The sequence below is a fragment of the Flavobacterium tructae genome (assembly GCF_001853485.1).
Taxonomy (GTDB): Bacteria; Bacteroidota; Bacteroidia; order Flavobacteriales; family Flavobacteriaceae; genus Flavobacterium; species Flavobacterium tructae.
On the sequence record NZ_MIKE01000023.1, the window covers coordinates 403,699 to 461,369 of the forward strand.

General features: G+C 35.7%; 45 protein-coding genes and 3 tRNA genes (2 of these 48 only partly in view). 25 read left to right on the forward strand and 23 right to left on the reverse strand.

All coding sequences use genetic code 11. From position 1 onward, the window contains the following. The 3 genes from BHE19_RS12665 to BHE19_RS12675 form a co-directional block, all read right to left on the reverse strand. Positions 1-611: the start of a 2TM domain-containing protein gene (locus BHE19_RS12665; RefSeq protein ID WP_070907422.1), read on the reverse strand. It extends 748 nt beyond the left edge of the window; the window shows 611 of its 1,359 coding nt (coding positions 1-611); the start codon lies at positions 609-611; its stop codon lies off the left edge, out of view. A 20-nt stretch (positions 612-631) separates the two neighbouring features. Beyond that, positions 632-1,255 carry a hypothetical protein gene (locus BHE19_RS12670; protein WP_017495236.1) on the reverse strand — a complete coding sequence of 208 codons (624 nt, stop codon included), beginning with the start codon at positions 1,253-1,255 and terminating at the stop codon, positions 632-634. A 347-nt stretch (positions 1,256-1,602) separates the two neighbouring features. After that, a complete protein-coding gene (locus BHE19_RS12675) occupies positions 1,603-3,762 on the reverse strand; it encodes a TonB-dependent receptor (RefSeq protein WP_070907423.1) in 2,160 nt (719 codons plus the stop codon). Between the two features lie 137 nt (positions 3,763-3,899). Here BHE19_RS12675 and BHE19_RS12680 point away from each other — a divergent pair, with 137 nt between their 5' ends. The 9 genes from BHE19_RS12680 (at position 3,900) to BHE19_RS12720 (ending at position 10,043) form a co-directional block, all read left to right on the forward strand. Continuing rightward, on the forward strand, positions 3,900-4,358 hold the full coding sequence (locus tag BHE19_RS12680) for a DinB family protein (protein WP_070907424.1): 459 nt from the start codon (positions 3,900-3,902) through the stop codon (positions 4,356-4,358). Positions 4,359-4,370: 12 nt separating this feature from the next. Continuing rightward, positions 4,371-4,829: a YciI family protein gene (locus BHE19_RS12685; protein ID WP_070907425.1), complete on the forward strand. Its 459-nt coding sequence runs from the start codon at positions 4,371-4,373 to the stop codon at positions 4,827-4,829. 9 nt (positions 4,830-4,838) lie between these two features. Beyond that, positions 4,839-5,405, forward strand: coding sequence for a sugar O-acetyltransferase (locus BHE19_RS12690; protein WP_070907426.1), 567 nt, complete (start codon positions 4,839-4,841; stop codon positions 5,403-5,405). A gap of 7 nt (positions 5,406-5,412) precedes the next feature. Beyond that, positions 5,413-5,802 (forward strand): SMU1112c/YaeR family gloxylase I-like metalloprotein, encoded by a 390-nt coding sequence (gene gloA2, locus BHE19_RS12695; protein ID WP_070907427.1) that lies wholly within the window; start codon positions 5,413-5,415, stop codon positions 5,800-5,802. 137 nt (positions 5,803-5,939) lie between these two features. After that, positions 5,940-7,220 carry a chloride channel protein gene (locus tag BHE19_RS12700; protein ID WP_070907428.1) on the forward strand — a complete coding sequence of 427 codons (1,281 nt, stop codon included), beginning with the start codon at positions 5,940-5,942 and terminating at the stop codon, positions 7,218-7,220. 6 nt (positions 7,221-7,226) lie between these two features. Continuing rightward, complete coding sequence (locus BHE19_RS12705) at positions 7,227-7,829, forward strand: HPP family protein (protein WP_070907429.1); 603 nt, start codon at positions 7,227-7,229, stop codon at positions 7,827-7,829. A 117-nt stretch (positions 7,830-7,946) separates the two neighbouring features. Further along, positions 7,947-8,486 carry an IS1096 element passenger TnpR family protein gene (locus tag BHE19_RS12710; RefSeq protein WP_017495227.1) on the forward strand — a complete coding sequence of 180 codons (540 nt, stop codon included), beginning with the start codon at positions 7,947-7,949 and terminating at the stop codon, positions 8,484-8,486. A gap of 94 nt (positions 8,487-8,580) precedes the next feature. Next, on the forward strand, positions 8,581-8,940 hold the full coding sequence (locus BHE19_RS12715; RefSeq protein ID WP_070907430.1) for a four helix bundle protein: 360 nt from the start codon (positions 8,581-8,583) through the stop codon (positions 8,938-8,940). A gap of 44 nt (positions 8,941-8,984) precedes the next feature. Beyond that, on the forward strand, positions 8,985-10,043 hold the full coding sequence (locus BHE19_RS12720; RefSeq protein WP_017495225.1) for a nucleoid-associated protein: 1,059 nt from the start codon (positions 8,985-8,987) through the stop codon (positions 10,041-10,043). A gap of 84 nt (positions 10,044-10,127) precedes the next feature. Here BHE19_RS12720 and BHE19_RS12725 read toward each other — a convergent pair whose 3' ends face one another. Both BHE19_RS12725 and BHE19_RS12730 read right to left on the reverse strand, forming a co-directional pair. Further along, on the reverse strand, positions 10,128-10,709 hold the full coding sequence (locus BHE19_RS12725; RefSeq protein ID WP_070907431.1) for a TetR/AcrR family transcriptional regulator: 582 nt from the start codon (positions 10,707-10,709) through the stop codon (positions 10,128-10,130). A gap of 73 nt (positions 10,710-10,782) precedes the next feature. Further along, positions 10,783-11,535 (reverse strand): SDR family oxidoreductase, encoded by a 753-nt coding sequence (locus BHE19_RS12730; protein ID WP_070907432.1) that lies wholly within the window; start codon positions 11,533-11,535, stop codon positions 10,783-10,785. A gap of 226 nt (positions 11,536-11,761) precedes the next feature. On the opposite strand from BHE19_RS12730, the gene BHE19_RS12735 reads away from it, so the two are divergent. Next, the gene (locus BHE19_RS12735) at positions 11,762-14,131 is read left to right on the forward strand and encodes a GAF domain-containing protein (protein WP_070907559.1); all 2,370 of its coding nucleotides are present in this window, start codon (positions 11,762-11,764) and stop codon (positions 14,129-14,131) included. Between the two features lie 15 nt (positions 14,132-14,146). Here the strand turns inward: BHE19_RS12735 and BHE19_RS12740 are convergent, their stop codons facing one another. After that, on the reverse strand, positions 14,147-15,325 hold the full coding sequence (locus BHE19_RS12740; protein WP_070907433.1) for a Pycsar system effector family protein: 1,179 nt from the start codon (positions 15,323-15,325) through the stop codon (positions 14,147-14,149). A 77-nt stretch (positions 15,326-15,402) separates the two neighbouring features. Here BHE19_RS12740 and BHE19_RS12745 point away from each other — a divergent pair, with 77 nt between their 5' ends. After that, complete coding sequence (locus BHE19_RS12745; protein ID WP_449404122.1) at positions 15,403-19,086, forward strand: metallophosphoesterase; 3,684 nt, start codon at positions 15,403-15,405, stop codon at positions 19,084-19,086. A 241-nt stretch (positions 19,087-19,327) separates the two neighbouring features. Here BHE19_RS12745 and BHE19_RS12750 read toward each other — a convergent pair whose 3' ends face one another. Next, the gene (locus tag BHE19_RS12750; protein WP_070907435.1) at positions 19,328-20,188 is read right to left on the reverse strand and encodes an SdiA-regulated domain-containing protein; all 861 of its coding nucleotides are present in this window, start codon (positions 20,186-20,188) and stop codon (positions 19,328-19,330) included. Between the two features lie 68 nt (positions 20,189-20,256). After that, positions 20,257-21,309 carry a hypothetical protein gene (locus BHE19_RS12755; RefSeq protein WP_017495218.1) on the reverse strand — a complete coding sequence of 351 codons (1,053 nt, stop codon included), beginning with the start codon at positions 21,307-21,309 and terminating at the stop codon, positions 20,257-20,259. 110 nt (positions 21,310-21,419) lie between these two features. On the opposite strand from BHE19_RS12755, the gene BHE19_RS12760 reads away from it, so the two are divergent. From BHE19_RS12760 to BHE19_RS12770, 3 genes are read left to right on the forward strand one after another with little or no spacing between them, the layout of a single operon-like run. Further along, positions 21,420-22,331 (forward strand): ABC transporter ATP-binding protein, encoded by a 912-nt coding sequence (locus tag BHE19_RS12760; RefSeq protein WP_070907436.1) that lies wholly within the window; start codon positions 21,420-21,422, stop codon positions 22,329-22,331. A 3-nt stretch (positions 22,332-22,334) separates the two neighbouring features. Next, positions 22,335-23,171, forward strand: a complete 837-nt coding sequence (locus BHE19_RS12765; protein WP_070907437.1) for an ABC transporter permease — start codon at positions 22,335-22,337, stop codon at positions 23,169-23,171. Between the two features lie 15 nt (positions 23,172-23,186). Next, positions 23,187-25,541, forward strand: coding sequence for a T9SS type B sorting domain-containing protein (locus tag BHE19_RS12770; protein ID WP_070907438.1), 2,355 nt, complete (start codon positions 23,187-23,189; stop codon positions 25,539-25,541). A 122-nt stretch (positions 25,542-25,663) separates the two neighbouring features. Here BHE19_RS12770 and typA read toward each other — a convergent pair whose 3' ends face one another. Further along, positions 25,664-27,460, reverse strand: a complete 1,797-nt coding sequence (gene typA, locus BHE19_RS12775; RefSeq protein WP_017495214.1) for a translational GTPase TypA — start codon at positions 27,458-27,460, stop codon at positions 25,664-25,666. A 168-nt stretch (positions 27,461-27,628) separates the two neighbouring features. Here typA and BHE19_RS12780 point away from each other — a divergent pair, with 168 nt between their 5' ends. Beyond that, on the forward strand, positions 27,629-29,338 hold the full coding sequence (locus tag BHE19_RS12780) for a PAS domain-containing sensor histidine kinase (RefSeq protein WP_070907439.1): 1,710 nt from the start codon (positions 27,629-27,631) through the stop codon (positions 29,336-29,338). A gap of 5 nt (positions 29,339-29,343) precedes the next feature. Beyond that, positions 29,344-29,757, forward strand: coding sequence for a response regulator (locus BHE19_RS12785; RefSeq protein WP_070907440.1), 414 nt, complete (start codon positions 29,344-29,346; stop codon positions 29,755-29,757). A gap of 130 nt (positions 29,758-29,887) precedes the next feature. Here BHE19_RS12785 and rpsT read toward each other — a convergent pair whose 3' ends face one another. The 5 genes from rpsT to proS form a co-directional block, all read right to left on the reverse strand. Continuing rightward, the gene (gene rpsT, locus BHE19_RS12790) at positions 29,888-30,139 is read right to left on the reverse strand and encodes a 30S ribosomal protein S20 (RefSeq protein ID WP_017495211.1); all 252 of its coding nucleotides are present in this window, start codon (positions 30,137-30,139) and stop codon (positions 29,888-29,890) included. A gap of 157 nt (positions 30,140-30,296) precedes the next feature. Beyond that, positions 30,297-30,368: transfer RNA gene (locus BHE19_RS12795), tRNA-Glu, on the reverse strand. 44 nt (positions 30,369-30,412) lie between these two features. After that, positions 30,413-30,484 (reverse strand) — tRNA-Glu (locus tag BHE19_RS12800). A 39-nt stretch (positions 30,485-30,523) separates the two neighbouring features. Next, positions 30,524-30,595: transfer RNA gene (locus tag BHE19_RS12805), tRNA-Glu, on the reverse strand. An 80-nt stretch (positions 30,596-30,675) separates the two neighbouring features. After that, on the reverse strand, positions 30,676-32,154 hold the full coding sequence (proS, locus tag BHE19_RS12810; RefSeq protein WP_070907441.1) for a proline--tRNA ligase: 1,479 nt from the start codon (positions 32,152-32,154) through the stop codon (positions 30,676-30,678). A 101-nt stretch (positions 32,155-32,255) separates the two neighbouring features. On the opposite strand from proS, the gene BHE19_RS22635 reads away from it, so the two are divergent. The 5 genes from BHE19_RS22635 to BHE19_RS12835 all read left to right on the forward strand — a co-directional run bounded on the left by BHE19_RS22635 (position 32,256) and on the right by BHE19_RS12835 (position 37,915). After that, positions 32,256-33,290, forward strand: coding sequence for a hypothetical protein (locus BHE19_RS22635; RefSeq protein WP_070907442.1), 1,035 nt, complete (start codon positions 32,256-32,258; stop codon positions 33,288-33,290). A 44-nt stretch (positions 33,291-33,334) separates the two neighbouring features. Beyond that, positions 33,335-34,837, forward strand: a complete 1,503-nt coding sequence (locus BHE19_RS12820; RefSeq protein WP_070907443.1) for an OmpP1/FadL family transporter — start codon at positions 33,335-33,337, stop codon at positions 34,835-34,837. Between the two features lie 216 nt (positions 34,838-35,053). Next, a complete protein-coding gene (gene rimO, locus BHE19_RS12825; RefSeq protein ID WP_017495207.1) occupies positions 35,054-36,367 on the forward strand; it encodes a 30S ribosomal protein S12 methylthiotransferase RimO in 1,314 nt (437 codons plus the stop codon). 43 nt (positions 36,368-36,410) lie between these two features. After that, complete coding sequence (locus BHE19_RS12830) at positions 36,411-36,974, forward strand: hypothetical protein (RefSeq protein WP_070907444.1); 564 nt, start codon at positions 36,411-36,413, stop codon at positions 36,972-36,974. A 35-nt stretch (positions 36,975-37,009) separates the two neighbouring features. After that, the gene (locus BHE19_RS12835) at positions 37,010-37,915 is read left to right on the forward strand and encodes an N-acetylmuramoyl-L-alanine amidase (RefSeq protein ID WP_070907445.1); all 906 of its coding nucleotides are present in this window, start codon (positions 37,010-37,012) and stop codon (positions 37,913-37,915) included. Between the two features lie 272 nt (positions 37,916-38,187). On the opposite strand, the gene BHE19_RS12840 is transcribed toward BHE19_RS12835, so the two are convergent. The 4 genes from BHE19_RS12840 to BHE19_RS12855 form a co-directional block, all read right to left on the reverse strand. Next, positions 38,188-39,261: an outer membrane beta-barrel protein gene (locus BHE19_RS12840; protein WP_070907446.1), complete on the reverse strand. Its 1,074-nt coding sequence runs from the start codon at positions 39,259-39,261 to the stop codon at positions 38,188-38,190. Between the two features lie 879 nt (positions 39,262-40,140). Further along, on the reverse strand, positions 40,141-41,097 hold the full coding sequence (locus tag BHE19_RS12845) for an aldo/keto reductase (protein ID WP_070907447.1): 957 nt from the start codon (positions 41,095-41,097) through the stop codon (positions 40,141-40,143). Positions 41,098-41,173: 76 nt separating this feature from the next. Beyond that, on the reverse strand, positions 41,174-42,556 hold the full coding sequence (locus BHE19_RS12850) for a sialate O-acetylesterase (protein WP_070907448.1): 1,383 nt from the start codon (positions 42,554-42,556) through the stop codon (positions 41,174-41,176). Between the two features lie 252 nt (positions 42,557-42,808). After that, the gene (locus BHE19_RS12855; RefSeq protein ID WP_070907449.1) at positions 42,809-43,225 is read right to left on the reverse strand and encodes a DUF1573 domain-containing protein; all 417 of its coding nucleotides are present in this window, start codon (positions 43,223-43,225) and stop codon (positions 42,809-42,811) included. 151 nt (positions 43,226-43,376) lie between these two features. Between BHE19_RS12855 and BHE19_RS12860 the strand changes: the two genes are divergently transcribed. From BHE19_RS12860 to BHE19_RS12870, 3 genes are read left to right on the forward strand one after another with little or no spacing between them, the layout of a single operon-like run. Continuing rightward, positions 43,377-44,639 (forward strand): sensor histidine kinase, encoded by a 1,263-nt coding sequence (locus BHE19_RS12860; RefSeq protein ID WP_070907450.1) that lies wholly within the window; start codon positions 43,377-43,379, stop codon positions 44,637-44,639. After that, positions 44,636-45,319 carry a response regulator transcription factor gene (locus tag BHE19_RS12865; RefSeq protein ID WP_070907451.1) on the forward strand — a complete coding sequence of 228 codons (684 nt, stop codon included), beginning with the start codon at positions 44,636-44,638 and terminating at the stop codon, positions 45,317-45,319. The genes BHE19_RS12860 and BHE19_RS12865 overlap by 4 nt, the downstream gene beginning before the upstream one ends. A 54-nt stretch (positions 45,320-45,373) precedes the next feature. Further along, complete coding sequence (locus BHE19_RS12870) at positions 45,374-46,138, forward strand: MBL fold metallo-hydrolase (protein WP_070907452.1); 765 nt, start codon at positions 45,374-45,376, stop codon at positions 46,136-46,138. A gap of 24 nt (positions 46,139-46,162) precedes the next feature. Here the strand turns inward: BHE19_RS12870 and BHE19_RS12875 are convergent, their stop codons facing one another. Then, entirely contained in the window at positions 46,163-48,397 is a 2,235-nt protein-coding gene (locus BHE19_RS12875) for a B12-binding domain-containing radical SAM protein (RefSeq protein WP_070907560.1), read from the reverse strand. Positions 48,398-48,586: 189 nt separating this feature from the next. Here BHE19_RS12875 and BHE19_RS12880 point away from each other — a divergent pair, with 189 nt between their 5' ends. Further along, positions 48,587-55,132 (forward strand): T9SS type B sorting domain-containing protein, encoded by a 6,546-nt coding sequence (locus BHE19_RS12880; RefSeq protein ID WP_070907453.1) that lies wholly within the window; start codon positions 48,587-48,589, stop codon positions 55,130-55,132. 41 nt (positions 55,133-55,173) lie between these two features. On the opposite strand, the gene BHE19_RS12885 is transcribed toward BHE19_RS12880, so the two are convergent. The 4 genes from BHE19_RS12885 to BHE19_RS12900 form a co-directional block, all read right to left on the reverse strand. Beyond that, positions 55,174-56,550 (reverse strand): alpha/beta hydrolase family protein, encoded by a 1,377-nt coding sequence (locus BHE19_RS12885; RefSeq protein ID WP_070907454.1) that lies wholly within the window; start codon positions 56,548-56,550, stop codon positions 55,174-55,176. Positions 56,551-56,592: 42 nt separating this feature from the next. Further along, positions 56,593-57,255 carry an SdpI family protein gene (locus BHE19_RS12890; protein ID WP_070907455.1) on the reverse strand — a complete coding sequence of 221 codons (663 nt, stop codon included), beginning with the start codon at positions 57,253-57,255 and terminating at the stop codon, positions 56,593-56,595. 3 nt (positions 57,256-57,258) lie between these two features. Beyond that, complete coding sequence (locus BHE19_RS12895; RefSeq protein ID WP_070907456.1) at positions 57,259-57,513, reverse strand: autorepressor SdpR family transcription factor; 255 nt, start codon at positions 57,511-57,513, stop codon at positions 57,259-57,261. A 108-nt stretch (positions 57,514-57,621) separates the two neighbouring features. Beyond that, positions 57,622-57,671, reverse strand: the final stretch of a protein-coding gene (locus tag BHE19_RS12900; protein ID WP_070907457.1) for an MFS transporter. Its footprint extends 1,228 nt past the window's final position; 50 of the gene's 1,278 nt are visible here — the last part of the coding sequence; the start codon falls outside the window, past its right edge; its stop codon occupies positions 57,622-57,624.

Sequence of the window (57,671 nt, forward strand, 5' to 3'; positions counted from 1 at the left end):
GTCGTAAATCGTTGTGCATTATCCGGATTTTCTTCAATTAAAGAACTAAGAACGTTTAAACTGTTAAAAAGAAAATGTGGGTCTATTTGATTTTTTAAACTTTCAAATTTAGCATTAGCCGTTCCTGCAATAATTTTTTGCTGTGTTACCTCAAATTTGGATGCCTGTTTCCACTTCACCATAAAGCTTCGGGCCTGCATGAAAGTGGATACTCCGAGAGACAGAATCACATAAAATAGGTGAGCCCAAATCATCCTTTCACTAAAAAACTGATCCGGCGGAAGATGCTGAACAAATACACAAACAACATAATTGATTCCCAAAACAACCGGAACGGTATACAATATAGTAATCAAAATTCCGTAGTACACCCTTAGGTTTGTTTGTTCCAGCCAATCCCACTTTTTATCTAAAAGAACGTTAATAAATCCGTTACCAAAGCCCAGTCCAAAAGAATAAAGGCAGCTTATCCCGAAGGTTAGCAATACATTTTCAACATTTAAATCGGTACCTAAAAAAGCGCAGAATAAAACGGTAAAGACCATAGAAATCTTGAAACACATAAGGGTTCCACTTTTTAATTCAGCAAACGAGTTTCTATGATCTTTCATTCTATTCTTTTGGTATTAAATTATTTTTTACAATTCTTTTGCGTTTCCAAAGCTCTTTCTAATCCCCATTTTGGAGAAAAAGGTGTCGCTGGTTTAAAAGTAGCAAAAAGTTCGACAGCTTTATCCACTTGTGCACATAACGGTTTGGTATCAACTCCTGACCATTTTGCTCCTCCTATCTGATAATCCGCTTCACCAAAAACAATTCTCGGGTTATTCGGGTCTATCGCTTTTCCTTTTGCATAAGCTTCCATCACTTTAGCCGAATATTTCATTCCGTTTGTCATCGGATCTGCTACCACCCAGGCTGTATAGATTAAAGCCTGCATCGCATATAATTCGGCATTATTTTGATCTTTAACAAATTCCGTATCCAGTGCATCTTGCGCTTTCGTCAGCAGCAAATCAATTTTTGTTTTATCTTTTTCAGAAAATGCAGCTGTAGTATTGATTAAGGCTACATAGTAATTTGGCAAGTAACTGTTTTTTTCTGCTGCAGCAATTCTTTCAAACATAGCCGAAGCTTCCGTATTTTTTCCTTCTTTCCAAAGCCCGAAAGCTTTCCCCATTCCTTGTTCAAATTGTGTTTGTGCAGATATTAAACTGCAGATAAATAAAGTAATAATGGTAATAATCTTGGTCATGATTTCTTGTTTTTAAAGTTGTTAAATATTTTAAATTTTGATAATCTAAGTTTTTATTGATGATTAAAACTCTCTTTTTTAGGTTCAAAGGTTCAGAGTGGCAAAGGCTCAAAGGTTTTGATTTTCTAATTCTTAGCTTCTATCTCTCTATTCCTTTTAATTTATACTTCAAAAGTATATCGGATTTTATTCTTTTAAAATTAAATGATACCGAGTTGTTGATTTTGATGACTGAATTGTTTTTTTTGAGGTGCTAAGGTTCTGAGAAGCTAAGGAACTAAGTTATTATGACACTGAGCCATTTAGAAGAAACCTTAGCGCCTTAGAACCTTAGCAACTTAGCGTCTTTAAAGATTCTTCAACTGATTCTCGTTTTTATTCTGACTAATGGTCCAGAAAAAACCAACGAAGAAAAAGCGATCGGCGGTTGGTATAATGGCTTGTCTGTTATAAACTCCGTTGGTATCGGGATTTTTTGCGTAATCATATCCAAAAACATTTTGAGTTCCCAATACATTTGAAACAGAGAAATACAGGATTTTTTGAGTGGTTAATAAATAAGCCCAGTTGAAGCTCAAACTATTATACGCTTTTGTTCTTCCATTCATGAACTGCGTCTGATTTGGATCGTTGTACGGACGTCCGGAACTGAAACTGTTCGTAAAACCAATCTGAGATTTCCAATCGGTAATAAAATATTTGGTTACGACAGACAGGGTATGATGAGCCACAAAACCAGGAGTTACCATCGCTGGAAAATTCTTGTACTGTCTCTCTGAATCGATATAAGAATAAGAAATCCAGTATTCCAGGTTTTTATGCAGATTGCTGTCTCTCCAAAACAAATCCAATCCTTTTGCATAGCCCGAACCGTTGTTGTTGAAAACCGAATTGTATTGAATATCTCTCGTATTGTATTGTACTAAATTGCTATAGTCTTTATAGTAAGCCTCTGCTCTAAAAGTTTGTCCCGGTTTGGTGAACTGATAATTTAAGATATAATGTCTCGCTTTTTCACTTTCAAACTGATGGTATTTGGAGTATTTAATATAATCGACTACCGGTGTCTGTGTAAAATCTCCGTAAGCAAATGAAAACTGACTGGTTTTCGAAATTTTATAAGCCAAAGAAGCTCTTGGGGCAATGTTTGTTTCGTTTAGCAAACTGTTATTCGAAAGTCTGAAACCTACTTTTGCAGCCAGTTTTTTCGAGAATAGAATATCTCCTTCCGTATAAAAAGCAGCAATATTAGAATCGTAGCCATTTGCTGTTTTTACAGCGATATTGTCGGTATAATTTTCATTAAACTTTGTGATGAAATAATCGGCTCCAAATGACAACTTGAAATAATTCGAGATGTTTTTTCTCAATTTTAATTTTAGCTGTGCTGCATTTTCATTATTGTCCACATCATTAATATCAAATTTGATTTTGTTTTTGCTGTACCCGTAACTAACTCCTGATGTGAGTTGCCAGCCTGTTCCGAAATCTCCCTTATACGATGCATTCAGATAAAAGTTATTATTGTCCAGATCCGTTCGGATAGGATTAGCGAAATTGACATTTTTCTGATTCAAATCGAATTTCTCTGCATCAAAAGCAGCATAGAATTTAAAAATTCCTCTTTCAAAATTATAGCGATATACGGCCTCACCACCCAGAGATTGATACGGATTATTCCAATCTACGTTTTGCGGAATTACAGCCTGGTAAGGTGCCAGATTAATATAATTGGTATTGATACTGAACGAGCTTTTTTTCCATTTTTGAGTATTCCCAACTCCCAAACCTACAGTCATTAAAGCAATATCCGTTTTATTCTGATCCGGTTCATCCTGAGTGTTTAGCAACAAAACGCTTGATAAAGCTTCCCCATATTCTGCGGAATATCCTCCGGTTGAAAACGCAATTCCGCTAAACAAAAATGGAGAGAATCGGCTTCGGGTTGGCAAATTATTAGTCGTTGCGCCATAAGGCTGTGCTACACGAAGTCCGTCTACAAAAGTTTGTGTTTCACTTGCCTCACCTCCACGAACAAATAAACGTCCGTCTTCGCCAACGCTTTGTGTTCCCGGTAAAGTTTGCAAAGCTGCAATAATGTTTCCCGCTGATCCGGCGGTAGTCACAATATCCAGAGGTTTTAAAACTGAAACTCTTGCTTTATCCCCTGATTCTAGTGTTCCCGCGGTAATAACAACGGCATCAAGTGCATTTACATTTTCTCTCAGTTTTACCGTTTGATCTTTATAATTGGCAACATCTATTTCCTGTTTGAATGTTTCGAAAAGCAAAAAACTCACTACTAAAAATTTATTTCCTTTTTCACTGGTTTCAAATGAAAAACTACCGTTTTCAGCACTTGTCGCTCCGTCATAAGTTCCGTCTATGTAAATATTAGCGCCCTGAACCGGCTTTCCTTTTTGATCAACAACTTTTCCAGAAATCGTATTCTGGGCAAAAGTAAAAATGGTAAAGAATAATAAAATAAAAGTAATTTTGGTTTTCATGATTTTGGTTTTTGATAGAGCAAATGTATTTTAACATTTCCTGTTAAAAAATATTAAATAACCCAATTGTAGAATTTTAAGGATGAGTTGTAAATATCTAATTTGTATCTTAGCTATGAATTCTAAAATCTTCACTTATGTCAGAAAGCAAAAGAATTTCAAATCTGTATCAATCCATTTATAATGGAGATCCATGGCTGGAAGTTAACTTAACCAAAACTTTAGAAAACGTAACTGCCGCACAGGCCTACCGGAAAATAAATCCTAACTTAAATACCATTTGGGAAATTACCAACCATTTGATCCAATGGAGGAGAAACATTCTAAACCGTATGCAGGGAGAGGCCGTAATAACGCCGGATCACAACTATTTTGTGCCTGTTTTAGACCCATCAGAAGCGGCTTGGGAGCAATCGCTTCAAAGTCTGGCAAAATCACAGGAAGCCTGGAATACTTTCTTTCAGGATTTTGATGATGCCGATTTGGCTAAAATTTATGTAAATAATGGTCATACTTATTATGAACATCTTCACGGAATTATTCAGCATGATGTGTATCATTTAGGACAAATTGTTATCTTGAAAAAACTTCTTTAAAATAAGTCTGCTATGAAAAAATTGCTTTCAATTTTCGCTTTATTGTTTGTAATCGCTATTGGATTCGCTCAGGAATCAGAAACTAAATTTGATGAAAAATTGGCTAAATCTCTGAATGCCGACGAATATGGAATGAAAAAATATGTCTTCTGTCTTTTAAAATCCGGAAGCAACACCACCGCATCCAAAGAAGAAAGCAAGAAACTGTTTGAAGGTCATATGGCGAATATTGGAAAATTAGCCAAAGAAGGAAAACTGGTTGTGGCTGGTCCTTTTATGAAAAACGACCGAAATTATCGAGGCATCTATATTTTTAATGTTGAAACCATAGAGGAAGCAAAAGCATTGGTAGCAACAGATCCTGCCATAAAAGCTAATTTGCTTGAAGCCGAATTAACCCCTTGGTACGCCACAGCAGCTTTGCAGGAAACTTTGAAAATACACGATAAAATTGCCAAGAAAAAAATATAAAAACACTTTATGAAAACCGAAAAGGAAAAAATGGTTGCCGGAGAATATTATCTGGCAGGTGACCCTGTTTTAGTAAAAGAACGCCGAAAAGCCAAAAACTTACTGCACCGCTTAAACGTCACCGAATATCGAACGACCAAAAAAGCCAAAGAAATTTTAGCAGAATTAATTCCGAATGCAGGCAAGAGTTTTTATATAGAACCTCCTTTTCATTGTGACTATGGTTACAATATTTCATGTGGCGACAACGTTTATTTTAATGTAAACTGTGTTGTTCTGGACTGTGCTCCGGTAAATATTGGATCAAATGTGTTCTTTGCGCCAAACGTTCAAATTTATACCGCCACCCATCCGCTTGACGCTGAACTCAGAAAAACACTCGAAAATGCCTTACCCATTTCTATCGGAGACGATTGCTGGATTGGTGGAAATACAGTAATCTGCCCTGGTATCACCATCGGAAAAGGCTGTGTGATTGGTGCCGGATCAGTAGTGACCAAAGACATTCCGGACAACTCACTAGCCGTTGGAAATCCGGCAAAAATTATACGAAAATTAAATCAGGAACCCCAATAAAAAATCAATGCTTACCTTAAATAAAGTTCACCATATTGCCATTTTATGCTCGGATTATCAAAAGTCTAAAACTTTCTATACCGAAGTTCTGGGACTGACTATTATTAGAGAAGTCTATCGTGAGGAGCGTCAATCCTACAAACTTGATTTAGCTCTGAATGGTATTTATGTCGTCGAATTGTTTTCATTTCCTAATCCGCCAAAAAGGCCTTCAAGACCCGAAGCTGTCGGCTTGCGTCATTTGGCTTTTGAAGTCATTAACTTAGAGGAAACCATCGCTTTTTTAAACACTAAAAACATCGAATCAGAACCTATCCGAATCGATGAATTCACTGAAAAACGATTCACCTTTATTGCCGATCCTGACGAATTGCCTATTGAATTTTATGAAAGATAAGATCAAAACGAACAGAAAGTATTTTCTTTCACTGATAACTTTAACACAATATAAGGAGCGATTTGTATTAAAAACCGAATTTGATTAACTAATTTTGTAATCCGCATAAAAAATTGCGATTTCAAAATCGATCTCTGATGAACAAAACGGCGAAAATCAAAAAAAATCATCAATTTATTGTCTTCAAAAAATTAGTTATTGTTTCCGTATTAATAGGCTTTCTTTCTGCCTTTTTAGGAATCTCACTCAAAAAAATTACCGAATATTACGAAGAAATTTTCTTTCATGAAGTCTCCGTAAATCCTGTTTTTTATATCATCTTCCCCGTTTTTGGATTGTCCGTTATTTACTTTCTCAGACAATATCTCTTTAAGAAAAAAGAAAACAAGGGTATTAAAGAAGTTTTCGAAAGCACCAAATCCTCTTCCAAAAACTTGCCTTCTTATAAAATTCCGTCCCATTTTATCAACGGATTACTGACGGTAATCTTTGGAGGGTCTACCGGAATTGAGGTTTCAACCGTAGTGGCTACCGCCACCATTGGTTCTGTTGCACAACAAAAAAAAAATGTATTTCGTAAATACAAGACCGAACTAATATGTGCAGGAGTTGCAGCGGGAGTAACCGCTTTATTCAGCAGTCCGATTGCGGGAATTTTATTTGCTTTAGAAGTAATCTCCAGAAAAGTAACCCGTGCTTTTATTATTTCCAATATTATCGCCGTTTCCATTGCTTTTGGTTTACTTACTATCTTAAAAGAAGAGCCGCTATTTGCCGTCTCTATTACCACCTGGCATTTAAAAGCCATTCCTTACTTCATCCTTTTAGGAATTCTGGCCGGAGTAAATTCCGTTTATCTGACCCGTTGTGTTTTATTTTTTAAATCTCAATTCTCACGAATCGATACGCATTATTATAAAATCTTAATTGGTTCAGTAGTTTTAAGTATTTCTCTTTTTATTTTTCCTCAATTGTATGGAGAAGGATATCACGCTATAAAAGGAATATTCAGCACTACTTCTGAAATTCCGTTAACCATAACTTTATCGCTGACATTGATTGGTGTATTGATTCTTAAACCAATTGTAACCTCTATAACACTGGCTTCCGGAGGTGATGGCGGTGTATTTGCTCCAAGCTTGTTCATTGGTGCTTTTTTAGGATTACTATTGGCATCTGTATTGAATACCTTTTTTCATGTACACGTAATTCCGGTAAACTTTATGATTATTGGTATGGCAGCTGTATTGAGTGCCAGCATCCATGCCCCTTTTACAGCAATATTCTTAGTCTGTGGCTTAACAAACGATTATACTTTATTTTTGCCTATTCTCGTAGTTTGCCTCATTTCTAAATATACCGCAAAAATGATTTATCCGTATACCGTATATTCTTATTCTCCCAGCATTTCAAAATAATACATCATGCCCGTTCCCAACATAAAAAGAGGTTACCGCAAAACACGTTACATTCTTTACAAAGAAACCTTAATTGACTACAAAGAGCATTTTTGGTCGTTTTTGGGATCTTTTGTCGGAATTGGAATTCTGGCTTATCTGGAGTCGATACATTTTGGAGGAAGTGACCTTGTTTATCTTATTGGTTCATTTGGTGCTTCAAGTGTTTTAATTTACGGGATTATTCAAAGTCCGTTTTCACAACCCCGAAATTTAATTGGTGGTCATTTGATTTCAGCAATTATTGGGGTTTCCGTAAATAAATTAGTTCCGGATATTGTCTGGATCGCCGCACCTTTGGCCGTATCACTTTCTATTATTTTCATGCAGATTACCAAGACACTTCACCCACCCGGAGGAGCCACTGCGCTTATTGCGGTCACCGCTTCCCCGCAAATAAAAAATCTGGGGTATATGTATGTGCTGTCTCCTGTATTAGTTGGAGTGTTGATTTTATTTGTCACCGCTTTAATTTTCAACAACATGACTTCCAGCAGAAGTTATCCAAGTCACAGCACCTACCACAAACACTACCATAAGATTAGAAAACGTCTGAGTAGAAAGGGATAATAAGAGTTGCCAATCTTTCTCGGTCGATAAAGAAAAATCTTTTCAACAATTCGTAAATCAAAATTCGTAAATCGTTAATTATACTTTACCTTTGACCTTTCAATAAAAACAACGATTATGGTTTATAAATTTAGAGTAATTCTAGACGCCGAAGAAGATATTTTTAGAGACATTGCTATTCTTGAAGACGATACTCTTGAAGATTTACACAATGCTATCTTCAACGCTTTTGGTTTTGACGGAATGGAAGTGGCTTCGTTTTATACCTGTGATGAAACCTGGAATCAGGAAGATGAGATTCCACTTTTTGATACTGGTGACGTTCCCGGTGAGCAAAGAACGATGGGCGATTATCCGTTATCTTCTATTTTAGACGAACAAAATACCAAAATTATCTATGTATATGATTTCATCAATATGTGGACATTCTTAGTTGAATTAGCTGCTATTGAAGATCAAATCGCAGGAGCTCCATATCCTGAAACATTATTCTCACATGGAGAAATGCCGGACGAAGCTACAGAAAAGAACTTTGAAGCCGACATGCACGACGATATCTACGGAGAATTTGAAGACGATCTTGATGAAGATGATCTTGACATGTTCGAAGGCGATGACAGCTTTGAAGATTACGGATTTGAGGAGAATTGGAATTAGTTAGTAAGTACTAAGCTCCTTAGATGCTAAGATACTAAGCTTTTATATTTGAGGCATTTTTCTTACTTTTAGAATTTATTTTAAAAGCAAGATAATGAGTCATTTTAGAAAAATTTTAGTTTGGCAAAAATCAATTTCCTTAGTTACCAAAATTTACAAAATAACAAATAGGTTTCCAAAAGAAGAAATGTTTGGATTAACTTCGCAAATACGTCGGAGTTCCATCTCTATCCCCAGCAATATTGCAGAAGGATCAGGTAGAGAAAGTACTAAAGAATTTTTGCGGTTTTTATTTATTTCTCTAGGTTCTCTATTTGAAATGCAGACTCAGCTTGAAATTGCAAAAAATATAATTTACATAAACGAAGAAGAATTTAACCTTTTATACGAGGACAGTCGAGAGATTGAAAGAATGTTAGCGTCGTTAATTAAAAAATTAAAAGACAATAATTGAAAAACTTAGAATCTTAGAAACTTAGAATCTCAGCAACTCAAAATATGATCAACTTATTCAACACCCACATCGATACGCTTGCGATACACCGCGTAGGGAACAAAAGCAGAAACGAAGCGATTTTTTTATCAGAACAACCATTTAATTTAAATGATGAAATTGTTCCTTTGATCAAAGAGTACTTTTTTAAGCCTTTCAGAGAGAAAGAGGAAAACTATTATCAGTTTGCGCACGAAGTTGATTTAGACTACAACGACATGTTTAAATATGCGACAGAAATTTTTAGCAACCCTGGCAACTTGCACGAGGTTTCAAAAAAAATTACTACGCACCTATTCGAACAATCCAATCACCCGCACATTAAAAACGGAGAGGTTTATATCACGTACCTGACCAATCTAAGTATCGACAATAATGTTGTAGATGCTATTGGAATCTTTAAAAGCGAGTTGCAAGCCGACTTTTTACAATTTGAAGAGAAAGAAAGTAATCTTGAAATGATCCTGCAACAAGGAATCAACTTAAGTAAATTAGATAAAGGGTGTTTGATTTTTAACTATAAAAAAGAAGAAGGATACAAAATCCTGACCGTTGACAGCAACCGTTATGACGCACGTTACTGGTTAGAGCACTTTTTATCTGTTGATGCTTTTGAGGATGAAAACTTCATCACTAAAAAATACTTAAAATTCTGTCAGAACTTCGCCAAAGATGTCGTTTTACCAGCAGAAGACAAAAAAGAAGAAGTAATGTTCATGAACCGATCTGTGAATTATTTCGCAAAAAACGATCAGTTTGAAGAACAAAATTTCTTAAACGAGGTATTAGACAATCCTGAATTAATTCCTGAATTCAAAAACTACAAAGTAGATAAAGGAGAAAAATACAGCATCGAAGATGTAACCTCATTCCCAATTGCCAACGCTGCAGTTTCAGACGCCAGAAAATCGATCAAAAATGTGATCAATCTGGACACACACATTCAGATCAAAATGGATTTTATCAATCCGGAAAGTGCTGAAAAATTTGTTGAAAAAGGCTGGGATGAAGAAAAACAAATGTATTACTACTTAGTGTATTTCAATAAAGAAGAGAAAAGCTAAGAGTCATTCATTTTCTATTACTTACTTAAAGCAAAAAACGGCAACTACACTAGTAATTGCCGTTTTTTATGCTTCATTCCAAAGTTACAGTACTGAAAACATCGCTTTCAGAATATCATCGTAAACCTTCTTATCGTTCTCTCCGGAGCGAGCCAACACCCTGATTCCGGTATAATTATTAAAGATAAAACGAGCCAGCATTCTTGCTTCTAATTGCATTGAAATTTGTCCTGCCTGCTGTCCTTTTTTTACGGCTGTCAAAAAAATCTCCTCCACTGTTTGCCGATTATCGCTCACAATTTTAGCAATCTCTTCGTCATGCATTGCGAGTTCAACGGCAGCATTTACAACAAAACACCCCTTTGTCATTCGGTCATCCAGACTTTCAATAACCGCCTGTTTAAAAATCTCGGTTAAGGTTTCTTTTATATCTTCTGATTGATTCAAAAGGTTTCTCGTGGCTTCCTGCCCGTGTTCCAGATACCTTCTTAAAGCTTTTGAAAAAAGTTTCTGTTTGTCTCCAAAAGTATCATACAAACTCGAACGGCTTAACCCCAAATGCGTTACCAGATCTTGTGCCGAAGTACCGTTATATCCTTTACACCAAAAAATTTCTATCGCTTTATCCAGAGCCTTATCCTCATCAAATTCTTTTGTTCTGGCCATAACTTCATAATTAAATTCTCTTACAAAGATACGAAAAATTACGGAACGATTGTTCCGTAATTAGAGCAAAAAATTAAACCACCGTGTTTACGGTAAGCCCACCGTCTACCACAATTTCCGTTCCTGTAATAAACGAAGCATCGTCTGAGGCAAGAAAAGTTACTGTCTTAGCAATCTCTGAAGCTTTACCAAAACGTTTCAATAAAATTTTATCGCTTAACGCTGCACCAAATCCCTCGATTTCTGCTTTTTCTAATCCTAATTTTCCAAAAATAGGCGTTTCAATAGGTCCCGGTGAAATTGCATTAATTCTGATATTTCTGGGTGCCAGTTCTGTTGCAAAAACTCGGTTTAAAGATAACAGAGCTGCTTTACTTGCCGCATAAACTCCTGAATTTTCCATACCAACATTGGCATTTATAGAGGTATTAAAAACAACAGAACCTCCGTCATTTAAAATAGGCAACAACTTTTGAAGTGTAAAATAAACTCCCTTAACGTTCACATCCATAATCGAATCGTAATGACCTTCTGAAGCAGATTCCAAGGGAGCAAAAGAAGCGATTCCGGCATTTAAAAACAGTATATCAATTTTACCAAATTTGTCTTTTACTTCGGCAACTAAACGGTCAATTGATTTTAAATCGGATTGGTCCGATGCAATTCCGGTTACTTTCAATTCAGCTTCTGCTTTTGCTAAGGCTTCTTTATTTCTTCCCGTCACAATTACTTTTGCACCATTTGCTGCCAAATCCGCTGCAGCTGCATACCCTATTCCACTATTTCCACCTGTTACTATGGCAACTTTATTCTCTAATTTTTTCATTTTACTTGTTTTTAAATTACTGATTATTTGATTATTTTGATACAAAGATATTATAACGGAACGATCGTTCCGTTATTAATTACGTTAATATTTTGTTAAACAAAAAAGATTGCTTTTTACCCCTGCTGTTGACAAGCTTTTGCTCTATGCTATCATAAAGGAAAGAAATAATGAAATGCTAAAAATTCTTAATTTATGCTTAAATTTACAGTCTAAACCAATTCAGATGGATATTCATTTATACAACGAAAGTCCTTTCGAAACGATCATCTCCTTTCACAAGCTTATCGAATCTTTCGAAAAAATTGCTTTGTCAGATGTTGATTACAGGGCTAACTACGCAAAAGCCATTTTAAATCAAATAGAGGCCCTTCCGGAACTTCGAACCGGAATTAAAGACTACGCCACCATTAAGGACAATGAAGCTTTAATCAAAAACCTGTTGGCTGATATCTTCCCAACTGCGTTAACGAATAACGAAATAAAAGCGGTTACCATACCTTTTCAAAATTTATCATTCAATTATACCGAACGTTTTAAGAAGATTCTGAGTAATGCCGGATCTGAGTTTGACATGGAAATTCGTGATTTTGACGATCATCAGTTTTATGTCAACAACTGCTGTATCATTTTAGGGGCCTATTACAAGCAGCGTATCGATTTTAACAACCCATTTTTCTATGATATTCCGGATGAAAATGGAATAGAAAAACATTATCGAATTCTGTATAATGCCGATTTCATGGAAGTCATCCCAACAGAAAAATCAATCTCTTTAACCCAGGAAGACATCGATCTGCTCCTGGACAACTACAATGATCTCGAACTTTGGAAATCAAAATTCCCAAAGGGAAGCTGGATTCTGAAAGGATTTGGAATCGTTTCTTTGTTTGATGCGACCACAGAAAGTGCCATTTCAAATTTAAAAAGCAACTTACTCAAACCCGATTCAAAAACGGCTGCAACAGATGAAATTGTATTCAATATTTTTAAATCGATCTTTAAAATTCCCGATTTAAAAGTGGGATTTATTGTTTATAATCCGGAGGAAGAGAAATTTATAAGACCTGTTAAATTTGAAACTCAGATGCAAAGTTTTCTACTTTCAAAAGATCAGGAAATTGATTGTAAGAATGCTTTTTTTGGATGTACTTTCGAAAAATTATTAAACAATAAAGAACCTTTGGTGGTTTCTAATGTAAAAAAATTCATTGAAGAATCTTCCAATAAAAAACTGGGAGAACATTTATTAAAACAGGGAATTCAAAGCTGCATTTTTGCTCCGGTTATAAAAGATGGTCAATTACTGGGTGTAGTAGAATTGGTTTCATCGGAAATAAAAGCACTCAATACTATTAATGCTACCAAACTGGAACTGGTACTGCCCTATTTAACTGATACGATTGATCGCTACAATACAGATATGCAGCATCAGATTGAAGCCATTATTCAGCGCGAGTACACCACCATTCACCCAAGTGTGTACTGGAAGTTCAAAAAAGAATCACAAAACTATTTCCAAAACATCAATCACACTAAGGATTATATTTTTAAGGAAATTGTATTTAAGAACGTATATCCGCTTTATGGACAAATTGATATCAAAGGTTCTTCCGAACATCGAAATGAAACGGTTAAGATCGACCTTAAAAATCAATTGACTGCCTTATTGAAAATTTTCGAATCTCAGAATTCAAACCACAATCTGGTCCTTTTGGAACAGCGTAAATTTGAACTGGAATCTTTTCGGGATGAGCTTGACGCTCCTTTAAAAGCAGATACAGAGCAATATATTCAGCGTTATATTGAAGAAGAAATTCATCCTCTTTTAAAAAATACGAAAGAAACCGAAAAAAGTGAAAAACTGGAACGGGAGTACTTTGAGAGTCTTGATGCAAAAAGCGGTTTGTTTTATCAGGAGCGAAAGAAGTTTGATAATGCGATGTCTATTATCAACAAAAAACTAGCCTCGGTGCTGGACAAAAAACAACTCGAAGCACAACAGATTTATCCGCACTATTACGAACGGTTTAAAACAGATGGTGTTGAGCATAACCTCTATATTGGGTCTTCTATTGCGCCAAATCAACCCTTTGATATGATGTATCTGCACAACCTGCGTTTGTGGCAGTTACAAACCTTGTGCGAAATGGAACTTGAACATCATCAGCTTAAAGAATCACTCCCGTACGAACTGGATGTGACTTCTTTAATTTTAGTGTTTACTTCGCCGCTTTCGATCCGTTTCAGAATGGATGAAAAACGCTTTGATGTTGACGGAACCTACAATGCCAGATATGAAGTGGTGAAAAAACGCATCGACAAATCGAACATCAAAGGCACACAAGACCGTATTACGGAGAAAGAGAAAATTACAATTGTGTATTCTCAAAACAGCGAGGAAGCTGAATATTTGAAATACATCAAATACCTGCAGCACAAAAAAATTCTCGAGCCTTCTATCGAACAATTTGAAGTTGAAGACCTCCAGGGAGTTTCGGGTCTGAGAGCCATTCGTGTTAAAGTAATCAACAACAATACAAATCCCGCAGCGAAAAAAATTACCTACCAGGATTTATTAGATGAGCTCAACTAATTTTTAGTTGAGCTTTTATATGGATTTGAATGCAATTACAAAAGAGATTACGGTAACAATGATACCGATCATAAAAAGATTGTAAGCAATACGCAGTAAATTATATTTACGCTGTAACACCAATCCTAAATAATATAAATCTTTTATCATGGTTGAATACAGGTAATCCTTGTCTTTCATCATTTCGTTCATCGCCCAGTCATATTCTTCAAGAGGCATTTTGTAGAAATTTCCAAAGAATAATAAATTAATTTTCTTGGCTTCGATATCCTCACGTGTAAAAACGCCGGTTGTTACTTTTGGTCGTGTAGATAAAATGGCAAAAATAATAGTCACTACACTTGAAATCAGCATAATAAAAGTGGGGACAACCAAATGCGCATTCTTCGGACTGTCTAATTTAGGGATAATCGTAGAAAGTGCAATCGAAATGATAATAGCATTTACAGACAATAAAATATTTGCTTTACTATCGGCAATCCCACTTAAACGCGTATGATTTCCTAAGGTAACACGAAACAATGTGTCGATACCACGATCCGGTTTTTCAATTTTATCTCTCTTTCTATTCTCTTCTTCGATTTTTTCGGCCTCTTTCTTTTCCTGCTTTTCAATCTTTTTCTGCACCATTAACAGATTTTTCTCTTTTAAAGGCTGCCATTTTCTAAGCGCATAATCCGTGTAAAAGCGGTGCTTGTTCATTAGAAAATTTAGGTTTTCTTTTGCCCATTCGGCATTTGAAAAGTTTAAATTCCAGGTATTCTTTAATTCAATTCGCAATAATTCACAGGTCGTTGCATACTCAGTACCCATAAGGTGAGCAAAATCGGCATCCTTAATTATTTTCTCCAAATGTGTTTTAGGAATATACTCTTTTACGGTAGCCAGAATCAAACCGGAAACCTGTGTTATGAATTCATCCGACAGTCCTTTTTCCTTCAAAAAAGCCGTAGCAATTTTAACGCTCTCCTGTTCGTGATTCTCATAACCATTAATATATCCGGTATCATGAAACCAGGCTGCCACTAAAAGTGCTTCCTTCTGCTCAGCCGTAACATCTTCCTTTTTGCAAAGCTCTTTTACAGCATTTACGACCGTTAAAGTATGGTTGAAATTATGATAAGAATATAAATTAGAAAGTTTATCTTTGAGTAAATTACTAACAAAATCTTCGGATTGTTCTATTAAATTCATAAAGAATATTTTTACACCACTAAATTATGAAATTGTTTTTGGATAATCATTTTATTGCGAAAATTAAAACCTGTTCTTTGGCAATAGCTGTCTTGCTGCTCCCCTATTCCTGTGCGACTCATAAAGCACAATATGGTAAAAATGTCAGTGCTAACGAAACGGAAAACGCAACAGATACCATAAAAATTGCACACACTTTTTATTTAGTGGGTGATGCCGGAAACGCCGACGAAGAAAAAGCACAGCAAACTCTTGAATTACTGCATCAAAAGCTAAAAAAAGCGAGTAAAAAATCGACCTTACTTTTTTTAGGAGATAATATCTATCCAAAAGGTTTTCCTGCCCATAATGAGGGGCCGGAAAAGGCTTTGGCCGAAACGAAACTGACCAATCAATTAAAACTTACCGAAGGATTTAAAGGAAAAACAATTGTCATTCCCGGAAACCACGATTGGTACAATGGTATCAAAGGCCTTGAACTTCAGGCTGAATTTGTTACTAAATATTTAAACGATAAAAAAGCCTTTTTACCCCGAAAAAGTTGTGCCATAGAAGCTGTTAAAATAGACAGTACAACTGCTTTAGTAACGATTGACAGTGAATGGTTTCTGGAAGACTGGAACAACCACCCTACTATAAATGACAATTGTGATATTAAAACCAGAGAAGATTTCTTTGACGAACTGGAAAGTGTTCTTAATAAAAATCAGGAGAAAACGGTCATTCTTGCCATACATCATCCCCTCATGAGCAACGGATCGCATGGCGGTCAATATTCGTTAGAAAAGCAACTGTTCCCTCTGGAACAAAAAATTCCGCTTCCGGTAATTGGTTCCTTTATTAATTTACTGCGAAAAACCACAGGTGCCAGTCCGCAAGACATTCAAAACAAACAATATACTGCTTACGCCAAGCGCATTAAAACGCTGCTGCAAAAACAAAAAAATGTGATTGTAGTTTCCGGCCACGATCATAATCTGCAGTATGTAAACAAGGAAAATATTAAGCAGATTATTAGCGGTGCGGGATCAAAATCTGAAGCTGCAAGAGCTATTAACTCAAATGATTTCTCTTATGGAGGAAACGGTTATGCTACCTTGACTTTATTCAAAAGCGGAGATGCTAAAGTTTCTTTCTTCGGAAATGAAAACAACCACGAAAAGCTACTTTTTGAGCAGGAAATCATAAAGGCTAAAGAAATCAACTGGGCTGCTGATGTTCCGAATAATTTCCCTCCTAAAATTACGACTTCTATCTATTCTCAAAAAATGACGCAGAAAAGTCTGTTTCATAAGTTTCTTTTCGGAAACCACTATAGAAAATATTACAGCTTACCCATTGAGGCTAAAACCGCAACTTTAGACACTTTAATGGGAGGTTTGAAACCTATTCGTGAAGGTGGCGGACATCAGTCTAAATCTTTAAGAGTATCGGATCCTAAAGGCCGAGAGTATGTGATGCGTGCTATGAAAAAAAGCGCTACACAATTTTTACAATCTGTAGCTTTTAAAGATCAGTACATTGTTAATGATTTTGAAAATACCTATGCAGAGAATTTCTTATTAGACTTTTATACTACTTCACATCCCTATACTCCCTTTGCAGTGGGTAATCTGGCCGATAGAATAGGGCTGGCACACAGCAACCCGATCTTATATTACATTCCGAAACAAAATACTTTAAAAGAATTCAATTCGAATTTTGGAGATGAATTGTATATGGTTGAAGAAAGACCTGCCGACAATCATCTGGAAGGTAAGAATTTTGGAAATCCAACCAATATTATCAGCACATCTGACATGATGAAAAACCTTCATAAAGATGAAAAATATACCGTTGACGAAAACGAATACATAAAAGCCCGTTTGTTTGACATGCTTATTGGCGATTGGGACCGACATGACGACCAATGGCGTTGGGGAGAGTATAAAAAAGAGGGAAAGGTCATTTACAAACCTATTCCCAGAGATCGCGATCAGGCCTTTTCAAAATATGACGGGACTTTGCTTTCGCTGTTGATGAACATTCCTGCACTGCGCCACATGCGTACTTTTAAAGACAAAATCGACAATGTAAAATGGCTTAACAGAGAACCTTACCCGCTTGATATAGCCTTTTTAAGAACTGCCGGAGAAAAAGACTGGATTGCTCAGGCAAAATACATTCAGGAAAACTTAACCGATGCTGACATTGACAATGCTTTTAAAAGTCTGCCAAAAGAAGTTCAGGACGAGACTATTAAAGACATACAACAGAAGTTAAAAAGCCGAAAGAAAGAACTTCAAAAATATGCTTCTGAATACTTTGATGTTTTGAGCCATACCGTAATGATCGCCGGAACAGATAAAAAAGACAAGTTTGTAATTCGCCATAGCGCCAAAAAAACACTCGAAATTCAGGTTTTCAGGGTTAAAAAAGAGGGCGACGAATTGATATACACTAAAACCGTTACCGATGCTAAAACTTCCAACTTATGGATTTACGGCTTAGATGATAATGATACTTTCCAGGTAACCGGCAATGAAAAATCGAAAATAAAAATTCGGTTAATTGGCGGACAAAATAATGATACGTATAACATTGGGAACGGAAAAAGAGTGATCGTTTATGATTTTAAATCAAAACAAAACACCTATAATCTGGATTCAAAAACCGGAACTCAACTAACAGATGACTACGATGTTAACCTTTACAATTACGAAAAGCCAAAGTATAATGTGATTTCAGGGCTTCCGAATATGGGTTACAATCCTGACGATGGTGTAAAGCTCGGTTTTAATCTAAATTATACCGTAAACAATTTCAAACAAAACCCTTACACACAAAAGCATGTGTTAAACGGTTTTTATTATTTCGCGACGGAAGGTTTCGAATTGAATTATGCAGCACATTTTCCGGGCTTGCTTGGCAAGTGGGTTATCGATGTTGAATCGCAATATACAACTCCAAATTTTACGGTGAATTATTTCGGATATGGGAATGAAACGGTCAATAATACAGAGCAATTCGGAATGGATTACAACCGCGTTCGCATTCAGAAGTTTAATGTTTCAGCAGCCATCAGACATGTTGGACGATATGGAAGCGAGTTTAGCATCCAGCCCATGTTTCAACAAATGAGAGTAGAAGAAACTAAAAACCGATTTATTGATATTCCAAACATCATTAATCCGGAAATTTTTCAAAGTCAGACCTTTGGTGGTGCGAAAATCAAGTACCATTTCAAAAACTCCGACTTTGCGGCAAAACCTACTTTGGGGGTTACTTTCATGATCTCGGCAGCGTGGTTAGCCAATCTAAATGAAACCAAGCAAAACTTCCCGACTCTTGAAAGCCTTTTAGGATTTACCCATAAAATTGATTCTAATGGAAAGCTGGTTTTAGCTACACTTTTAAAAGGAAAAGCGATCCTAAATAACAATTACGAATTTTATCAGGGTGCGGCTTTAGGAGGCGATACAGACTTACGCGGTTATCGAAACGAACGCTTTCTGGGAAGTTCTTATTTTTCTCAAAGTACAGATTTACGTCTTAGTATTGGTAAAATCCAAAAAACAATTGCTCCTTTAACCTACGGGATTCTGGGTGGTTTTGACTATGGAAGAATCTGGCTTGACGGTGAAAATTCCCGAAAATGGCATCAGGATTATGGCGGCGGACTTTGGCTGAACGCAATCAATGTCCTAACGGCAAGAATCACTTATTTCAAATCACCTGACGAAACCGGAAGAGTCATTTTTGGAGCGGCTTATAGTTTTTAACTAGAGGTTCTGAGATGCTAAGGTTCTAAGTTTTTTTTGCCACGAATTCACGAATGATTTTGTAATTTAAAATTCGTGAATTCGTGGCAAACTTTTTATTTTAAAGGTACTGAGTTACTGAGATTCTAAGATCCTAAGCTTTCTTTCTCAGTATTCAAAAATGATACAGTAAACTAAAATTCGCGAATTCGTGGCAAAAAAAAACCTTAGAGCCTCAGCACCTCAGTACCTTAGTCCCTTTTTATTTTAGCTTAAACTCATACACATTTCCACCTGTTTTATTTGCCTTTTCATCGGCAATCAACAAAGTGGTGTTGTCTTTAAAAACGACAGCTTCTTTTTGCGAAAAGTGATCCAATTTAATTTCCGTTTGCGATCCTTTATGAAACAAATCATTTTTATACCCTTTAAACAAAACGATTTTATCATGACTCAGCAAAGCTACTTTTTTACCATCAGGGCTAATGGTTGCACTTGTTAAAACACAATGATTGTAATTATCACAAGTTTTAAACTCCCCTATTTTAATCGCTTTCTGAGTTCCCGGAGCATTTAAAATCTTATAAATAAAAGCCGTTCCATCGAAATTCTTACTACGGTTTTTGGTAAACAGATAAAAATAATTCCCGTGTTCAAAAAAGCCTTCGACATCATAGAACATCTCTTTTTTCTTCGGAGGAAATTCCGTTTGTTCCGGGTAGGAAAACGAAACCTTATACTCTGCCACTGCTGAATCTTTATTCAACTGATTCTTATTGACTTTATAAATACACAAATCTTTACGCTCGTTGTCGTTATTTCCAAAATCTCCTATATAAACATTCCCGCTTTTATCTCTGGTAATATCTTCCCAATCTACATTAGTCGCATTTGAAACAACAATCGATCTGGCAATCTTTCCATCTGATTTTATGGCATAAATTTCATTTTTATTGCCACTGTCTTCTATCGCATAAATTAAATTCGTTTCAGGAAAATAAGTAATTCCCGAAACTTCTTTTAGCTTCTTCGGAAGTGCGTATAACGTTTTTAAATTTGGATTGGATTGTTGCTGACAAGCCAATAAGGCTATAGAAGCCCCGAGTAAAAAAAACTTTTTCATAATATCTTCTTTTAATTTAACCTAACTAAAACCTGCTAACCGCCAAAGATTTTTATTGAATGCAGTACTTAAAGTAGGTTTGTATTTTTAAAATTGCGTGTAATAAATTCAAAAGCAGCAAACATAATATGTCCCATAGATTTAGCATTCTTGAACTTCATATCATTGGTATAACGGTACAATTCCATTTTTAGTTGATTCAGATGCTCTTCTGTCGAAATCGTATCGTGACACATGATGTTCAGCAGTTTTTTTATTCTGGTTTCGGCAGAATGGATACGTTTCGCCAAAATCGCTCTTTCCTCATCCTTGTACTGAATAATGGACCGGTCCTCCAGTTTTTCTTTAATCAATTTAATCATCGGATAATTTTCTTTGAAAAACTGCGGACGATACACTTTAAAGTTCCCTTCATAACATTGCTGGTCAAAATCAATTGGACGGATTTTATAAACTACCTGATCGAAGTCATGAATGGGAACAATCACATAATTATAAGCACGCATATCACCCAAAAGCCTAATCATACAACGTTCGTTGAACTTCACAAATTCTTTTGCAATTTGCGACTTTTCCATTTCCGTACAACTATCTAATAAAGTATCCATAAAAACATCGCCCGGGATCCCGATAATATGCTCTTCAATTAAAGTATCCTTAAAAACCAAAAAATTGATTTTATCCGGTGAAAGAATATCCTCCAGCTCTAATCCGTAAATTCTTGAAGCATCTGCTTTTTTAATATAAAAATGAACATAATTATCATTGAGAATATTACGAACTTTTATGCGGAAGGGTTTAGAATTTCCAAAAGTACAGTAATCAATTGCATCAATATTCAAATACTGAATGATCTCGTTATTTCCATCAGAATGTAAAAGGGAATAGATTTTTTTCAGATTCAGATCGATCTCATTTCTCTCAAACTCGCTGTAATACACTCTGATCCATAAAGTATCCGTTTCATTTTTATCATAAACATTAACCGAGCCTGAAAATCGCAATAGATCATCATAGAACACCGATACTTTCGAAATACGTTCGTATCGCTCTAAATAACTAAGAAGAGACGGCATTAAAGGATAAGACGGTTTTTTCAAAACCATTAAAGGTTCGCTCATATTTTTGAATATCTTTATTACAAATTTAAATGAATAGCATCATATAAATAAATTTAGCGTAACAAAATAAAAGTTGAATCGTCTTACATAAAACTAAAACCGAAATAAATTTGGAAACCATACTTACTATCGAGAATCTTCACAAAAGATACGGGCGTATTCAGGCCTTAAAAAATGTATCTTTTGAAATACAAAAAGGCCACGTTTATGGCATATTAGGCCCTAACGGAAGCGGTAAATCGACCACTTTAGGAATTGTCCTGAATGTTGTAAACAGAACTTCGGGAAATTATACCTGGTTTGGAGGAAAGGTACAAACACATGAAGCACTAAAAAAAGTAGGCGCCATCATCGAAAGACCAAACTTTTACCCGTACATGACTGCCGAAGAAAACCTGAAACTGGTTTGCAAAATAAAAAGCATCAATTATTCTAAAATTAGTGAAAAGCTTGATTTAGTTGGGCTATCCGAGAGAAAAGACAGCAAGTTCAGCACCTTTTCTTTGGGAATGAAACAGCGTCTTGCCATTGCTTCGGCACTCTTAAATGATCCGGAAATTTTAATTTTAGACGAACCAACAAATGGTCTAGATCCACAGGGAATTCATCAGATCAGAGACATTATCCGAAAGATTGCGTCACAAGGAACCACTATTTTACTGGCCTCTCATCTTTTAGACGAAGTAGAAAAAGTATGTTCGCATGTCGTTGTTTTGCGAAAAGGAGAAATTTTATACTCCGGAACAGTCGACGGAATGTCAGCCAATGAAGGTTTCTTTGAACTTCAGTCTGATGATAATCTGGCGTTGAAAACCATACTGGAAACACATCCGGCAGTTGAAAAAATCACCGAAGAAGACGGCAAAATCCTCGTCTATCTCCACTCTGATTTATCCGCTTCTGAACTCAATCATTTTCTGTTTTCTAAAAATATCGCTTTGAGCCATCTGGTAAAACGCAAAAACAGTTTAGAAGCGCAATTTTTAGAATTAACCAAGAACGCCATTATCCAAAACAACTAAACCATGAACAGACTAATTTCTATAGAACTACAAAAAATCTGGAAAAACAAAGCCAGTCGCATCCTCACTTTGACTTATTTCATACTCCTTTCGTTCATCGCTTTAATGGCTTCCATCAAATTTGACATAGGTCCTTTTAAATTCCATTTGGCAGAAATGGGTATTTTCAACTTCCCTTTCATTTGGCATTTCAATACTTATGTAGCAGCCTTACTTAAACTTTTCCTTGCAATCGTTATTGTTTCTATGATGGCCAATGAATACAGTTACGGAACTTTGAAACAAAACCTGATTGACGGCTTAAGCAAAAAAGAATTTGTGCTGTCCAAATTCCTCACAGTCGTACTGTTTGCATTAGCCTCTACCATTTTCGTATTCGTAATGAGTGTAATTCTTGGACTATGCTTTTCATCCTATACCGAATTTGATGTTATTCTGATGGATTTAGACTATCTTCTTGCTTTTTTCGTAAAACTCATTGGCTTCTTTGCATTCTGTTTGTTTTTGGGAATTTTAGTAAAACGATCCGCCTTTGCATTAGGTTTTCTTTTGGTATGGAGCATAATAGAAGGAATTATGAAAGGAGTTTTAATCTTTAAGATTTTTCCTGAAAGTTCAGTGGGGCAAACGATCATGAATTTTTTCCCGCTGGAAGCCATGTCAAATCTAATCATTGAGCCTTTTTCAAGATTATCCGTAATTCGTTCAATAGGTACACAAATTGGGGTAGAAAATACCAAAGATTATGGCGTACATTATACTTCGATTTTAATCGTTCTGATCTGGACATTCTTATTTGTTTACTTCTCATACAAGCTATTAAAAAAGAGAGATTTGTAGTATATTTGTAATACTATGAACTATTTTAAAATCTTATCACTAGTCTATTTTGTGTGTTTGCTCTCTTTAAAAGTAAACGCACAAAATATTAGTATAGACGATACCAGAACTCCTGAAGATTTAGCAAAAAATATTTTAATTAACAGCGCTTGTATCAATGTTACTAGTGTTAATGCAACTGGAAATCCTGCTAACACGGGTAATAGTTATGCTTATTTTAATTCGGGCGGAGGTAGCTTTCCCTTTTCAGGAGGTATTGTTTTAAGTACATCACCAAGTACAAATGCTTCAGGTCCATTTATACGATCAAACTCTATAGGCGTTACTAACGATAAGTGGCTGGGTGACTCGGACTTAAATCAGGCCTTAAACAATAACTCGAGTAAACAGGCAACTGTTCTGGAATTTGATTTTATCGCTTTAGCCAACTCCATCAGCTTTAATTATATTTTTGCTTCAAACGAGTATCAAACCTACTATCCGTGCATCTATTCTGATGGTTTTGCTTTTTTAATAAAAGAAGCAGGCACTAGCGACCCTTATAAAAATTTAGCCGTCTTACCCAATACGACAACACCGGTTGCTTCTACAACAGTTCATACCAAAATTGAGCCCGCTTTTGTCAATGGTACCAACTATCCGGGATGTGACCCTTTAAATGAAAATTTTTTCAATGGCTACAATACCATTAATAGCCCCATAAATTACGCGGGGCAAACTGTAGTTATGAATGCTCATACAGATGTAATTCCCAACAAAAAATACCACTTAAAACTGGTAATTGCTGATGATCCGACAGGGCAATTCAACTCTGCTGTTTTTATAGAAGCCGGTAGTTTTATCTCTAGAATAAATCTTGGAACCAACAAAACAATTGCCGATAAAAACCCGGCCTGTTTTGGAGAAAGTATTGTCTTAGATACACGTCTGGACAGCAATCTTTATACTTTTAAATGGTTTAAAGAAACTACCACCGATAACTATGTAGAAATTTCTCCGGCAGAAACTGGTTCTGCCTATACTGTTACAACATTTGGCAATTATAAGGTTGAAGCCACACTAATAGGAACAACTTGTGTGGCCACCGGAAAAATTAAAATTGAGTTTGCTCCTGAGATTCTGTCCACCAATACTTCATTAGTACAATGTGACGATGATACCGACGGAATATCGGTTTTTGACTTGACAAAGATCGCTAATATTGTGAAAAACAATGTTGCCGAAACGCTGAACAAAGGATACTACGAATCACTAGCTGATGCTCAAACTAAAACGAATCCAATCTCAACTCCTGAAAAGTATAGTAATAAATCCCCAAATCAAGTCATTTACGTCCGACTTGAAAACCAATATGGCTGTAGTAAAATCGCAGAAGTAACGTTGCAAATTTCCAACACCACAATTGCCCCACAAAATCCATTTGCAACTTGTGACGGAGATGACAAACAAGACGGATTTTATCAATTTGACCTTAATGCACAAGTATCCTCTCAACTTTCGACAGGTTTACCTGCGAGCATCACTTTCAGTTACTTTTTAAATGCAAATGATGCTCTGGCAGCTACAAATACACTACCTAATATCTTTAAAAACACTACCGCTTTTACCCAAACCATTTATGCTAAAGCCGTAAATGGCTCTGATTGTTACGACATTCTTCCCATAACACTGGTCGTAAACACTTTTGATCCTCCCAATTTTCAAGACGAATCAAAATACTTGTGTAAAGGGGAGCAGATTACCCTGGATGTCGCCACTGGTTTCGCCAGCTATTCATGGAATACCGGAGCGGCATCAAATTCCATTACAGTAAACACAGCCGGTGATTATTCCGTACTTGTAAAAGACATTAACGGCTGCGAAAAAACCAAAAAATTTAAAGTAATACTGTCTGAATCTGCAATTATAAGCGGTGCAGATATAAAAGATTTCTCTGGCGATGAGAACTCGGTCTTAATTCAATACACAGGGGTAGGTAATTATGAATTTTCATTGGATGGAAGTGTTTTTCAGGATGCCCCATTATTCACTAATGTCAAACCCGGAGTTTACAATGCTATCGCAAGAGACAAAAACGGCTGCGGACCATCAAACCAATATCAGGTTTACATTGCAGACTACCCAAGATTCTTTACTCCAAACGGAGACGGTTATAATGATTTATGGCTAATTAAAAACTCCGATCAGCTTCCGGTTTACAAAATATTCATTTTTGATCGTTATGGAAAATTACTCAAACAAATGGATCAAAATACACTGGGCTGGAACGGCCAATTTAATAACCAACAATTGCCAGCAGATGACTATTGGTTCAACCTTCAATTTGTTAATGGCAGAGTCATAAAAGGTCACTTCAGCTTAAAAAGATAAAAACTTTACACTTTCTTATTCCGGAAATCTTTAAAGAAATTCCTGCCCGAAAATTCCAAGACAAAAAAAAAGCCAAATTCCACTGATTGGAATTTGGCTTTTTATATTGAATTTTAAACTCCTTAGAATTTAAATCTTTTTCTATCAGTTTCTGTCAAATAGATCTTTCTCAAACGAATAGATTTTGGAGTAACCTCTACATATTCATCTTTTTGAATGTACTCTAATGCTTCCTCTAAAGAGAAAATGATTGGAGGAATAATTCTCGCTTTATCATCTGCTCCGGAAGAACGAACGTTAGATTGTTTTTTCTCTTTCGTTACGTTAACACACATATCATCACTACGAGAGTTTTCTCCAATTACCTGACCTTCGTAAATTTCGGCATTTGGTTCAACAAAAAACTTACCACGATCTTGTAATTTATCAATAGAATAAGGAATAGCTTTTCCTTTTTCCATAGAAATTAACGAACCTTTGTTACGTCCGGCAATTTCTCCTTTATAAGGCTCATATCCAATGAAACGGTGTGCCATAATAGCCTCACCAGCTGTTGCAGTAAGTAATTGGTTACGTAATCCAATAATTCCACGTGATGGAATATTAAATTTAACGATCATACGTTCCCCTTTAGTTTCCATACTCAACATTTCACCTTTACGCATGGTAACAAACTCTACCGCTCTACCTGAAAGATTCTCTGGCAAATCGATTGTCAATTCCTCAATTGGCTCACATTTTTGACCATCAATTTCTTTGATGATAACTTGTGGCTGACCAATTTGCAACTCATACCCTTCTCTTCTCATTGTTTCAATAAGAACAGATAAGTGAAGTACTCCACGACCAAAAACCATGAATTTATCAGCAGAATCAGTTTCACCTAACTTCATTGCTAAGTTTTTCTCTAATTCTTTTGTCAATCTTTCTCTAATATGGCGAGAAGTTACAAATTTACCTTCTTTACCAAAGAAAGGAGAGTCATTAATAGTAAACAACATACTCATTGTTGGCTCATCAATAGCAATAGATGCTAAACCTTCAGGATTTTCAAAATCAGAAATAGTATCACCAATTTCGAAACCTTCAACACCAACAATAGCACAAATATCTCCTGCAATTACTTCTGTTACTTTTTTACGTCCAAGACCTTCAAAAGTATGTAATTCCTTAATTCTTGATTTTGTTACGGCACCATCTCTTTTTACCAAAGAAATTGGCATTCCTTCTTTTAAGACACCTCTTTCTAAACGACCGATAGCAATACGTCCTGTAAAAGCAGAGAAATCTAAAGATGTAATCAACATTTGAGGATTTCCTTCTGAAACTTTAGGAGCAGGTACATTATCAACAACCATATCCAATAATGCTTCAACATTATCCGTTACGTTTTCCCAGTGGTCAGACATCCAGTTGTTTTTAGCAGAACCATAAACTGTTGGGAAATCCAACTGCCATTCTTCAGCACCTAATTCAAACATTAAGTCAAAAACTTTTTCATGAACTTCTTCAGGAGTACAGTTTTCTTTGTCCACTTTATTGATAACTACGCAAGGCTTAAGACCTAAGTCAATCGCTTTTTGTAATACGAAACGAGTTTGTGGCATTGGGCCTTCAAAAGCATCCACTAGCAAACATACACCATCGGCCATGTTCAATACACGTTCTACTTCACCTCCAAAATCCGCGTGGCCAGGAGTGTCAATAATATTGATTTTTGTTCCTTTATATTGAACTGATACGTTCTTTGAAGTAATAGTAATACCTCTCTCACGCTCTAAATCGTTATTATCAAGAATTAAATCACCTGTGTTTTCGTTGTCACGAAATAATTGACAGTGATACATAATTTTATCAACCAAAGTGGTTTTACCGTGATCGACGTGGGCAATAATTGCAATGTTTCTAATAGATTCCATCTGTGATTTTTAATGGGTGCAAAGGTACACTTTATTTTGATATAAAAAACGTTTCTGCGATAGTTTGCGTAGAGACAAGTAATTAGTAACCCAAAAACAATGTAAATTTAAGTCTAAATTGAACTTTTGTTATTGTTTAATTATAGTTAATTTAACTATATTTGAGTGATGAAAAGTAAAACTCTCCAAATTACTCTAGTTTATATTATCATATCGTTATTTGTGGCAATCATCTGTCATAAATTACTTACGACTTACTTTTCAAAGACCGATTACTACATTGTTTTTTTTTTAAAGGACATTTTTTTCATCCTGAGCACTGCACTGTTTTTCAAATACATACTTTCTAAAAACGAGAAAAAAAACATTACTATTTTCAAAAAATTAAAAGAAACAAACGAAGAAATAAAGGAATCAAACGAAAAATATGACATTGTAGCCAAAGCAACAAGTGACACCATTTGGGATTGGAAAATTCAGGAAGACAGCATCAATTGGAACAAAGGAATAGAAAACGTTTTTGGATACAATCCAACGGAAGTTGGAAAAACATCCAAATGGTGGTTTGACAAGATTCATCCGGAAGACAGCATCAGAATGTCTATCAAACTATACTCTTTTATAGAACAAAAAACAGAAAAATGGCAGGATCAGTATCGTTTTAAATGTGCCGACGGGAGCTACAAATATGTTTTGGACAGAGGTTTTCTTCTCAAAGATGAAAACGGAAGAGCCATCAGAATGATTGGAGCCATCCAGGACATCACCAAACAAAAGGAAGAAGAACAACGTTTAAGACTTTTAGAAACTGTAATTACACAATCTAAAGATTCCATATTAATAACAGAAGCCAATTCACCGGATCGAAAAATACCTAAAATTGTTTACGTTAACCCTGCTTTTTCACAAATGTCAGGATACATGTCAAATGAAATAATTGGAAAATCACCCAATATTTTCAAAGGTCCAAAATCCGATTCAGAAGAATTAAAAAAACTCTTAAGAGCTATAAAAAATGAAGAAGAGTGCCTAATTGAGACTATAACCTATACTAAATCAAAAGAAGAATACTGGGTAAGATTCTCCATGATCCCTATTTTTAATACTGAAGGCGTTATTTCACACTGGATCTCTATTCAAAGAGACATTACCGATGAAAAGAAACTAGAGACAGAAAAAGAACACTTAATTAGAGAATTAACTCAAAACAACAAAGACTTAAAACAATTCTCCTACATTACCTCACACAATTTACGTGCGCCATTATCCAATTTAATCGGACTATTAAATCTTATTGAGGACATCCCTGTCGAAAACGAAGAACTCGAAGAAATCCTGTCCGGTTTTACAAAATCAACACATTTGCTAAACGAAACCATTAACGACTTAGTAAAAGTAATCATCATCAAAGACAACCCTTCTATGCAAAAAGAGGAAGTCTCCCTACAAGAAGTTTTTGAAAATGTATTTAGTCAGCTATCATTTCAAATCGAACTGCACAAACCCATTATCAAACTCAAATTCGATAAAGTTCCGTTGCTAAACACAAACAAAGCCTATATCGAAAGCATTTTACTAAACCTACTTACCAATTCTATAAAATACAAATCAGAAAACAGAAAATTAAAAATATCCATTACAGCAGAACAAATCGACCAAAAAGCAATTCTAACTTTCAAAGACAACGGAATTGGAATTGATTTAGAAAGAAATCGCGACAAAGTCTTTGGGCTGTACCAACGATTCCACAACTACCCCGACAGTAAAGGACTAGGCTTATATCTTGTAAAATCACAAGTCGAAACCATGGGAGGAACCATCAGTATTGATAGTGAAGTCAACAAAGGCACCACATTTACAATAACATTCAAAAACTAACTCATATGCTGGAGCAAATTTTATGTATAGACGATGATCCAATCACGTTGATGTTATGCAAAAAAGTAATTTCGAAATCATCATTCTCAAAAGAAATCATCACAGCTCAGAATGGTGAAGAAGCATTACACCATTTCAATACACTTAAATACACCAACAACAAAAACAAAGCAAACAAAAAACCGGAACTGATTTTTTTAGACCTAAACATGCCTGTAATGGGCGGCTGGGAATTTCTGGATCATTTCACCTCTCCGGCTTACAAAGAATTCAATACCGCAAGTGTAATTGTTCTCTCCTCTACTATTGATCCTGAAGATTTGGCCAAGGCAAAAAAATACCCCATTATAATCGATTTCCTTTCAAAGCCAATCACTCTTCCAATGTTGGAGTATCTTAAAAAGAAAATCGGAATCTAACCTCAGAATTTCAAATTCCAAATTTCAAACCACAATCAAAAACTATTGGACCTTAAAAATCTTCCGAATAATACAAACAAAAAAAAGTCCTCAAAAGAGGACTTTTATATTTTTATCAAATTGTAATTAATTACAATTTAGCAACATGTTTAGTTAATTTAGACTTCAAGTTAGAAGCTTTATTATCATGAATGATGTTCTTTTTAGCTAATTTATCAATCATAGAGATAACAGTTGATAATTTAGAAGATGCATCAGCTTTATCAGTAGCTAATCTTAACGCTTTAATAGCATTACGAGTAGTTTTATGCTGGTATCTGTTAAGAACTCTTCTTTTTTCGTTACTTCTGATTCTTTTTAATGCTGACTTATGATTTGCCATTTTCTTTTAATTTTTAGATGTAATAATTATTATAAATACTAGTTAAAAAAGAAAAACCTCCCACAATTATAAAACAATCACTTTGGTTTTAACTAATAAAACAAAAACCGAGACACCAATTTTTATTTTACAAAACTTATTTACAACTAATTTTTTGTAGTCTGTAAGGGAATCGAACCCCTGTTACCAGGACGAAAGCCTGGAGTCCTAACCCCTAGACGAACAGACCATCATCGTACTAAGTTTTCTTCAATTTAAAGAAATTGAAATTTGTAGTCCGTGGGGGAATCGAACCCCCCTTACCAGGATGAAAACCTGGCGTCCTAACCGATAGACGAACGGACCATTACATCAAGTTAAATAACTTTGTCGCAGAAAAAAAAGTAGTCCGTGGGGGAATCGAACCCCCCTTACCAGGATGAAAACCTGGCGTCCTAACCGATAGACGAACGGACCGTGTGTTTCTCTAATGCGGATGCAAAGATACATCTATTTTTTAGTTGCACAATAGCTGATGCATTTTTTTTTATTTTTTTTTAATATGCCTTAGCAAAAAGCACTCTTTTAGAAGATGGATTCCCAGTAAACACACAGGTTCCCGCTTCTTCAACAGCATCCAAAGGAATACAACGAATCGTTGCTTTTGTCAGGTCTTTTATCTTCTCTTCAGTAGCCGCTGTACCATCCCAATGAGCCGATACAAAACCACCTTTTCCATCTAAAATTTCTTTAAATTCCTCAAAGCTATTTACTTCCGTAATATGCGTATCACGATAATTCAATGCTCTATTGAATAAATCGACCTGAATCTGCTCTAAAAGATCATTTACATAATTCACAATTCCGTCATTAGAAACAACCTCTTTAGTCAATGTATCACGTCTGGCAACTTCAAAAGTTCCATTTTCTAGATCTTTTGGTCCAACCGCGATTCTAACCGGTACCCCTTTCAATTCCCATTCCGCAAACTTAAATCCAGGCTTCTGAGTAGTTCGGTCGTCATATTTAACAGAAATCTTCAGCTTTCTTAATTTAGCCGTCAATTCATTAACTGCAACTGTAATTTCAGCCAATTGCTCGTCTGTTTTATAAATCGGAACAATCACCACCTGTATTGGTGCTAAATTCGGAGGCAATACCAATCCCTGATCATCAGAATGCGTCATAATCAACGCTCCCATCAAACGAGTCGAAACTCCCCATGAAGTTCCCCAAACATGCTCTTGTTTTCCTTCGGCATTAGCAAACTTAACATCAAATGCCTTAGCAAAGTTCTGTCCTAAAAAGTGAGAAGTCCCTGCCTGCAATGCTTTTCCATCCTGCATCAAAGCTTCAATACAATACGTTTCATCAGCACCTGCAAAACGCTCTGTTTCGGTTTTCAATCCTTTTACAACCGGAATTGCCATAAAATTCTCTGCAAAATCAGCATACACATGCATCATTTTTTCAGATTCCTCTAAAGCCTCAGCTTTTGTAGCATGAGCCGTATGCCCTTCCTGCCACAAGAATTCAGCAGTTCTTAAAAACAAACGTGTACGCATCTCCCAACGCACCACATTCGCCCATTGATTAATTAATAAAGGTAAATCTCTGTAAGACTGAACCCAGCCTTTATAGGTAGACCAAATAATCGCTTCACTCGTCGGACGAACAATAAGCTCTTCCTCCAGCTTCGCATTTGGATCTACAATAAGCTTTCCGGGTTTTTCCGGATCATTTTTTAATCTATAATGTGTTACAATAGCACACTCTTTCGCAAATCCTTCTGCATTTTTCTCTTCCGCTTCAAACATGCTTTTAGGCACAAATAAAGGAAAATACGCATTCTGATGTCCTGTTTCTTTAAACATTCGATCCAATTCCGCCTGCATTTTTTCCCAAATAGCGTATCCGTAAGGTTTAATAACCATACAGCCTCTAACTCCTGAATTTTCAGCTAGATCCGCTTTTACAACCAGCTCGTTATACCATTTTGAATAATCTTCTGATCTTGTAGTGAGGTTCTTACTCATATCGAATAGTTTGGCACAAATTTTGTTTTAATAATTTTAACTAAATAGTTTGACAAAACTAACTATTTTTGTAATGTGCAACAATAAAAAACACCACAGATATGAAAACTTCTATTTCTTTCCGCCAAAACTCAAGTCATTTTTACTTAATTGGATTATTGAGTTTTCTATTAGCATCGTGTGGTTCTTACCAAAACACTTCCTATCATGACAACGATGGAATTTACGGAGGTTCACCAAGAACGTATGCTCAAGCAAATACCACAAACAATCAATATAAAGATTACTTTAGATCCTTACAAGACGACAATCAGCCAACGGAAATTTTTACAGATGTTGACAGCTATGGCAATTATGCCGTAAATGACAGCACAAAAACCGTTAGCAACTACCCTGCCTGGGGAAGTGCAACCACTGATGTTTCTGTAAACGTATATTCTAACCCTTCATGGTCGTTAGGATTTGGTTTTGGTTTTAGCTACGGATACCCTTACTATGGTTGGGGTTACGGAGGATACTGGGACAACTATTGGGGATACCCTGGCTACTGGGGAGGCGGATGGGGATATCCAGGATGGGGATATCCAGGATGGGGTTACCCTGGCTATTGGGGATCTGGTCACAGATACGGATACAACAACTACTCTTATAACTATGGAAGAAGAGGTTCTGCCGCTTATTATGGAGGAAGAAACTATTCTTCCGGAAACTACATCACAAACAGAGGCTACAGTACCAACAGAACTTACAACTCTAACAGAGACTACACCACTACTAACCGCAGCTACAACAGCAATAGAACCTATAGCACAAACAGAAGTGATTTCTCTGATTCAAGAAGAAATGCGTCTGTAAACGGAAGAACATACAACAACTCCTCACCAACCTTTACTAACAGAGGAAACACAACTCAATACAATAGTGCTGATTACAGCAACAGAAGATCATCAAGCAATTACAACACTAACAGAAGCTACAATTACAACAATAATAATTCTGCACCAACAAGAAGCTACTCTCCTAGCCCATCCCGTTCTATGAATAGCGGCGGTGGCGGCGGAGGAAGATCGTATAGCGGCGGCGGTGGCGGCGGTGGCGGAAGATCATATGGTGGCGGAGGAGGCGGAAGAAGATAATCGCCTCTTTCATTAATCACAAAATCACAATAAAAACTATCCAAATGAAAAAAATATTATTCCTACTTATTACAGGACTAACTGCCAGCGTCTCACATTCTCAGGAAGTATCAGATGCTGTACGTTATGCGCAAGACAATTTAACCGGAACTGCAAGATTCAGAGCCATGAGTGGTGCTTTTGGAGCCGTTGGAGGAGATTTTTCAGCTATTTCCGTAAACCCTGCAGGATCGGCAATATTCTCTAATAATCAGGTTGGAGTAAGTTTTAGCAATCAAAACATCAAAAACAACTCCAACTATTTTGGAACAGGAATCAGTGAAAGTAAAAATTCTTTTATACTCAATCAGGCGGGTGCTGTTTTTGTTTTTCACGATCACAACCCAAGCAACAACTGGAAAAAAATTACAATTGGAGCCACTTATGAAAACACCAATAATTTCGACAACAGAATTGTTTCAATAGGAACAAACCCAACAAATTCTATTGATAAATATTTCCTGAAATTTGCAAACGGAATTCCTTTGAACGTGATAGATGGGCTTAATTACAAAGATTTGTTTTATAACGAACAACAAGCATATATGGGATACTGGGGACATGTAATTGACCCTGTTACCACAAATAGCAACAACACACAATATATCAGTAATGTACCTGCAGGTGGCAACTATTACCACGAGAATGAAGTTTTCACTAGCGGATACAATAGCAAATTAAGCTTCAATATTGCAACATCTTACAAAGACAGAATCTATTTTGGAGCCAACTTAAATGTTCACATTACTGACTACAGAAGGTCAACCAGCTTCTACGAAGATAATGACAACCCATTAGAAACAAGAGAAACAATTTCAAGTTTACGTTTTAACAATGAACTATACACTTACGGTAACGGCTTCTCCTTTCAACTTGGAGCTATCGCTAAAGTCACTGATGCATTCAGACTTGGCTTAGCCTACGAATCCAATACCTGGTACGAACTAAACGACGAAACTTCGCAAAGCTTATACAGTACAAGAAAAGCTCAGGGAGGTCAAGACATTAACGAAACGGTAAATCCAAAAATCGTAAATGTTTACGACTCTTACACCCTACAAACACCAGGGAAAACCACTTTTAGCGCTGCTTATGTCTTTGGAAAATCAGGCCTTATCAGTATTGATTACGCCATTAAAGACTACGGAAACACCAAATATAAACCAACAAACGATGCAGGTTTTAGAGGAGTAAATAGCGACATCAGCAATCAATTGACCAATGCCGGCGAATTAAGAGTAGGTGCCGAATATAAAATAAAACAATTAAGCCTGCGCGGCGGATATCGTTTTGAACAAAGCCCTTATAAAAACGGAACTACGATTGGAGATTTAAACAGTTACTCAGGTGGTTTAGGTTATAATTTTGGAGGTACTAAAGTAGATTTAGCCTATTCTTACTTAGAAAGAAAATCGAATCAGGGATTTTTTGCAACCGGATTTACTGATGGAGCGAACGTTACCTCAAAACTAAACAACGTGACGCTTACTTTACTATTTGAATTGTAATTAAAAATAAATAGAATGAATTAAAATCTCCGTCAGGCTCTTACTTGACGGATTTTTTTTAGCCCGGATGGAAGCAGCATCCTTTTGTGTCCGCCTCGGCCGACACAAAAGATATAGCAAACAGCAGGATAAGCTTCATAAAAATCACCTAAAAGAAACGGAAACAAGCGGTGTTTGAATAAAAAAGTGTAATTTTGCACTCCAATTTATAAAAGTATGAGAACCAAGTCTTTAAAAAAGAACAAAATTAACGTAATCACTCTTGGGTGTTCGAAAAATGTATATGACAGTGAAGTGCTAATGGGACAACTTCGTGCTAATGGCAAAGAAGTACAACATGAGGCACCTGCTAAGGAAGAAGGAAACATTATTGTGATCAACACTTGCGGTTTTATTGACAACGCCAAAGCAGAGTCGGTAAACATGATTTTGGAATATGCTGATAAAAAAGACAAAGGATTAGTAGATAAAGTTTTCGTTACCGGATGTTTGTCTGAACGTTACAGACCGGATTTAGAAAAGGAAATCCCAAATGTCGATCAATATTTTGGTACAACTGAATTACCTCAGCTGCTTAAAGCTCTTGGTGCTGACTATAAACACGAGCTACTGGGAGAGCGTTTAACTACAACTCCAAAGAATTATGCTTATTTGAAAATTGCGGAAGGCTGTGACAGACCTTGCAGTTTTTGTGCGATTCCTTTAATGAGAGGTTCACATGTTTCGCAACCTATTGAAAAACTGGTTAAAGAGGCTCAAGGTTTAGCAAAAAATGGCGTAAAAGAATTAATTCTAATTGCTCAGGATTTAACATATTATGGTCTTGATCTTTATAAAAAACGAAATCTTGCCGAACTTCTGGAAGCATTAGCCAACGTTGAAGGTATCGAATGGATTCGTCTTCATTATGCTTATCCAACAGGTTTCCCAATGGATGTTTTAGAATTAATGAAACGTGAGCCAAAAATCTGTAATTACATCGATATTCCATTGCAACATATATCGGATTCTATTTTAAAATCGATGCGTCGTGGTACTACTCAGGCAAAAACGACACAATTATTAAAAGATTTCCGTGCTGCAGTTCCGGGAATGGCGATCAGAACGACTTTAATTGTTGGATATCCGGGTGAAACTCAGGAAGATTTTGAGATTCTGAAAGATTTTGTTCAGGAAATGAAATTTGACAGAATGGGATGTTTTGCCTATTCTCACGAAGAAAACACACATGCTTATTTACTGGAAGATAATGTTCCGGACGATGTAAAACAGGCTCGTGCGAACGAGATCATGGAATTACAATCGCAAATTTCATGGGACTTAAATCAGGAAAAAGTAGGACAGGTTTTCAAATGTATTATTGACCGAAAAGAGGGAGCTCATTTTGTAGGGCGAACTGAATTTGACAGTCCGGATGTTGATAACGAAGTTTTGATTGACGCTTCTAAGCATTATGTAAAAACAGGAGAATTTGTTAATATAAGGATAATAGAAGCGACAGAATTTGATTTATACGGAGAACCTGCTTAAATTTACGCTAAACAAGTATCAATTTTAGATAAAATACACTTTTATGAAACCTATACAATCTTTATTTATTTTGTTTTTCACCTTATTGTGCTTTAACTCTGTTTCTGCTCAATACGGAAATGGATACAATAACGGTTACGGTGGTGGCGGTTATGGTAATGGCTACGGAAGAGGTGGCGGAATGGGAATGGACAGAAGCATGATGGGAGGTCCGCAACCCAACACCAGTAAACCAAAAGAGGTACCTGTAGAGGAAACTGTTGGTAAAATTGTAGAACAAATGAAACCTGAAATAAATCTTGACGAACTGCAAGTTATCGCTATTTCAAATGTTTTAATAGACAGTATGAGAGAACAAGGGATCTTACTAAAAAATGAGAGCAGCAGTCAGGATCAAAAGATCGAACAAATTAAAGCATTGAGAGAAAGCACCACAAAAAAAATTACCGCTTTCTTAAATCCGGATCAGGTTCCAAAGTACACTGCATTTATGGATAATTTTAAAGAGATCAAAAAGACCTCTAAATCAAAAAAGAAAAAAGATTCAAAAGATAAAGATTCAAAAGAAGTAAAAGAAGACTCTGAAACAATCAAGACTCAGGAATAATTGTTTCGACTTCATCTAAAAAAATGCAACTAACCATGGCAAAAAAACATTTTTGTTACCTGATTTTAGCAATTATTATTACTTCTTGCTCTACAAATCCTTATAAAAATACTGAAAAAGTTTACGATCAGCAGCTTAAAACTTTAGAAGGCCAAATTACCAGTAAAGAAGCTCAGCCAATTCCTGTAGTACCACGTATCGTTATTGATACGACTTATGCACAGCAGCTTGGCATTATTAAAGACACTTTATCAAAAACCGGCTCTACTTCCTTATTAAACGGCATACAGACAGAATGGATCGGAACAGTAAACTTTAATTTAAGAAAACCAAGTTTTATTATTATTCACCATACGGCTCAGGATTCACTTCAACAGACGATTAATACTTTTACTAAAACAAGAACTCAGGTAAGTGCTCACTATATCATATCTGAAAATGGAAAAGTAGTTCAAATGCTGAACGATTACTTGAGAGCATGGCATGCAGGAGCATCTACCTGGGGGAAAAATACAGATTTAAATTCTTCTTCTATCGGAATAGAGCTTGACAACAACGGTTTTAAACCTTTTACTGAGGCTCAGATCAGCAGTTTAGTGGCGCTATTAACGAAACTAAAGAAAGATTACAATATTCCAACTCAAAACATATTAGGGCATTCTGATATTGCTCCGGGAAGAAAACAGGACCCAAGTGCTTTATTTCCTTGGAAAACTCTGGCCGAAAAAGGATTTGGAATCTGGTCGGACGAAATTCTTGAGGAAGCTCCTTTTGATTTTAAGATTGAACAGGCGCTAAGGATTATTGGATATAATACTAAAAATCTTTCAGCGGCTATTATGGCTTTCAAATTACATTACATTCAAACTGATGTAACGCCAACTTTGGATAGAAAAACAATAGATACCATTTATTCGATTTATAAAAAACAGCTTCAGTAATTTACACCTGAAGGTTAACCGTAACGAACACTAAGATTTACGCAAAGTTCTCAAGCTAATTATATAGCTTTGCGAACTTTGCTTTTTTTGTCACGTTCCTTACGTTAAAAAATTTAAGTTTTCACACTACAAACTATAATACCCTATAAGCAAAATTCACACACCAAAAGCTTACCCCATAACTCACCTCTCACCTAAAAAAATAAAAAAGCTGCCAAAACATAAGTATGTTTCGACAGCTCCAAAAAAAAAAAAAATATCAATCTTTATCTCTAGAAAGAGTATGTTGTAGCTACCAATCCGTAGAATGATCCTCCGGTTGGGGCAGCATCTTTATCTAAAAAAACATCCTCAGAGGCAGCGTCGTATCTTAACTCCGGAATAATAGTCAATTTCCCCACTTTATAATTCAAAGAAACTGTGTTTGCAAAAACATTTGATCCTGTCAAAGTCCCTAGACTCGCAGCTGCTTTTTTTGCATCGAAATACTCCATTCTATAGGCCAGACTCAAACTTGGCTTGAAAGCATAATTCGCATATCCTACCAAAGCAAACCAATCACCATCGAGCGCACTGTCAATATCATTATTCGTTTTAGCGTACGTGGCATTAAACCCTAAAGAAAAGGCATCCGTTATTGTTTTAGACGCTACAAAATCAATCTGTGTTTTATTTTCATCAGAAACCGGATTAGTACTTCCCGAAGTAAAATTCAAATAAGCACTCCCGGTCTCTCCTATATACCCCACTTGCGCTATGTATGTTTTTTGACTTGAACCTGCATCCATTGCTGATTTAAAGTCGGTTGGATTAGTAACACCAAGCATAGCTGTGAACTTACCTGACGTGTATTGTGCTTTCAGACCTGTATTGAAAAACGGGCCATAAGAAAAAGCATAAGACATGCTATAATTTTTATTCCCTACAGCATCTAATACCTCATAACCTATATGTGTTCCGAAACTACCGGCTACAAACTTAAATTTATCGGTAACCTGATAGGTAAAAAACAATTGTTTAATCAAAAATTTTGCATTTATGTCTTTATCTGTTGTTTCGTTATAAGAGAACTCTCCTGCTCTTTTTCCAAAGCCCAGATCAACAAAGACAGCCGCTTTTCCAAAGGTATGTCCTGCCTGAACAGAAGCCATTCCTAATTCGAATGAATCCTGAGAATTGGTAAAACTTGTCAGTCCGTTCATTTGTTTTGAAAAATCATATTTATAATAAGCATCTGCCGATCCTCCCCAGGTGGTCGCCGGTGAAGTCGCAGCTTCCGTTTCATCTTGAGCAAAAGCAAAAGAACTTGTTAACATCACGGCTAAAATGTGCAATACTTTTTTCATGTTTTAATTGGTTTTGGTTATTAATTGATTTTGGTTAGTTAATCTTTTATATAGGCAATTGAATACTATAAGTCACTTTTAAAACCTCTTATTCCCTCTAAAACCTCTTCATTTTCAGTAGCGAATTTATTAACTTTTGTATGAGTAAAAGAATTCAAATCTACTTTTTTGGCGTTTTAAAGCAAGAATTACGGATTACAAAAATTAACCTCTCCATAATCGTTATTTGATATTATTAGCTATTCATTTTTAAAAAATACACAACACACAAATAACAACAAACCATATAAAAAAATAGGTTTAAATAAAAAATCAAACAAATAACAACGAGAAAATACCAAAAATTAATACTATAAAAAAGTATACCCCATAAAAAATACCACTTAATTCAAAACAGTAAAAAACAAAACAAAAACTACCCATCATTAATAAGGTAAAAAAATGCGACATCAAAAAAGAAAAAATTCCTACAAGTTAAAATACTGAAAAACAAAAATTCAAGGATTAACTTTCATTGCTAAAAACAAGAAAGTCCATTCTAATTTGAACGGACTTTACTAAAAAAGCAAACCATAACAACTCCATAAAAAATACGTTTCCGGTCAAATAAAAGTAAATATGAAAATGCTTTTTGGGTAACGAGAGACAACACAAAGTTTATCAAACAAAAAAATCATGCTGTCTTAAACCATTTACGTTTCGCTTCGCTGGAGCTTTTCTAATATCGGAAAATTACATTTGCTACAAACATTTTGCTTTGCTGGAGCAGTTTCGAAAAAAAACTGGAATAGTTACTTCCGAAAAAATTCTAATTTATAAAAAAACAGGGCTGACTCATTTTAGAGACAGCCCTTTCTTTTTAAAGTATATAAAAATGATTTATGCTAAAATTTTCTCAATTGCATTTATTTCGTCTTCTGCGAAATCAAGATTTTGCAAACATTCGATATTATTATTCAATTGTTTCACAGAGCTTGCTCCGATCAAAACTGAAGTAATTCGTTTGTCCTTTTGGAGCCATGACAAAGCCATTTGAGCCAAAGACTGGTTTCTGTTTCCGGCAATTTCGTTCAATTGAACTAATTTTTGGATGCGTTCCTGTGTAACTTCATCTTCTTTCAAATGCCCGTTTGGATTATGTGCCCTTGAGTTTTCAGGGATTCCGTTTAGATATTTATCCGTCAGAAGTCCTTGTGCCAATGGAGAAAACGCAATACAGCCTACTCCTTTTTCTTCAAGAACATCTAATAAACCATTTTCTACCCAACGCTCCAGCATAGAATACTTTGCCTGATGGATCAAGCATGGTGTCCCCAATTGCTTCAAAACATCTACAGCCACTCTGGTTTGTTCCGCCGAATAGTTACTTATTCCCACATACAAAGCTTTTCCGCTTCTCACAGCATAATCTAAAGCCATCATCGTTTCCTCAATTGGAGTTTCAGGATCCGGACGATGCGAATAAAAAATATCCACATAATCTACTTTCATTCTTTTTAAACTCTGATCCAGACTTGACAGTAAATATTTACGAGAGCCCCAATCTCCATAAGGCCCATCCCACATGGTGTAGCCAGCTTTGGTCGAGATAATGATTTCGTCTCTTAAATTTCCCTGAAAGTTATGCCAGAGTATTTTTCCAAAATTAGTTTCTGCAGATCCGGGAACCGGTCCATAATTATTGGCCAGATCATAATGTGTAATTCCTTTATCGAAAGCTTCAACGGCAATACATTCTGCAGTATCAAAATTATCTACCGATCCGAAGTTATGCCACAATCCTAAAGAAATCTGAGGCAGTAACAATCCGCTTTTTCCACATCTGTTATATTTCATTGTTGTAATTTAAAATTTTAAATTTTATAGTTCTAAAGGTAAAGAAAAAACAAATTTCTTCTTCATCATTCTCATTTCATTCCGTATTAAAACAAGAAGCAGGCAAATTCACTTCATTAAACAGATCAGATTGAATTGTATTTCCCCAGGCAAAACGAACCTTAACCGGATTTTTAACTTTTTTACTGCTTACTACGACCTGATCGTTTCTAATTAAGGCTTCGGCTGTATAGAAAATACCATCTGCCCCTGCAACTTCAAACTGGTTGGACAGCTTGTTTTTAAAATATAAACCATCGGCATAATCAAAAGAAAGAGTTACTATCTCTTTATCGATTTTAAAACTCTTAAAAAGAGGTCCATTGACCAGCCCAACAGTAATTTTATAAGTGTTTTCCAAAGCCAGATTGGCTAAACGGACTCCCACTGTCTTTTTATCTTTGGGATGAATTTCTTTTACATCTGAAATGTCACTGGTCACAATCATTCCGGTATTTGAAACTTCTTTAAGTAATTTTCTCTGTGAATTTCTTATGATGACATTATGAAAATTATTACTTCCCGTTTTAAAAGGGGCAATTTGTGCATAATAAAATGGAAAATCATCGCTCCAGGCTTTCCGCCATGAGGTAATCAAAGCCGATAATGTTTTGTCATATACTAAAGAACCAACATTCGATTCTCCCTGATACCAAATTGTTCCGGCAATCTTGTATCCAACAAAAGGATAGATCATCGCATTGTACGCACGTCCCGGCTGTCGGGGTCCATACTCATGCTCATTTAATTTTCTTGCATTTTCTAACAAAACAGGATCGGTCTGAACGACTTCTTCGGGTATCCAGACTTCTGCCGGAGTACCTCCCCAGTTAGAAGATATTAAACCAATTGGAACATTTTTTAGTTCTTCTCTTAAGCGTTTGGCAAAAAAATAACCAACAGCACTAAAGTACTTCATGGTTTCGGGAGTCGATTCTGTCCAGTTACCAAGCAGATTGTTCTGTTGCGTTGTAGCCGTTAATTTCGGAACGTTAAAAAATCGGATATTCGGATTTGCTGCATTTTTAGTTTCTTCCTCCCCATTGTCTATTCCCCAACTTGATGACATTTCCATATTCGATTGTCCTGAACAGATCCAAACTTCTCCAATCAAAATATTTTTAAGAAGAATTTCGTTGTACCCTTTGATGGAAATTACATAGGGGCCACCGGCTTCAGGCGTTTTTATTTTCAGCTCCCATTGCGCCAGATTGTTTGCTTTAACTTTATACTCGATATTGCTCCAGTCAGCCACTAATCGGATTTCTTCCTGTGGATTGGCCCAACCCCAAATCTTAACTTCAGCATTGCGCTGTAAAACCATATTATCACCAAAAATATTGGGTAGAGAGACATTTGCCATCATAAAACCGGGAATAATCAACAGAAAGAGAACAAACTTAAACATATTATTTTTCATCGTATCGCTTTTTTAAGAGAACCTTCTTGGTCTGACTATTGCCAACTTAATTCTTAAGTACCCATTGCATTTTAACAATTTCAACTACTTCCGTCCAGTGATATTATATAGCGAAATTCTTTATGCTTTCCATAAAAACATCATTCTTTAAAGATACTAATTTAAAAAAGGATAGCATAAACATCATAAAAAAACTCCGGATACATTACATACCCGGAGCTTCTCGCTTTATAACTAATATATTTAAAACTCTTAGATCACTGTGCCTTTTAGTGTAAGGACTTTTGGAGTGCTTTCGGCACTTGTGGTTACCGTAACTGTTTTTGTAAAGCGACCTTTATTTGCAGCGTTATAAGTTGCGGTTACTTTTGCTGATTTACCAGGCAAAATCGGTTCTTTAGTATAATCTGTTGCTGTACAACCGCAAGACCCTACTACATTTGTAATCACAACAGCAGTTTTTCCGGTATTTTTAAATTCGTAAACAATTGCTTTTGGAGTTCCCTGAGGAATTTCTCCTACATCTATAGTTTCAGCTTTCCATACTACAGTTGAAGCCGCTGCTGCAGCAACTTTTGTTTCAGAATTTAATGACTTTAACGGTGCAATTGCCGAAAAAGACATTAAACCTAGTGCTAAAGCTAACATCGAAATTTTAATCATTTTCATAGCTAAATATTTTATTGGTTAATGATATTTCAAAAGTACTTCTGAACTGATCAAATCGCTGTTAACCGCTTTCAAATCTTTGTTAACGACTTGTTAATTGGCGTTTTTCACTATAAATTTGATTAATATTACACTTTAAAAAACTGTTTTCTTGAAACTCAACAAACTCAATAGCATCATTTTATTAGGCTTAGTGGCTATTATCAGTATACTGGTAACACAGCTGCTTTGGACCAAAGAAGCTTTTACTATAGAACAAAAAAAACTCAGTCAAAAAGCACATCTCGCTTTGCTTGAAGTCGCTAAAAAACTGTACGAAGGAACCAATCATGAACTTCCGGCGCAAAATCCTGTTCAAAAGATTGCCAACGATTATTATATCGTAAATATTGACAATGATTTTGAACCTGATATTCTGGAATTTTACCTGAAAAGTGAATTCAAAAAAATGAACATCACAACTGATTTTGAATATGCGATGTACAATTGTCAAAGTGACGAAATGGTGTATGGTAATTATATTTCGCTAACTGAAAAAAAGACCATCAAGCAACCCGTTTATTTTCCAAAGCACAAGAACCTGGTGTATTATTTTGCCATACGTTTTCCAAATGAGACGACCTATTTATTTAGTTCAATGCGATTCTGGTTTATACTTTCGATTGCTCTGATTCTTATTTTATTAATTTATGTGTACTCGATTTTCACCCTTTTACAACAAAAAAAATACTCCGAACTGCAGCGTGATTTCATCAATAATATGACGCATGAGTTTAAAACACCTTTATCTTCCATTCTGATCGCATCTAAATATTTGATCGAGCAAACGCCTATTAAAGAAGACAAAAAACTATATACGTATACTGACATCATTATCAACCAAAGCTACAAACTGAATGGTCATATTGAAAAGATTTTAAATGTGGCTAAATCAGATTATGCTCCACTGGAATTAAAGAAGGAGTCGGTTTTAGTTGTTCCGATTATCGAAGAAGTAATTCAAAACATACTTTTAAAATATCCGGAGGCAAATATCAAAATTGAAACTCTTTCCAAAGAGTACAAAATCGAAACGGACGTTTTTCATTTCTCGAATTTAGTTTATAATTTACTTGACAATGCGGTAAAATATTGTTCCGGAAAATGTCTTATTCTAATTGGAATAACGACCGAAAATTCGGTTTTAAAACTAGCTTTCAAAGACAACGGAGTTGGAATTTCATCTAAAAACCTTTCCTTTATTTTTGATAAATTCTATCGTGCTCAAAACGAAAAAAGCAATGAGGTAACCGGTTTTGGACTAGGTTTGTATTATGTAAAAGAAATTTGCAACTTGCACAACTGGAAAATAAAAGCGGAGAACAATTCTGAAAAAGGCATCACTATAACTTTATCAATTCCATATAAAAAATGAAACAATTCAAAATACTTTATGCTGAAGACGATGAAACCCTGGCATTCCTGACCAAAGACAATCTGGAACAGAACAACTATGAAGTGAATCATTGCCGCGATGGACAAATGGGTCTCGAAAACTTTAAAAAAGAGAATTTTGACATTTGTATTCTTGACATCATGATGCCTAAGATGGATGGCTTTGAACTGGCCGCTCAAATCAGAAAATGCAACAGCGACATTCCGATTATCTTTCTTTCTGCCAAAACATTAAAAGAAGACCGCATTAAAGGATTGCGTTTGGGTGCCGATGATTATCTCGTAAAACCTTTTAGCATCGAGGAACTGCTTTTGAAAATTGAAATTTTTCTGAAGCGTTCACAGAAAAATATTTTGATTGAAAAGCCGGTTTATGAGATTGGCAAATATCAATTTGACACGAGCAACTTTGTTCTTTTCAACGAAAGTGAAAAAATCAGCCTTACGCAGCGCGAAGCCGAATTATTGAAATTATTCCTCGACAACAAAAACTCCGTTTTAAAAAGAGAACAAATCCTCACCTCACTCTGGGGAACCGATGATTACTTTATGGGACGTAGTCTGGACGTTTTTATTTCACGTCTTCGTAAGATTCTAAGCAACGAAAAAGGCATTTCTATTGAGAATCTTCACGGAATTGGTTTTCGATTTACAATGTAATTTATAGACTTAAATTCTTGCATTTTTTGTATTTTAGTACTTATTTTCTCTGATATGAAATTACATCATTTACGTAACGCCACTTTAGTTATAGAAACTGAAACCGATGTTATATTGGTTGATCCAATGTTGGGGAAAAAGAAAACGATTGCTCCTTTTACTATTTTCCGTTACAAACCCAAAAGAAACCCACTAATCTCTTTACCCAAAAATAGCAGAGACATTTTGAGTAAAGTAACCGTCTGCCTTATTACTCACTTACATCCTGACCATATCGATAAAGCAGGCGAGATTTTTTTAAGACGCAAAAGTATTCCGGTCATTTGCAGCAGCAAAGATCAAAGTGCTTTATCGAAAAGAGGTTTAAGCATCGTACAAACCTTAAACTATTGGGAACCTCAGGAGTTCCTTGGAGGTAAAATAACAGGAATTCCTGCCGTTCATGGCTATGGGTTTGTTGCCAAACTTATGGGAAACGTTATGGGCTTTCATCTTGAATTACCCAATCAAAAATCTATTTATATCAGTTCTGATACTATTTTTACGGAACACGTACAAAAAGTCCTGATTGAGTTTAAACCCGACATTTCGGTTGTCGCCTGCGGAGTTGCCAGATTAGATTTCGGTCAGCCCTTATTGATGCGAATGAACGATATTCTGAAATTTGCCGCACTTGCTCCCGGAAAAGTATTCGCCAATCATTTGGAAGCTTTAAATCACTGTCCTACAACAAGAACAGCATTAAAACAAGCACTTCTGGACAATAATCTTTTGGATAAAGTTTCGATTCCAAATGACGGTACCAGTGTAGAATACTAGTCCTTCATTTAGTACAAAGAAAAACTACAAAACCAATAATCCGAACTCACGCAAAGTATTGACGGGTTTGGAATACCAAAACAGTTCGAAATCGTCTAAATTAGTTTCAAAATCATTCTTCACTTCCTGAAAAGTGTAATTTTTAGTATTTGAAATAGCCATTTTACTTAGAATTTGAACCAGCCATTCTCCTTCTTCTTTATTGGTCTGAATGTTGAAACTTTCTTTTTTATCATGGAAAGTAAAACTCATCATTTCCCAGCTTCTTCCTTTTTTAGATTTTGTAAAATACTCCACAAATGGTTTTCCGCCTAACCAGACAACTTTTGCATTCGGTTTTGTATTGAAATCATTTCCTTCCTCAAGGGCATTAAAAATAAAGTCGGGGTCTATTTTAGTCTTCGGAATTTTAAAATCAAACCAATCTTGCAATTCGTAATCAAAACAGATTCCATGCATAAAATTAAAAAGTGATTTCTTCAACCCAAAACTAAATTTATCGTGATTGATTCCTGTAGAATCGGTATAATCAATATCATTATTCGCAAAAGTTCCGATAGCTTCCGTTGCTTTTGTGACACCAAATTTTTCCGGATACAATCCAACCGGACTGTGGGCTGTCATCGCAAACTGGTGCCAAAATCCCGACTGCAGAATCCCTGCCTCGAATAACTGACGCACCATTTCGAGACTATCCACCGTTTCCTGAATGGTCTGAGTTGGATATCCGTACATTAAATAAGCATGAACCATGATTCCGGCTTCGGTAAAATTTCGGGTTACTCTTGCAACCTGTTCTACTGTTACACCTTTGTCAATTAACTTTAATAATCGGTCTGAGGCTACTTCTAAACCACCTGAAACCGCAATACAGCCCGAAGCTTTAAGTAATAAACACAAATCTTTCGAAAAACTTTTTTCAAATCGAATATTGGTCCACCACGTTACCGCTAATTTCCGACGCAAAATTTCTAAAGCCAAAGCACGCATCAATGCCGGCGGAGCTGCTTCATCTACAAAATGGAATCCATTCTGCCCTGTTTGCAGCATCATCTCTTCCATCCGATCGCACAATAAATTAGCCGCTACCGGTTCGTAAACTTTTATATAATCTAATGAAATATCACAAAAGGTACATTTTCCCCAATAGCAACCGTGCGCCATAGTGAGTTTGTTCCAACGTCCGTCACTCCACATTCGGTGCATGGGATTCACAATTTCGATTACCGAAATGTATTTATCCAAAGGCAGATCCGAATAATCGGGAGTTCCAACTTGTGACTGTTTATAATCGTGTTTTAAGGAATTGTTTTTATAAACTACTTCTCCGTTTTCCAGCAGAAAAGTTCTTTTGTATCGCTTCTCTTCCCTCGACTCCGCTCGGAAAGACAAGCTTTCAATAAGTTCTTCAATTGGCACTTCACCGTCATCGAGAGTGATAAAATCAAAAAACTCAAAAACACGTTGATCCGAAAGTGAACGCAATTCGGTATTTGGGAAACCTCCGCCCATCGAAATTTTAATTTCCGGATGATGCTGTTTTACCCATTGTGCACATCTGAAAGCACTGTATAAATTTCCCGGAAAAGGAACGGATATCAGAAAAAATGTAGGCTGAACTGCTTCAATTTTTTCTTTTAAAATCGAAATTAAAATAGAATCAATATAGGTTAGTTCCTGCTGTAAAGCTTCGTACAATTCATCAAACGAATTGGCACTTCGCCCTAAACGTTCGGCATATCGGCTGAAACCAAAATTCTCATCGATACATTCCACAATAAAATCCGAAATATCCTCAAGATATAAGGTCGCAAGATGCTTGGCTTTATCCTGAGTTCCCATGGTTCCGAAAGCCCAGTCCAATTCTTCCAACTGTGCAAAACGGGAGGCCTCGGGCAGAAAATCTTCCTGACAGATTTGTAAAGCCAAAGTTGGATTTTTCCCCTGCAAAAACTGAATTACAGCATCAATTGTTTTGATGTATTCGTCCTGCAACGCAAAAATACGCTTAGCATTATCGGAAATGTCTTCCCTTGACTCCGCTTGAGAGGACAAATCTTTGAAAATATTTTCAGAATAAAGAAACAAATCAATCAATCCTTTCTTCGAAAACAATTCCAAAATCACATCAATACCCAAATCAGCCTGAACCGATTCGATATTTTTAGTATTCAGAAAACCTTTTATATACGCTGTTGCCGGATACGGAGTATTCAGTTGCGTAAAAGGTGGCGTAATTACAAAAAGTTTTGTTTTCAAAAGGAATTTATTTTTTTTGCAAAAATACGGGATATTTATAATCATTTGACAAAAGAAATAAATCTAATTATTTGGTTCACGTCATCAAATATTTAAGTTTTTATTTATTGAAATAAAACTTGTAAACATTTGTACTTCATGATTTACAGCATCATTTTTTGGCTATATTTGCCTACAAATTTTCTTTAAATGAAGCTAAGAACTTTACTCCTATTTATTGTTTTTATCAAATATTCTTGTGTTTTTGCGCAAGAAATTAATCCGAATTCGTCTAATAGTATTTTATTAGAAGATAAACATGGTCATCTCATTCAAAATTTGGAAGAGCAAAAACAATTTTTGAAAATTAGGGAGGCAAAGATGAAAGCTGAAGTCCTGAATTTAAAAAAAGTAATTTTGAATTCGAAAGAGAGAAATTTGACTTCAAAAACAGTCGCTACTCTTCAAGGCGTAGAGATATGTACAAATGGAGGTTTTGAGCAATATGAAACTATAAACGGAAGTAGTTATCTTAAGAATTTTCTTTATACAATAGGCGATCCTCCCGGGCCAACGCAGTGCCGATCGATTACCAATACTGCCGATTCATACATCAATCGCTATAACCCTAATAACATGAACATTATGGCGACCAGTGTTTCTGCCAATTTGGTTGACCCCTATATAGGAGACATTAAAGCATTTGATCAATATGCTCTTAAAATTAATCATGAGAACTCCTCTACCTATGGTTCTATTGTTCAGGGTAAAAGGTTTAAAACTAATAATGAAAATTATCTGAAATTTAACTACAAAGCGGTATTACAAAGTGTATACGACAATAGCCACACTGATAATCAAGCTTTTGTAAAAGCTCGAGTTTTAGATAAAAATAAGACCGTTGTTAGTGAATTTTGTTTGGTAGGAGATGAAAAAAATTGCATTTTCAGTAAGGTTCCAAGTCAAAATTCCGGTTATGTCACTTTATACACTCCCAATTGGCAATCAGGAATACTGGACATTTCATCAATTCCTAATTACGAAGAATTTACCGTTGAGTTTATGGCTTCAAGATGTGGACTGGGAGGACATTTCGGATATATGTATGTGGATGATGTTTGTATCTTACAATCCGCAGAAAACTTACAAGGTTCTATAGAGCTTGATCCTTTGAATAAAGTTTGTCCAACTTTACCAATTTCAGTGTGTGGTAGTTATACTATTCCTAATTCCGGAGGAATTTCTGCCTCAGTAAAAAAAATCACTTTAAATGTTTACAACAGTAGCAATGTGTCAGTTTATAACACATCAACTACTTCAAACCTGGACACAACAAACAAAAGATTTTGTTTTACATTAAAAAGCAGTGATCTTCCAAATATTACAAACACTAATTATAATGTAGGAGTACGAATAGATTATGATATTTCCGGAACTTCTTGCTCTGGAACCACATTTGATTCTGCTATAGATCCTGATGCAAATCCTGGTTGGGATATTTCTTTTTTAAATTGTTCTTCAAGTTGTACCATTAATGTTACATCTGCCAAAATATCTCAATGTGACGCAAACCGTGATGGAAGTGAAAATTTTGATTTATCGACATTGAATTCTTTAATAGTTCCTTCTACAGCGGGTTTAAATTTTAGTTATTTCAAAAATTACAATGAGGCAGAGTCCAATTTGAATGCTATTACCAATTTTACAGGTTACCCAAGTTCTAGTGCTTCTATTTTTGTTAGAGTGAGCAAGGATGCTACTTGCTACAAAATAATTTCTGCCAATTTAGAGGTAAGAAATCCCACCGCAAATATTACAGGTATCTTAAATGTTTGCTCTGGAAGCACTGTATTAACTGCTTCTCCCGGGGCTTCGTATTTATGGAATACTGGTGAAACTACACAAAGTATTACCGTAACTTCGTTAGGAAATTACTCTGTTACTGTTACAGATTCTTTTGGATGCTCCAGCAATGCCAATGTTACTATAGAACCAAGTCAAACTGCCGTTTCTCCTACTTTACAGATTACGCAGCCCTCTTGTTTTTCTGCTACAGGAACGATAAAAGTAACTTCAACGGCATCACAATATAGTTTTGATGATGGTGTAACCTGGGGCGCTAGCAATACAAAGAGTAATTTAAATCCCGGAACCTATTTAGTAAAAATAAAGACCGTAAATGGATGTACTTCCTATTCTCAAAGTGTAATTATTACAGCTGCTTCTACTCTGTATCCAAATTACACTTATATCAATCCATTATTTTGTGGAGATAAAGGAAGTATTACCATTACAACTCCTGCTGCATACTATAGCTTTGACGATGGTGCAACTTGGGTAAATAATTCTACTGCTAACAATCTTTCACCGGCAAATTATAAAATTCGTACCAAAGATTTACAAGGTTGTATTTCGTCGGCAAACAATGTACTTATCAGTAGTAATACGCTGGAAACTCCCACTTATAAAATTGTATTACCCGCTTGTAGTACAAAAGGAAGTATTACCATCAATACTCTTTCTGATTTTTACACTTTTGATGGAGGAAGTACTTGGGTTACCAATAATACAATGAGTAATTTAAATGCAGGAAGCTATTCTTTAGGAATTAAAAATGCCTTAGGCTGTACTTCCTATTACACTTATGCCTATTTAAATGATTTTAAAGATTCCTATCCTCAATATACAACTGAACAACCTATTTGCGGAGTAGACGGCAGTATTACAATTACTACGGCAGCAGATTCGTACAGTTTTGACAATGGAGTAACCTGGACTAGCAATAATGTTAAAATTTTACCTTTTGGAAACTATCAAATAAAAATAAAAAACAGTGCGGGATGTATCAGCTCTTCTGCTTATGTTTCTTTAAATCAGCCTTATCTAAGTTCTCCAATTACTTCCATAGAACACCCAACTTGTGGTGTAAACGGAAAAATTACTATCAACTCATTATCCGATTTTTATAGTTTTGACAATGGTGCAACCTGGACAACTCTTAATTCTAAGTCATTACCTCCGGGTAGTTATACCGTAATTACAAAAAATAATCTTGGATGTACCTCATATCCAATTGGCGTTTATTTAAATAATCCCAATATAGATCTACCTGATTATACTGTTGTTCAACCTACTTGTACATCGTCGGGCAGCATTACAATAAATACAGCTGCCAGTTTCTATAGTTTTGATGGAGGTTATACCTGGGGAACTTCTTCTTCCTTATCAAATCTTAATTCTTATAAATTTTACAACATTACAATAAAAAACAGTTTAGGATGTGTTTCTAACTCTGTAGGTGTTTCAATTAACACCCCAAAGCTTCCTGATCCGGATTATACAGTTACGAATCCAAGTTGTGGAAATATTGGCAATATTACATTCAACACCACTGCGGATTACTATAGTATCGATGGTGGTGCAAACTGGAGTACAAATAATGTTTTTAATAATTTAAGCCAGGGATCTTACAATTTAATTATAAAAAAGAATAACTGTACATCCAATTCCATTTACACTTATTTGGATACCTCTAAGCTGGCACAACCTAATTTAACCATCACGCAGCCAGGATGTGGTACAAAAGGCAGTATTAAAATTAATACTACTGCCAGCTTTTATAGCATTGACGGGGTAAATTGGGGAACAAACCCTGTTTTTTCCGACCTTCCGGCAGGATATTATTACCCAACGATTAAAAATGCACTAGGTTGTATTTCCAACTCAAATCCGATATTACTTCAAGACTTTTTTCTCCCGGCTCCCACCTTTAAAACAACACAGCCTACTTGTGGAGTTGGAGGAAGCATAACTTTTACTTCAACAGAAGCACAATACAGTATAGATGGAGGCAGAAACTGGAGTACTAGTCCTGTATTTACTAATCTAAGTCCAAATACTTATTATTTATTAGTAAAAAATGCTACCGGATGCACATCTCCGCTTTACGGTGTATACGCTAACCTGCAGCAATATTATTTACCTAATCCAGATTTTACATTAATTCAGCCAACGTGCGGCATTGATGGAAGCATTACTATTGCAACAGTTGCAAGTTCTTATAGTTTTGACAATGGTAATACCTGGACAACTAACCCAGCTCTTTCAGGGCTTACTTCTGGTTATTACAACATCATGATAAAAAATGCAGCGGGTTGCAGATCTTATGGTTTATCAATAAGTATTACTCCTTATTATCTTCCTAATCCCAATATAAAAATAGTACAACCAAGCTGCGGAAATGGAGGAAGCATTACCGTTACAACTCCTGCTGACAATTATAGTTTTGATGGAGGCAGCACTTGGACTACAAATCCAATTTTATTAAATCCTGCAGATTCGTATTATAATATTCTTATTAAAAATGCAAAAGGTTGTAAATCAAACTCACAATATGTCTACATAAACAAATATTATCTGTCCTCACCAAATGTATCCGCTATTCAACCCACCTGTAGTACTACCACAGGAACTATAATAGTAAATACTACTGCAGACCAATATAGCTTTGATGGAGGAATAACCTGGACTACAAGTCCTGTAAAGAAAAATTTAGCAAGTGGCTCCTACAATGTATTAATAAAAAACACTCTTGGCTGTACCTCCAGCGGCAGTTATGTCTATATAAATACACCTCCTGCAATTCCTGCAGCACCTGTTGCAACCAAAGTTCAACCTTCTTCCTGCGATGCTACTGATGGCAGCATCACCATAACTACACCTGCTATAAGTTATAGTTTCAATGATGGAAACAGTTGGACAACAAGTCCTACGAAAATAAATGTGGGAGCCGGTACCTATATTATTAAAATCAAAACAAATTCATATAGCTGCGAATCATCGACCGCTGTTGTCAATTTGAGTGCTGGTCCTGCAATTGCTGCTCCTGCATTTACTACTACACAGCCAAACTGCAGCTCATCAAAAGGCTCTATTACCATTACAACAAATGCCGCTACTTATAGCTTTGACAACGGATTAACCTATGTTTTTTCTAATACAAAAACAGATCTTACTCCGGGTATTTATTTCATAAAAATTAAAAATTCAGCAGGTTGTATTTCAGATGCTGCTCCGGTCACGATCTCACCATTATTGCCGCTTGCTGCTCCTGCCTTTACAGCAATTCAACCTACTTGTACCAATTTTACAGGATCAATTTCAATTAATACCGTAGCCGATTTTTATAGTTTTGATAACGGAATCACGTTTGGGACCTCCAATACAAAATCTAATCTGTCTGCAGGAACCTATAATTTGATTGTTAAATATAATTCAGGTTGTATTTCTCTTGCCGCTACCATTACTATACAAGATGCGCCTGCAATTCCTGTTGCACCACAAGTTGTAGTCACAAACCCAACTGGCTGTAATCCTACAGGCACTATTATCGTTTCAACGGTTGCAAATCTGTATAGTTTTGATGATGGTCTTACCTGGAGCACCAGCAATACTGTCAGTTTATCTCCCGGAAGTTATTTTATTCGAATAAAATATACAAACGGCTGTGAATCTATTCCGTATAAAGCCACCATCAATGCAGCTCCAAATGCTCCCGCAGCTCCAATTTTTACTATTACTCAACCTATCACTTGCAGCAATCCGTTCGGCTCAATTTTAATTACAAACCCTGCTGATCAATATAGTTTTGACAATGGTAAAAATTACTCATCCAATCCAAATTCAGGAAATTTAATCGTCGGAACCTATATGGTTCGTGTTAAAAATAGTATCGGCTGTGAGTCTGCTCCAATATCTGCAACCATAAACCGTCCAACAGATTATCCGAACGATCCTGCATTTACAACTATCCAGCCTGATTGCAGTAATCCTAATGGGGCTATTACAATTACCGATCCTGCATCTGAATATAGTTTCGATAATGGTGTTAGCTGGACTACAACTGCAATGAAATCAAATCTTGCTCCCGACACCTATTTTATTAAGGTAAAAAATAATAAGGGCTGTGCTTCAAATGCAACCACAGTTACTATAATTCCTTTTACAAATTTCACTCAAAATCCAGCTTTATCCGGTTCCCAAACATTCTGTATTGAACAAAATGCCACATTAAATTCAATTACGATCACAGGACAAAATATTAAATGGTATGATGCACCAGTAAACGGAAACACTTTACCGAAAACAACTTTATTAGAAAGCAAAATTTATTACGTTACGCAAACATTAAACAATTGCGAAAGTCTAAGATTTCCCGTACCGGTAAAAGTTCAAAATACACCTACACCTAATGCCGATTCTCCTCAACAATTCTGTATTCAGAAAAATGCAAGAATTAGGGATATTAAAATAACAGGGCAAAATATTAAGTGGTACGAAACTGCTTCATCTACTACAAGCTTATCTGAAATAACTGAACTTGTAGACGGTATTACGTATTATGCTTCTCAGTCTTTTAGCGGTTGCGAGAGTGACAAAACCCCCATTACAATCAATATTCTTGGAGCGACAATAGGAGAATGTATCTATTTTGTAGATGAACTTCCTTATCCTAAATTCTTTACCCCAAATAATGATGGTTATAATGATACATGGACTATTGATTTTATCTATTTAGCCCCAAATACCGGAATTAAAATTTTTGACCGCTACGGAAAGTTTATCAAAGAAATACGCCCAGACAATCCCTGGGATGGTACTTATCTTGGGCAACAGGAACCGTCTTCAGATTATTGGTTTACTGTTACAAGAATAAATGGAAAAGAAGTCAGAGGACATTTTAGTCTGAAACGATAAATAGAAAAGCCCTTCAGTGAAAGGGCTTTTCTATGTTATAATTATTTTACCTGCGACAAAGTCCAACTAGAAATTGCGTCTAACGCAATTGGAGAAAATGTTTGTTCTATTTTCTCATATTCATTTGGCGAACCAGTTTTACATTCCTGAAACAAATGATTCATATCAGGCAAAATTTTAGTAGTCACTTTTTTATTCCCTGATTTCAGTAGAGTCTTTTTTATAACTTCTAAATTTACTTCGGCCGGAACCTGTACATCTTTACCTCCGTTAAGTGCTAAAACAGGACATTTTACTTTTTCTAAAATAGAAGCCGGATCGATCTTCATAAAATTATAAAACCAAATATTATTGATGAAATCGGCACAGTATTTTGCCATAGCATCATTTTTGGAACCTGGAAATTTTGATTTGAAATAACTTGTAATTTTATTTTTTAAAGTATCGTCAAAAGCAGATGAAGCCAATAAAATATCATAAGCACCTCTAAAAATCTCCTGACCTTTTTGAATTTCGTCTTCAGGCATTCCGCTTTGTCGCTCAATTAATTCTTTTTGCAGTAAAAGTAACTTGTCCCCTTTAAGTCCGGGACCGGCTAATAAAACAATAAAATCAATATCTCTTGAATTTCCCGCAACGATCGGAGCTATTATTCCGCCTTCACTATGCCCTATCAAGCCTATTTTACTTTTATTAATTTCTTTTCTTGTTTTTAAATACTCTACTCCTGCCTGAACATCTTCTGCAAAATCAAATGTTGTTGCACTCGAAAAATCTCCCGTAGATTCACCAACACCTCGATCGTCAAAACGTAAAACAGCAATTCCTTTTTGAGTCAAATAATCCGATAACACTAAGAATGTTTTATGCCCTAAGCCTTCTACATCTCTATTTTGTGGTCCGCTTCCTGTAATTAGAATTACGGCCGGAAAGTTACCTTCCTTTTTAGGCAGAGATAATGTCCCTGCCAGAGTTACATTGGCTGCCTTGTTTTCAAATTTCACATCTTCGATATAATACGGATATGGCTTTACAGGCTCCTGAGGTCTCACAGACACTTCTTTCTGAGTTACTTCTTTTGATAAGTTGATGTCAACTGATTGTCCTGTTTGTGTAAGCTTTCCCACAATAACATTATTACTGTTCAAAATTCCTTCATAAGAACCTCTTATAGCAGCAATTTCTAATTTCAAAACAGCATTCTCAAAAGAGGTTTTTGTAACAGGAATTCCTTTTGCTCCCTGATCCGGGCTATCCATTGTAGAAATATATCCAGTTGCTGTTTTAGCAATATGAAAAACAACCCGAAGTTGAGTACCCTGTATTTTTAAAAGTCCATTCCATTGCCCTGAAATTTCTTGTCCGTTCATTATATAAGAAGCTAAAGCTACTATTAAAGTGAGTATTGTTTTTATCATTTTTATTGAAATAAATAAGATTGCTTTGTTGATGATCCGGAATTACAATTTTCCTTGTTTTTTCTCCAATTGTTTGAATTTGATAAAAGAATACGCTACCGGCACGAATGCTAAAACGATCCCGATTGTGACAAAGGCCTTTGAGAAAACAAAACCTGAAAAAATCAATCCTCCTAAAATGATGATAATCCCGCCCACAAACCAAAGTTTACCTGCAAATACATGTGTAGCCTTCCAAACTTCCTGACTCTCAAGGGTCCATGGTGTGCGAATTCCAATAAAATAATTGGGCTGAATTACTTTGAAATAGTTTCCCAAAACCATAATTAAAATTCCCGCTAAAACATAAATTAAATTTGGGTTTGAAACAGACTGATTTTTTGTTACATATAAAAGAAACAAAGCCAGTAAAGACATAAACAGAACCATGAAAAACTTCAACTGATAAAACTTTTTTCCCATTAAAGAAAGTCTTTTTTTAGGATCAAGTAGTGCAGCTGAAGACATTATTGCATAAGTCAGAACCGGTAACAGAAAAACCAATACAATCAAAAAAGCTTTACTTCCCCAATCGTCAATTTGACCGTTCATGTTCCAGTGAATCGGAACTCTTTCAGGAAGACTGTTCCAGATAAATGCTAAGTATACATACGGAATCATAACAATTCCAATAATTGGAAGCTCTTTTTTTAATTCTAAATTCATTTTTTATTTTTTAAAAGTTAATATCCATTGCAAAACATCTTCCATAATGGTGGTATTGATGGAGTAGATGATAAATTGCCCGGTTTTTTCAGAAGTAATCAAATCGGCACGTTTTAAAATATCTAGATGATGCGAAATACTGGGTTTTGATATATTAAAAGCATCTGCAATTTCTCCGGCAGACATATCCTTATGCTTTAAAAGCTCCAGAATTTCTCTTCGCGTTGCATCGTTAAGGGCTTTAAAAATGTCATTCATCATTTATATATTTAGACAAATATCTAAATACTTTTCTAATTAGCAAAAAAAAGAGACTATAATTTTAAATCATAGCCTCATTAGAGAATTTTATATTTTGATTAGATCTTAAAACTGATGTACTTTCTTAGAAACCACTAAAAAGGAAACCAACGAAA

Excerpts from the sequence above, each read along its gene's own strand:
- gloA2 (WP_070907427.1), top strand. The coding sequence starts at position 5,413 with ATGCTTACCTTAAATAAAGTTCACCATATTGCCATTTTATGCTCGGAT.
- BHE19_RS12685 (WP_070907425.1), top strand. The coding sequence starts at position 4,371 with ATGAAAAAATTGCTTTCAATTTTCGCTTTATTGTTTGTAATCGCTATT.
- BHE19_RS12750 (WP_070907435.1), bottom strand. The coding sequence starts at position 20,188 with ATGAAAAAGTTTTTTTTACTCGGGGCTTCTATAGCCTTATTGGCTTGT.
- BHE19_RS12845 (WP_070907447.1), bottom strand. The coding sequence starts at position 41,097 with ATGAAATATAACAGATGTGGAAAAAGCGGATTGTTACTGCCTCAGATT.
- BHE19_RS22635 (WP_070907442.1), top strand. The coding sequence starts at position 32,256 with ATGAAAACTTCTATTTCTTTCCGCCAAAACTCAAGTCATTTTTACTTA.
- BHE19_RS12675 (WP_070907423.1), bottom strand. The coding sequence starts at position 3,762 with ATGAAAACCAAAATTACTTTTATTTTATTATTCTTTACCATTTTTACT.
- BHE19_RS12780 (WP_070907439.1), top strand. The coding sequence starts at position 27,629 with ATGAAAAGTAAAACTCTCCAAATTACTCTAGTTTATATTATCATATCG.
- BHE19_RS12820 (WP_070907443.1), top strand. The coding sequence starts at position 33,335 with ATGAAAAAAATATTATTCCTACTTATTACAGGACTAACTGCCAGCGTC.
- rimO (WP_017495207.1), top strand. The coding sequence starts at position 35,054 with ATGAGAACCAAGTCTTTAAAAAAGAACAAAATTAACGTAATCACTCTT.
- BHE19_RS12715 (WP_070907430.1), top strand. The coding sequence starts at position 8,581 with ATGAGTCATTTTAGAAAAATTTTAGTTTGGCAAAAATCAATTTCCTTA.
- BHE19_RS12700 (WP_070907428.1), top strand. The coding sequence starts at position 5,940 with ATGAACAAAACGGCGAAAATCAAAAAAAATCATCAATTTATTGTCTTC.
- BHE19_RS12870 (WP_070907452.1), top strand. The coding sequence starts at position 45,374 with ATGAAATTACATCATTTACGTAACGCCACTTTAGTTATAGAAACTGAA.
- BHE19_RS12855 (WP_070907449.1), bottom strand. The coding sequence starts at position 43,225 with ATGAAAATGATTAAAATTTCGATGTTAGCTTTAGCACTAGGTTTAATG.
- rpsT (WP_017495211.1), bottom strand. The coding sequence starts at position 30,139 with ATGGCAAATCATAAGTCAGCATTAAAAAGAATCAGAAGTAACGAAAAA.
- BHE19_RS12850 (WP_070907448.1), bottom strand. The coding sequence starts at position 42,556 with ATGAAAAATAATATGTTTAAGTTTGTTCTCTTTCTGTTGATTATTCCC.
- BHE19_RS12865 (WP_070907451.1), top strand. The coding sequence starts at position 44,636 with ATGAAACAATTCAAAATACTTTATGCTGAAGACGATGAAACCCTGGCA.
- BHE19_RS12830 (WP_070907444.1), top strand. The coding sequence starts at position 36,411 with ATGAAACCTATACAATCTTTATTTATTTTGTTTTTCACCTTATTGTGC.
- BHE19_RS12840 (WP_070907446.1), bottom strand. The coding sequence starts at position 39,261 with ATGAAAAAAGTATTGCACATTTTAGCCGTGATGTTAACAAGTTCTTTT.
- BHE19_RS12725 (WP_070907431.1), bottom strand. The coding sequence starts at position 10,709 with ATGGCCAGAACAAAAGAATTTGATGAGGATAAGGCTCTGGATAAAGCG.
- BHE19_RS12755 (WP_017495218.1), bottom strand. The coding sequence starts at position 21,309 with ATGAGCGAACCTTTAATGGTTTTGAAAAAACCGTCTTATCCTTTAATG.
- BHE19_RS12735 (WP_070907559.1), top strand. The coding sequence starts at position 11,762 with ATGGATATTCATTTATACAACGAAAGTCCTTTCGAAACGATCATCTCC.
- BHE19_RS12895 (WP_070907456.1), bottom strand. The coding sequence starts at position 57,513 with ATGAATGACATTTTTAAAGCCCTTAACGATGCAACGCGAAGAGAAATT.
- BHE19_RS12890 (WP_070907455.1), bottom strand. The coding sequence starts at position 57,255 with ATGAATTTAGAATTAAAAAAAGAGCTTCCAATTATTGGAATTGTTATG.
- BHE19_RS12680 (WP_070907424.1), top strand. The coding sequence starts at position 3,900 with ATGTCAGAAAGCAAAAGAATTTCAAATCTGTATCAATCCATTTATAAT.
- typA (WP_017495214.1), bottom strand. The coding sequence starts at position 27,460 with ATGGAATCTATTAGAAACATTGCAATTATTGCCCACGTCGATCACGGT.
- BHE19_RS12765 (WP_070907437.1), top strand. The coding sequence starts at position 22,335 with ATGAACAGACTAATTTCTATAGAACTACAAAAAATCTGGAAAAACAAA.
- BHE19_RS12690 (WP_070907426.1), top strand. The coding sequence starts at position 4,839 with ATGAAAACCGAAAAGGAAAAAATGGTTGCCGGAGAATATTATCTGGCA.
- BHE19_RS12720 (WP_017495225.1), top strand. The coding sequence starts at position 8,985 with ATGATCAACTTATTCAACACCCACATCGATACGCTTGCGATACACCGC.
- BHE19_RS12835 (WP_070907445.1), top strand. The coding sequence starts at position 37,010 with ATGGCAAAAAAACATTTTTGTTACCTGATTTTAGCAATTATTATTACT.
- BHE19_RS12670 (WP_017495236.1), bottom strand. The coding sequence starts at position 1,255 with ATGACCAAGATTATTACCATTATTACTTTATTTATCTGCAGTTTAATA.
- BHE19_RS12730 (WP_070907432.1), bottom strand. The coding sequence starts at position 11,535 with ATGAAAAAATTAGAGAATAAAGTTGCCATAGTAACAGGTGGAAATAGT.
- BHE19_RS12705 (WP_070907429.1), top strand. The coding sequence starts at position 7,227 with ATGCCCGTTCCCAACATAAAAAGAGGTTACCGCAAAACACGTTACATT.
- BHE19_RS12785 (WP_070907440.1), top strand. The coding sequence starts at position 29,344 with ATGCTGGAGCAAATTTTATGTATAGACGATGATCCAATCACGTTGATG.
- proS (WP_070907441.1), bottom strand. The coding sequence starts at position 32,154 with ATGAGTAAGAACCTCACTACAAGATCAGAAGATTATTCAAAATGGTAT.
- BHE19_RS12885 (WP_070907454.1), bottom strand. The coding sequence starts at position 56,550 with ATGATAAAAACAATACTCACTTTAATAGTAGCTTTAGCTTCTTATATA.
- BHE19_RS12770 (WP_070907438.1), top strand. The coding sequence starts at position 23,187 with ATGAACTATTTTAAAATCTTATCACTAGTCTATTTTGTGTGTTTGCTC.
- BHE19_RS12740 (WP_070907433.1), bottom strand. The coding sequence starts at position 15,325 with ATGAATTTAATAGAACAATCCGAAGATTTTGTTAGTAATTTACTCAAA.
- BHE19_RS12710 (WP_017495227.1), top strand. The coding sequence starts at position 7,947 with ATGGTTTATAAATTTAGAGTAATTCTAGACGCCGAAGAAGATATTTTT.
- BHE19_RS12880 (WP_070907453.1), top strand. The coding sequence starts at position 48,587 with ATGAAGCTAAGAACTTTACTCCTATTTATTGTTTTTATCAAATATTCT.